The 57,671-nt window shown below is 71.2% G+C and carries 48 protein-coding genes and 1 pseudogene (2 of these 49 running past the window's edge); 19 read left to right on the top strand and 30 right to left on the bottom strand.

The genetic code is table 11. The features are described from left to right. From KQY30_RS33035 to KQY30_RS33060, 6 genes are all read right to left on the bottom strand, one after another. Positions 1-1,070 carry the 5' portion of an ATP-binding cassette domain-containing protein gene (locus tag KQY30_RS33035; protein WP_217310203.1) on the bottom strand. Its footprint begins 754 nt before the window's first position, so the window shows 1,070 of its 1,824 coding nt (coding positions 1-1,070); the start codon lies at positions 1,068-1,070; its stop codon lies off the left edge, out of view. Then, positions 1,067-2,938, bottom strand: a complete 1,872-nt coding sequence (locus tag KQY30_RS33040) for an ABC transporter ATP-binding protein (protein WP_254407438.1) — start codon at positions 2,936-2,938, stop codon at positions 1,067-1,069. Before KQY30_RS33040 ends, KQY30_RS33035 begins: the two co-directional genes overlap by 4 nt. A gap of 101 nt (positions 2,939-3,039) precedes the next feature. Next, positions 3,040-3,168 (bottom strand): SapB/AmfS family lanthipeptide, encoded by a 129-nt coding sequence (locus tag KQY30_RS33045; protein WP_217310204.1) that lies wholly within the window; start codon positions 3,166-3,168, stop codon positions 3,040-3,042. 61 nt (positions 3,169-3,229) lie between these two features. After that, positions 3,230-5,875: a class III lanthionine synthetase LanKC gene (gene lanKC / locus KQY30_RS33050; RefSeq protein ID WP_217311450.1), complete on the bottom strand. Its 2,646-nt coding sequence runs from the start codon at positions 5,873-5,875 to the stop codon at positions 3,230-3,232. A gap of 188 nt (positions 5,876-6,063) precedes the next feature. Next, the gene (locus KQY30_RS33055; RefSeq protein WP_217310205.1) at positions 6,064-7,818 is read right to left on the bottom strand and encodes a glycoside hydrolase family 6 protein; all 1,755 of its coding nucleotides are present in this window, start codon (positions 7,816-7,818) and stop codon (positions 6,064-6,066) included. Then, complete coding sequence (locus KQY30_RS33060; protein ID WP_217310206.1) at positions 7,815-9,299, bottom strand: cellulose binding domain-containing protein; 1,485 nt, start codon at positions 9,297-9,299, stop codon at positions 7,815-7,817. Before KQY30_RS33060 ends, KQY30_RS33055 begins: the two co-directional genes overlap by 4 nt. Before the next feature lie 258 nt (positions 9,300-9,557). Here KQY30_RS33060 and KQY30_RS33065 point away from each other — a divergent pair, with 258 nt between their 5' ends. From KQY30_RS33065 to KQY30_RS33085, 5 genes are all read left to right on the top strand, one after another. Further along, positions 9,558-12,515, top strand: a complete 2,958-nt coding sequence (locus KQY30_RS33065) for a glycoside hydrolase family 48 protein (RefSeq protein WP_217310207.1) — start codon at positions 9,558-9,560, stop codon at positions 12,513-12,515. A 294-nt stretch (positions 12,516-12,809) separates the two neighbouring features. Then, positions 12,810-14,435, top strand: a complete 1,626-nt coding sequence (locus KQY30_RS33070) for a M4 family metallopeptidase (protein ID WP_254407439.1) — start codon at positions 12,810-12,812, stop codon at positions 14,433-14,435. Between the two features lie 256 nt (positions 14,436-14,691). Continuing rightward, a complete protein-coding gene (locus KQY30_RS33075; RefSeq protein ID WP_217310208.1) occupies positions 14,692-15,294 on the top strand; it encodes a hypothetical protein in 603 nt (200 codons plus the stop codon). Positions 15,295-15,307: 13 nt separating this feature from the next. Next, complete coding sequence (locus KQY30_RS33080; protein WP_217310209.1) at positions 15,308-16,192, top strand: fibronectin type III domain-containing protein; 885 nt, start codon at positions 15,308-15,310, stop codon at positions 16,190-16,192. Between the two features lie 10 nt (positions 16,193-16,202). Beyond that, complete coding sequence (locus KQY30_RS33085) at positions 16,203-17,717, top strand: MFS transporter (RefSeq protein ID WP_217310210.1); 1,515 nt, start codon at positions 16,203-16,205, stop codon at positions 17,715-17,717. Between the two features lie 37 nt (positions 17,718-17,754). Here the strand turns inward: KQY30_RS33085 and KQY30_RS33090 are convergent, their stop codons facing one another. The 3 genes from KQY30_RS33090 to KQY30_RS33100 form a co-directional block, all read right to left on the bottom strand. Beyond that, a complete protein-coding gene (locus KQY30_RS33090; protein WP_217310211.1) occupies positions 17,755-18,951 on the bottom strand; it encodes an MFS transporter in 1,197 nt (398 codons plus the stop codon). Between the two features lie 123 nt (positions 18,952-19,074). Continuing rightward, positions 19,075-19,848 carry a hypothetical protein gene (locus KQY30_RS33095; RefSeq protein WP_217310212.1) on the bottom strand — a complete coding sequence of 258 codons (774 nt, stop codon included), beginning with the start codon at positions 19,846-19,848 and terminating at the stop codon, positions 19,075-19,077. A 6-nt stretch (positions 19,849-19,854) separates the two neighbouring features. Then, the gene (locus KQY30_RS33100; protein ID WP_254407440.1) at positions 19,855-20,418 is read right to left on the bottom strand and encodes an RNA polymerase sigma factor; all 564 of its coding nucleotides are present in this window, start codon (positions 20,416-20,418) and stop codon (positions 19,855-19,857) included. A gap of 328 nt (positions 20,419-20,746) precedes the next feature. On the opposite strand from KQY30_RS33100, the gene KQY30_RS33105 reads away from it, so the two are divergent. Next, positions 20,747-21,556 (top strand): SAM-dependent methyltransferase, encoded by an 810-nt coding sequence (locus KQY30_RS33105; RefSeq protein ID WP_269801355.1) that lies wholly within the window; start codon positions 20,747-20,749, stop codon positions 21,554-21,556. Between the two features lie 124 nt (positions 21,557-21,680). On the opposite strand, the gene KQY30_RS33110 is transcribed toward KQY30_RS33105, so the two are convergent. The 3 genes from KQY30_RS33110 to KQY30_RS33120 form a co-directional block, all read right to left on the bottom strand. Then, on the bottom strand, positions 21,681-22,712 hold the full coding sequence (locus KQY30_RS33110) for a hemolysin family protein (RefSeq protein ID WP_217310213.1): 1,032 nt from the start codon (positions 22,710-22,712) through the stop codon (positions 21,681-21,683). Further along, positions 22,709-24,043, bottom strand: coding sequence for a hemolysin family protein (locus KQY30_RS33115; protein ID WP_217310214.1), 1,335 nt, complete (start codon positions 24,041-24,043; stop codon positions 22,709-22,711). The genes KQY30_RS33110 and KQY30_RS33115 overlap by 4 nt, the downstream gene beginning before the upstream one ends. Before the next feature lie 274 nt (positions 24,044-24,317). Beyond that, entirely contained in the window at positions 24,318-25,601 is a 1,284-nt protein-coding gene (locus KQY30_RS33120; protein WP_254407727.1) for an LCP family protein, read from the bottom strand. Positions 25,602-25,935: 334 nt separating this feature from the next. On the opposite strand from KQY30_RS33120, the gene KQY30_RS33125 reads away from it, so the two are divergent. Beyond that, a complete protein-coding gene (locus KQY30_RS33125; protein ID WP_217310216.1) occupies positions 25,936-26,391 on the top strand; it encodes a tellurite resistance TerB family protein in 456 nt (151 codons plus the stop codon). 200 nt (positions 26,392-26,591) lie between these two features. Here the strand turns inward: KQY30_RS33125 and KQY30_RS33130 are convergent, their stop codons facing one another. The 5 genes from KQY30_RS33130 to KQY30_RS33150 all read right to left on the bottom strand — a co-directional run bounded on the left by KQY30_RS33130 (position 26,592) and on the right by KQY30_RS33150 (position 31,685). Continuing rightward, positions 26,592-27,446, bottom strand: coding sequence for a YhjD/YihY/BrkB family envelope integrity protein (locus KQY30_RS33130; protein ID WP_217310217.1), 855 nt, complete (start codon positions 27,444-27,446; stop codon positions 26,592-26,594). A gap of 96 nt (positions 27,447-27,542) precedes the next feature. Continuing rightward, positions 27,543-28,301 carry a PIG-L deacetylase family protein gene (locus tag KQY30_RS33135; protein WP_217310218.1) on the bottom strand — a complete coding sequence of 253 codons (759 nt, stop codon included), beginning with the start codon at positions 28,299-28,301 and terminating at the stop codon, positions 27,543-27,545. 20 nt (positions 28,302-28,321) lie between these two features. Then, complete coding sequence (locus KQY30_RS33140; RefSeq protein WP_254407441.1) at positions 28,322-28,975, bottom strand: DUF1796 family putative cysteine peptidase; 654 nt, start codon at positions 28,973-28,975, stop codon at positions 28,322-28,324. A 20-nt stretch (positions 28,976-28,995) separates the two neighbouring features. Next, on the bottom strand, positions 28,996-30,198 hold the full coding sequence (locus KQY30_RS33145) for an SAM-dependent methyltransferase (protein ID WP_217310219.1): 1,203 nt from the start codon (positions 30,196-30,198) through the stop codon (positions 28,996-28,998). A gap of 284 nt (positions 30,199-30,482) precedes the next feature. Continuing rightward, positions 30,483-31,685: an L-dopachrome tautomerase-related protein gene (locus tag KQY30_RS33150; RefSeq protein WP_217310220.1), complete on the bottom strand. Its 1,203-nt coding sequence runs from the start codon at positions 31,683-31,685 to the stop codon at positions 30,483-30,485. A 336-nt stretch (positions 31,686-32,021) separates the two neighbouring features. Between KQY30_RS33150 and KQY30_RS33155 the strand changes: the two genes are divergently transcribed. Then, entirely contained in the window at positions 32,022-32,840 is an 819-nt protein-coding gene (locus KQY30_RS33155; RefSeq protein ID WP_217310221.1) for a lipase family protein, read from the top strand. Between the two features lie 156 nt (positions 32,841-32,996). Here KQY30_RS33155 and KQY30_RS33160 read toward each other — a convergent pair whose 3' ends face one another. Further along, positions 32,997-33,353: a PRC-barrel domain-containing protein gene (locus KQY30_RS33160; RefSeq protein WP_217310222.1), complete on the bottom strand. Its 357-nt coding sequence runs from the start codon at positions 33,351-33,353 to the stop codon at positions 32,997-32,999. 181 nt (positions 33,354-33,534) lie between these two features. Here KQY30_RS33160 and KQY30_RS33165 point away from each other — a divergent pair, with 181 nt between their 5' ends. Further along, entirely contained in the window at positions 33,535-34,023 is a 489-nt protein-coding gene (locus tag KQY30_RS33165) for a GNAT family N-acetyltransferase (RefSeq protein ID WP_217310223.1), read from the top strand. Positions 34,024-34,069: 46 nt separating this feature from the next. Here the strand turns inward: KQY30_RS33165 and KQY30_RS33170 are convergent, their stop codons facing one another. From KQY30_RS33170 to KQY30_RS33180, 3 genes are all read right to left on the bottom strand, one after another. Further along, entirely contained in the window at positions 34,070-34,441 is a 372-nt protein-coding gene (locus KQY30_RS33170; RefSeq protein ID WP_217310224.1) for a VOC family protein, read from the bottom strand. Position 34,442: 1 nt separating this feature from the next. Continuing rightward, positions 34,443-35,240, bottom strand: coding sequence for a phosphatase PAP2 family protein (locus KQY30_RS33175; RefSeq protein WP_217310225.1), 798 nt, complete (start codon positions 35,238-35,240; stop codon positions 34,443-34,445). Positions 35,241-35,352: 112 nt separating this feature from the next. After that, positions 35,353-36,015 (bottom strand): DedA family protein, encoded by a 663-nt coding sequence (locus KQY30_RS33180; RefSeq protein ID WP_217310226.1) that lies wholly within the window; start codon positions 36,013-36,015, stop codon positions 35,353-35,355. A gap of 113 nt (positions 36,016-36,128) precedes the next feature. Here KQY30_RS33180 and KQY30_RS33185 point away from each other — a divergent pair, with 113 nt between their 5' ends. Both KQY30_RS33185 and KQY30_RS33190 read left to right on the top strand, forming a co-directional pair. Next, positions 36,129-36,563, top strand: a complete 435-nt coding sequence (locus KQY30_RS33185; protein WP_217310227.1) for a BlaI/MecI/CopY family transcriptional regulator — start codon at positions 36,129-36,131, stop codon at positions 36,561-36,563. Then, positions 36,560-37,507, top strand: coding sequence for a M56 family metallopeptidase (locus tag KQY30_RS33190; RefSeq protein ID WP_217310228.1), 948 nt, complete (start codon positions 36,560-36,562; stop codon positions 37,505-37,507). The genes KQY30_RS33185 and KQY30_RS33190 overlap by 4 nt, the downstream gene beginning before the upstream one ends. Before the next feature lie 231 nt (positions 37,508-37,738). On the opposite strand, the pseudogene KQY30_RS33195 reads toward KQY30_RS33190, so the two are convergent. Beyond that, positions 37,739-38,146: pseudogene (locus KQY30_RS33195) on the bottom strand (hypothetical protein); the annotation flags it as partial. A 467-nt stretch (positions 38,147-38,613) separates the two neighbouring features. On the opposite strand from KQY30_RS33195, the gene KQY30_RS33200 reads away from it, so the two are divergent. After that, positions 38,614-39,813 (top strand): acyltransferase family protein, encoded by a 1,200-nt coding sequence (locus tag KQY30_RS33200; RefSeq protein ID WP_217310229.1) that lies wholly within the window; start codon positions 38,614-38,616, stop codon positions 39,811-39,813. A gap of 100 nt (positions 39,814-39,913) precedes the next feature. On the opposite strand, the gene KQY30_RS33205 is transcribed toward KQY30_RS33200, so the two are convergent. Both KQY30_RS33205 and KQY30_RS33210 read right to left on the bottom strand, forming a co-directional pair. Next, entirely contained in the window at positions 39,914-40,369 is a 456-nt protein-coding gene (locus KQY30_RS33205) for a tellurite resistance TerB family protein (RefSeq protein WP_046496678.1), read from the bottom strand. Between the two features lie 75 nt (positions 40,370-40,444). After that, entirely contained in the window at positions 40,445-42,505 is a 2,061-nt protein-coding gene (locus KQY30_RS33210; protein ID WP_254407442.1) for an ABC transporter ATP-binding protein, read from the bottom strand. Positions 42,506-42,918: 413 nt separating this feature from the next. Here KQY30_RS33210 and KQY30_RS33215 point away from each other — a divergent pair, with 413 nt between their 5' ends. Continuing rightward, positions 42,919-43,623 (top strand): dienelactone hydrolase family protein, encoded by a 705-nt coding sequence (locus KQY30_RS33215; protein ID WP_217310230.1) that lies wholly within the window; start codon positions 42,919-42,921, stop codon positions 43,621-43,623. A 30-nt stretch (positions 43,624-43,653) separates the two neighbouring features. Here the strand turns inward: KQY30_RS33215 and KQY30_RS33220 are convergent, their stop codons facing one another. Continuing rightward, positions 43,654-44,448, bottom strand: coding sequence for a UbiA family prenyltransferase (locus KQY30_RS33220; protein WP_254407728.1), 795 nt, complete (start codon positions 44,446-44,448; stop codon positions 43,654-43,656). Between the two features lie 260 nt (positions 44,449-44,708). On the opposite strand from KQY30_RS33220, the gene KQY30_RS33225 reads away from it, so the two are divergent. From KQY30_RS33225 to KQY30_RS33235, 3 genes are read left to right on the top strand one after another with little or no spacing between them, the layout of a single operon-like run. Further along, positions 44,709-45,761 (top strand): type III polyketide synthase, encoded by a 1,053-nt coding sequence (locus tag KQY30_RS33225; RefSeq protein WP_217310231.1) that lies wholly within the window; start codon positions 44,709-44,711, stop codon positions 45,759-45,761. Between the two features lie 52 nt (positions 45,762-45,813). Continuing rightward, positions 45,814-46,338, top strand: a complete 525-nt coding sequence (locus KQY30_RS33230) for an isoprenylcysteine carboxyl methyltransferase family protein (RefSeq protein ID WP_217310232.1) — start codon at positions 45,814-45,816, stop codon at positions 46,336-46,338. Then, positions 46,335-47,351 carry an NAD(P)/FAD-dependent oxidoreductase gene (locus KQY30_RS33235; RefSeq protein ID WP_217310233.1) on the top strand — a complete coding sequence of 339 codons (1,017 nt, stop codon included), beginning with the start codon at positions 46,335-46,337 and terminating at the stop codon, positions 47,349-47,351. The genes KQY30_RS33230 and KQY30_RS33235 overlap by 4 nt, the downstream gene beginning before the upstream one ends. Positions 47,352-47,388: 37 nt before the next feature. Here the strand turns inward: KQY30_RS33235 and KQY30_RS33240 are convergent, their stop codons facing one another. Beyond that, complete coding sequence (locus KQY30_RS33240) at positions 47,389-48,639, bottom strand: DUF4032 domain-containing protein (RefSeq protein ID WP_217310234.1); 1,251 nt, start codon at positions 48,637-48,639, stop codon at positions 47,389-47,391. A gap of 211 nt (positions 48,640-48,850) precedes the next feature. Between KQY30_RS33240 and KQY30_RS33245 the strand changes: the two genes are divergently transcribed. Continuing rightward, the gene (locus KQY30_RS33245; RefSeq protein WP_217310235.1) at positions 48,851-50,323 is read left to right on the top strand and encodes an MFS transporter; all 1,473 of its coding nucleotides are present in this window, start codon (positions 48,851-48,853) and stop codon (positions 50,321-50,323) included. Further along, entirely contained in the window at positions 50,320-51,051 is a 732-nt protein-coding gene (locus KQY30_RS33250) for a TetR family transcriptional regulator (RefSeq protein ID WP_217310236.1), read from the top strand. The genes KQY30_RS33245 and KQY30_RS33250 overlap by 4 nt, the downstream gene beginning before the upstream one ends. Before the next feature lie 3 nt (positions 51,052-51,054). Here KQY30_RS33250 and KQY30_RS33255 read toward each other — a convergent pair whose 3' ends face one another. Beyond that, positions 51,055-52,794 carry a TIGR03767 family metallophosphoesterase gene (locus KQY30_RS33255; RefSeq protein ID WP_217310237.1) on the bottom strand — a complete coding sequence of 580 codons (1,740 nt, stop codon included), beginning with the start codon at positions 52,792-52,794 and terminating at the stop codon, positions 51,055-51,057. 489 nt (positions 52,795-53,283) lie between these two features. Between KQY30_RS33255 and KQY30_RS33260 the strand changes: the two genes are divergently transcribed. Then, complete coding sequence (locus KQY30_RS33260; RefSeq protein WP_217310238.1) at positions 53,284-53,835, top strand: DUF6630 family protein; 552 nt, start codon at positions 53,284-53,286, stop codon at positions 53,833-53,835. 45 nt (positions 53,836-53,880) lie between these two features. Here KQY30_RS33260 and KQY30_RS33265 read toward each other — a convergent pair whose 3' ends face one another. The 3 genes in view from KQY30_RS33265 to KQY30_RS33275 are tightly spaced (at most 18 nt apart) and all read right to left on the bottom strand, a layout consistent with a single transcriptional unit that may run on beyond the window. Then, positions 53,881-55,182, bottom strand: a complete 1,302-nt coding sequence (locus KQY30_RS33265) for an FAD/NAD(P)-binding oxidoreductase (RefSeq protein ID WP_217310239.1) — start codon at positions 55,180-55,182, stop codon at positions 53,881-53,883. Continuing rightward, positions 55,179-56,669 carry an FAD-dependent oxidoreductase gene (locus tag KQY30_RS33270; RefSeq protein WP_217310240.1) on the bottom strand — a complete coding sequence of 497 codons (1,491 nt, stop codon included), beginning with the start codon at positions 56,667-56,669 and terminating at the stop codon, positions 55,179-55,181. Before KQY30_RS33270 ends, KQY30_RS33265 begins: the two co-directional genes overlap by 4 nt. An 18-nt stretch (positions 56,670-56,687) precedes the next feature. Next, on the bottom strand, positions 56,688-57,671 hold the 3' portion of the coding sequence (locus KQY30_RS33275; RefSeq protein WP_217310241.1) for an FGGY family carbohydrate kinase. It continues 513 nt past the right edge of the window; the window shows 984 of its 1,497 coding nt (coding positions 514-1,497); the start codon falls outside the window, past its right edge; it ends in the stop codon at positions 56,688-56,690.

Here is a 57,671-nt window from a genome sequence, read left to right on the forward strand (position 1 = left end):
CGGACCGTCCCGGTGCTGCCGCCCACGACCGGGGGAGCGCTCACCACCGGGGGAGCGGGGGCCGCTGCCGGCTCCGCCGTCCGGTCCTCGAACCGTTCCAGCACAACCAGCAGCCGGGTGCCCGCCGCCCCCAGCGCGGTCATCAGCGTATGCAGCGCGGGCAGCAGCGCCTGTACGAGATAGACGAGCGCCCCCATCAGCGCCCCCGCCGTCACCCCTTGCCGGAGCAGCCAGGGAGCGCAGGTCAGCAGCAGGATCACCGGTAGCTGCCCGGCCACCCCGAGTGCCAAGGTGCGCACGGCCGCCCAGCGCGCCAGCGCATGCGCCGCGCGCGCCCCCGCGTCGATGAGCCGCTCCGTGCGGACCCCCACCTCCGCCCCCGTACCGCAGGCCGCGATGTCGCGCAGTCCGCCGCCGATCGCGCCGACGCGGTCGGCGAACGCCTCGTCGGCGTCCAGGAACGTACGCTGGGCCACGGCCATCGGCCGCAGTATGGCGAGGAAGAGCAGCAGCCCCAGTGCCAGCGGCGGTACGACCACGAGCAGGAACAGCGGCGTGAGCGCCAGCAGCCCGGCCAGCGCGCCCAGGAGGGTGAACACAAAGGACCGTACAGTCAGGACGAGCCCCGCGAAACTGTCCCGCACGATCTCGGTCTGATGGGTGAGCCGGGAGACCGCTCCGCCGTCCGCGCGCGCCGGTTCCGCGACCGCCCGGCGCAAGGACTGTGTCACGGCCCGCCGGACCAGGGCGTCCCTCAACGGTTCGACGAGCAAGGACAGTTGGGCGAACACACCGCGGACGAGCGGGCCGCCGGCCAGGATCGCCACCGCCGCCACGCCCAGCCATGCCAGGCCGGATCCCGTTCGCCCCGCCAGAAAGCCGCGGTCCAGGGCCCGTGCCAGACAGTAGCCGCCGAGAAAGGTCTGCGCGGACTCCAGCAGCGACCAGCCGGCCAGCCTGAGCAGAACTCCCTTTCTGCGCAGCAGAAAACGGCGGGCCCGGGGGAGGAGGCCGCTCGGCGTCCCCCGGGCCGCGCCGGGAGCCCGGCCGGTCGTCTCGGACGCCGTCACCGGCCGGGCCGTTCCACGGGGGCGTCCGCCGGACGCCCGGTTCCGTACGGTACGAAGCCGGCGGGCGGCGCCGGATGACCGCTCGCCACCTGCCCGGGCGGAGTGAACACCTCGCGGTAGGCCGGGAGTTGCCACAGCTCGTCATGCGGCCCCACCGCTCGTACCCGTCCCTCCTCCAGCCAGATCACCAGATCGGCCCGGACCGCCGAGGAGAGCCGGTGCGCGACGATCAGCCGGGTGCCCGCGCGGACATCGTGGTCGAGGGCGCGCTCCACCTGGCGCTCGGTGGCCGTGTCCAGGCTGGAGGTGGCGTCGTCGAGGATCAGCAGCCGCCCGGCGTGCGCGAACGCCCTTGCCAGACCGAGCCGTTGGAGTTCGCCCCCGGACAGCGGCGCCTCGCCTGGCGGCGTGTCGTACCCGTGCGGGAGCAGCCGTACGAACGCGTCGGCGCTCGCCGCGCACGCGGCCGCCCGTACCCCCTCCGGGGACGCCCGCTCGGTGCCGCACGCCAGGGCCTCACCGAGGGTGTCGCCCCACAGGACCGGCCGTTCGAAGGCATAGCCGGTCTCGCGGCGCAACTCCCCGTGCGCCAGGGCGGGCAGAGGCACGCCGTCCAGCAGTACGGAGCCCTCGTCCGGATCGGTGAGCCGCCCGGCGACAGCGGCGAGGGTGGACTTGCCCGCTCCCGAACGCCCCACCACCGCCGCCGAGACGCCCCCGGGAATCGTCAGATCCACACCGGAGAGCAGGACGCGGCCCTCGCGGACGACCCGGACCCCGCGCAGTTCGAGCCTGCCCGGGCCGCCCGGTGGCAAGGACGCGGCGCCGTGGGCGAGCCGGGGCAGGGCCAGCAGCTCGGCCACTCTGCGGGCCGCCGCCCTGCTCCGTACCAGCGAGCCGAGGAACCCGGCCGCGGCGCCCACCCCGGCCGCCAGCGCCGCGTACCGGGAAGCGGCCAGCAGGTCGCCGACACTGATGGCACCGGCGGCCAGCCGTACACCGCCGACCGCCAGCACACCCGTGGTCAGCAGCGGCATGAGGACACCGGCGCGGGCCACGGCCCGCCCGTGCACACTCCACATCCGCCGTCCCTGGACGGCGAGTTCGGGCAGCGGAGCGAGGATACGGGCCTGCTCGCGCTCCGTCGTACCGGCGGCGGCGATGGTCCGTGCCCCGGCCAGCGCCTCGACGAGCCGGGACGCGATGGACGCCTGCACCCGCTGGTACCGCGCGACACTGTCGGAGGAGCCACGGGTGAAGGCGCGCAGCACCAGGAACAGGACCGGCAGACCGGCGAGGAAGACCACGGCCGTCCAGAGGTCGATCAGGAAGAGCGCGACGATTCCCCCGGCCGGGGCGAGCAGCGACGCCGCGAGGGCCGCGGCGGTCACGGGCGCCGTACCGGCCTCCGTCGCGTTCGCCGAGAGACGGGCCGCGATGTCGCCGGGGGAGAGGCGGGCCGCGTGCCCGGGCGGGGCCGCGAGCAGCCGCTCCAGGGCTCTGACCCGCAGCAGCGCGGTCGAGCGGGCGCCGGCCGTACCGCTCAGCAGAGCCACCACGGCGTCGAGGAGGACCTCCGCGGCGATGGCGGTGGTACAGAGGATGAGCCAGTGAGCCACTCGGCCACTCTCGTGGTCCAGCAGCAGGTCCAGGGTCCGGCCGACGGCCGCGGGCACGGCGAGCGACGCGGCGGCCGAAGCGGCCGAGCAGAGGAACACGGCCGCGGTGCGGCCGGCGCTGTGCCGGGCCGCGTCGCGCAGCGGACGGGGGCCGGACCGCGCCGCCATGAGCGGTGCGCCACGGTCGCGGCCCCCTTCGAGCGGGTGGCTCTCCCGGAGCGGAGGGGGTTCCCTGCGCGGGACATCCATCGGGGCGGGATCCTCCTCCGGTCCGGAGCCTTCAGACGGCCGGGGTCGCCGCCTGACAGGTCCCGGGCGGCGGACCGCCCGGGACCCGGACATCAGCTACATCAGTTACAGGTGACGACGCTCAGGCTGCTGTCACCGCAGAGCAGCAGGCTCGCGCGGCTGGCCGTGGCCACATCGCCGGTGGCCTCTTCCTTCGGGATCTCCAGCGACTGCAGGTCGAGAAGGGTCATGACAGTTCCTCTCATTCATGGGGACGGTGTGCTCTGTTTCGGCTCCCGACGGGAGCCGGCTCTAGGGCCGCCGGAGCGGCGGGAGGAAGGGCAGCCGTGCCGGGCGGTCGCCCGACGCGGCGGCCAGTGCCAGCAGACAACCCGCGGTGCCGGTCGCGAGATCCATCGACAGCCGCATCATCTGCTCGCCGGGAAAGGCCAGTTGGCCGCGGTAGGCCATGGCGTGCCAGGAGAGGGCGTCCATCTGGCGGCGTACATCGGCCGGTCCGGTACCGGGGCCCGGCGCGGTCGTACGGCTCAGATACAGCGCCATCCCGGCCGCGCCCCGGAAGAGCCCGGGCTGCGCGTAGAAGGTGGCCTGTGCCGCCCGTACGATCTCACCGCGCGCCCACTCGAAGGCGTCGTCGGCGCGGTGTGCGAGATAGTCGTCGAGGACCATGCCGATACCCACGCTGCCCGCGCCCAGATAGGGCATGGTGCGCCAGCCCTCGTCGACCTGGAGCGTGCCGTCGGGCGTCTGTTTGCAGCGGGCCAGATCGCGCCGCAGCGCGTCGGCGGCGAGGTCCAGCAGCGCGGAGTCGTGGGTGCGTTCGTAGAGGCGGATGAAGAGCAGCGCGATGCCCGCGCCGCCGTACAGCAGTCCCGCGCGGGACAGCCGCGGACCGCCCGGTAGCGTGGCCGGACCGCCCTGTACCGCGGTGGCGGCCAGCTCGGCGCAGCGGAGAGCCGCGTCGTACAGCGCCGGTTCTCCGGACACCGCCGCCAGCTCGTCGAGCGCGAGGCCCAGTCCCGCGGCCCCGCCATGGAGATCGGGTGGCAGGGACTCCCATGACTGATGCAACGTCAGATCCATTAATTCCAGGGCGCGTTGCTCATGACCGAGCCGGTTCAGCGTCCAGGCGAGCCCGGCCAGACCGTCGTAGAAACCGAGCGGAGTGCCCGAGTCCGGCTCCTTCGTCCGCAGCAGCAGCCACTCCTCCGCCGGAACACACCGTCCCGCGCCGCTCTCCGCCAGCGCGTACAGCACCCCCGCCGCGCCGTAGCCGAACGAGAGACCGCCGCTCGCCGTCGCGAACTGGGCGATGTCACCGGGGAAGAAGCGGTCCTCGCGCTCCGGCGACGCCGAGGCGAGGATGGCGTTCACCATCGAGTCGCGGCTCCTGGGCCAGTCGGCGGGTTCGGCCGGCAGATACGCCCCCGTGGCACGCCCGTCACCCACCACCACCGGACGAGCGGCCGACTCCGGGCGGGCGTCCGACGGCTCCCGCAGTATCTCCGCCACGGCCTCGTCGAGAAACGCCCGCTCCACCGGGAACCGTGCCGCCACCACCTCGGCGAGATGCGTGGCCTTGGCCCGGTCGACCGCGAAGAGACTGGTCAGCGGAATGAACAGGGCCAGCCGCAGACAGGCCAGCGCATAGCGGTCCACATCGAAGCCGCGCCGGCCCGCCGGGGCCACGAACCCCGGATGGGCCACAACCTGGCGGGCGTTGTCATCGGCCGCCGCGGCGGCCTCGAAGTCGAGCAGCACCACGGACGACTCGTCCTCGGAGACCATGATGTTGAACAGATGCAGATCGTTGAAGACCACCCCGCGCTCGTGCACCGCCTCGACGGCCTCCTCCACCAGCCGGTGGATCCGCAGCGCCCAGGCGGTGTACGAGGCGAGCCGCCCGGCGTCAGGAGCGGCCTCGATCAGCGGGTGGCGGCGGGCGAAGAAGGTGTTGAGGGGGCTGCCCTCGATGTACTGGAGCACCAGGAAGTGATGGTCGCCCAGGGTGAAACTGTCGAGCACCTCGGGAGTGCAGGCCAGCCCCGAAAGCCTTTCCAGCGCAGTCTGTTCGCGCTTCAGCCGCGTCACCGCGTCCGCGCCGTCGGCGGCCAGACCGGCGTACGGCCGTGCCTCCTTCAGCACGACCCGCTCGCCGGTCCTGTCGTCGCGCCCGGCGTAGACCCCGCCGCCGTTGGAGAAGTGCAGGGCCCGCTCGATGGTGTACGGCAGACCGGCGACGGTCATGGCGTCGCGCGCCGCGAGATGCGGCAGGAGAAAGGCGGGCGGAGTGACCCACTTGGGTATCCGGAACACGGGATCCCGCAGGTCCGGGACCAGCCGCCCGTCCGAGTCCTCGACGGCCGGGCGGAGTTCGCCCGCGGCGTCGTAGCAGTTCCGCCGGGTGAAGCTGCCGTAGCGGAGATGGACCGGGCCCCGGCCCCAGCGCAGATCGCTCAGGATGTACGGTCCCGGCTCGCCCGCCAGCAGTGCGTCCAGCTCCGCAGCGATCACACCGCACCGCTGGTCGTCGGCCGGGTACACCGTGATGAACTTCCCGCTGGCGGCGCGGTCGGCGTATTTGGCGTTGCGCGTGTGCAGCAGATGGCGGCTCGGTACGAACTTGAAGGGGATGCCGCGCGGCACGCAGTAGCCCATGACCCGGTCCAGGACGGATTCGGCGTTGTCCAGACAGGCCGAGACATGGATCTTCCAGCCCTGGGCGGGCAGTTGGCAGCCGTCCGGGTGCCAGGCCAGCCAGTCGCCGGCGCGGTGCCGCTGCCAGCCCGCCGGGGCCGGCTGCCGGGCGGCCTCGTACAGCGCCCCGCGCCCGGTGCCACCGGTGACGGCTCCGGTGCCCCCGGCGGACGACAGCCGGTGCGGGGCGTCGTAGAAATGCCGGTCGGCATCGCAGAATGCCGCGTATCCCTCGTTCACGAGCGCCTCCCCCTCGGCCGTTGACCCGCTCACCGTGTCATGGCCGTGGAAGGGGGAGACAGTCGCCGATGTCATGTCCGCGGTGTGGACTCCGCACGGAGGAAGGACCGGCGGACCACTCGGGTCCGCCGGTCCCCCGTACCGGTGCTCGTACCGCCGGAGCGACTACCGCGGCACCGCGAGCAGCACTACAGCGCCGGGTACGCGTTCCTCATCAGCTCCTGGAACTGCGCGGAGAACCAGTCGCCGGAGAGCGGAGCGTTGGGCAGCGCGCCCGACATGTTGTTGTTGTTGCGCGGGTTGCCGGTGTACGTCGGGTCGCACATCCGGTCGAAGCCCTTGCCCTGGTCGTTCGGGATCTCCCTGCTCGCGCCGTCCGACTCGCCCGGGGGCTTCATCCAGACGTACGCGTCGATCCCGGCGGCGGGCGCCGCCTTCGGCCGCTCGCCGAGTCCGGCACCGGACTGGTTGCACCAGTTGCCCAGGTGGATCCTGCGGTCGTACCGCCCGCCGTCCACATAGGTGTCCACACTGGTCTGCGCACCGGGCCCGGAAGGCCTGGCCGTACCGCCCCAGCCGTTGCGCGAGGTGTCGATCAGCATGCCGACGCCCGAGGGGAAGCCGGCGCGGACGGCTTCCTGGCGGAAGGCCTGTGCGAACGACTGCTCGTCGACATAGCGGTTCCAGTCCACCCACTTCGACTCACGGACCGACCGGCCCGCGACGTTGTCGTTGATGGTGAAGTTGTTCTCCTTCGTCGCACCGTAGTTGGCGGTGTTCACGATGAAACCGTGCACCTTGTCGACGGTGCTGCCCTCGGCGGTCGCGGCCTGCTTGAACATCTGCGCCGAGGGGCCGAAGTTGTCGTCCCAGCCGATCCAGCCGTGGTGGCCGGCGTCGACGTAGTTGTAGACGTTGGGGACGGCGCCGAGGTGGTTCAGCGCGTAGCCGACGCCCTTGACGTAGTTGCCGTTCGCCTTCATCACATCGCACTGCGGAGTGGCGGTCGGCCGGGGCGTCACATTGGTGACCAGGTTCGGCAGCGAGTCGATCTCGACGGTCGTCACGATGCGCAGGCTCGCGTACTTGGTGTCCCCGAGGATGGCGGCGATCGGGTCGATGTACTGGGTCTTGTAGCGGTCGATCTCCGTCGGGCCGAGTTCCCCGTTGGAGGCGAGCGCGGCGCAGTCACGGCCCGGCAGGTTGTAGATCACGAGCTGGACCACGAGCGGATTGCCCGCGGCCTGGCGGAGCGCCTCGTCGAGATGGTCGCGCAGGCCCATGCCGCTGCCGACGCCCTCGATGGCCGCGATCCGGTCCAGCCAGACACCGGTGGGCTGGTTGGAGATCCTGCTGCCGCCCGGCTCGGCGGCCGCCTTGGCGGACCACTCCGGGTTCACATACACACCGGCGCCCGCGTACGGGTTGTCGACCTTGGAACCGGCCGGCGGGTCGGTCGGCGGGTCCGTGGGCGGGTCGGTCGGCGGGTCCGTGGGATCGCCACCGCCCGGTGTGTTGCAGGTGACACCGTTGAGCTTGAAGGACGTCGGTACGGCGTTGGTGCCGGTCGCCGAGGCGTTGAAGCCGAAGGACGCCGAGGCACCGGTGGCCAGCGCGCCGTTCCAGGCGGCGTTGGAGGCGGAGACCGCCGCGCCCGTCTGGGTGATGGTGGAGTTCCAGCCCTGGGTCACCTTCTGGTTGCCGGCGAAATTCCACTCCAGCTTCCAGGAGCTGACCGGGTCACCGGTGTTGGTCACACTGACATTGGCGGTGAAGCCGCTGTCCCAGGAGGTCTGGACGGTGTACGCGACGGTGCAGCCGGCCGCCGCCGCGGAGGCGGGCCCTTCCAGCACGGTCGCGGTGCCCGCCGCGGCGGCCAGCAAGGCGCTCGCGGCGACCAGCGCCGTACGGGCGCGGCGCGGTGGAGCGGTGGTGCGGCTCATGAGAGTCCCTTCAGATGGTCGCGGAGTCCCACGCCGAAATTGGTCGGCGTGCCGTTGTAATCGCTGATCAGAGCGGGTCCTGAGGAGCAGTCCCAGGTGTTCCAGGTCCACCCCAGATAGGACGCGCCACGGCCGTCGAGCCAGGCCATGACCCGGTCGAGATAGCCGTGTGAGCAGGTGTTCTCGCCGATCTCGCCCGCCACGAACGGCACTTGGGCCGCGACCGGGGCGAGCTGTTCGTTCCAGCAGCTCTCGTTGGCGCAGACATTGAAGTTGTACGAGTGCCAGGCGGCGGCGACATTGGACAGCGGGTCGGCCGGCCGGTATTTCAGCCACTGGCGCAGGTCGTTGGCGTACGCGACGCCGGGGATCAGCACCAGATTCCGGGCGCCGGTGGCCCGTACCGCGTCGAGCAGCGACTGCATGCCCGCCACCGGGAAGTCGATTCCGGGGCAGGTGCCGCCGTCGCGCCAGCATGTCCACGCGGCGTCGGTGTCGCTGGTGGCGCGGTCCGGGAACGGCTCGTTGAACAGATCGAAGACCACCGCTCCGTCGTCCTTGAAGGTCCGGGCGACCGAGGTCCAGAACGCCGGTGTGTACTGGGCGTTGGGCATCGGCTTCTGGCAGGTGGCGTACTCGGTGTCCGGGCAGTGGTTGTCATTGCCCGTGTATCTGCCGTGGGACCAGTGCAGTTCGAGGACGGGTGTGATGCCGTGCGCCTCCAGCCGGGTGACGTACTGCTCGACCGCCCGGATGTAATTCGCCCCTCCATAGGCCGCGTTGATGTGCGGCAGCCCGAGCCAGCACTCCTCGTTCAGCGGTATCCGTACGGTGTTGACCTCCCAGTCCGCGATGGCTCGCACCGAGGCGTCGTCGACCGGGCCGTCGAAGACGCCCCGGCCCTGGACACACATGAACTCGCCGCCGGAGCGGTTGACACCGAGCATGCGCCGGACCGTTCCGTTCTCGTCCACCAGCCTGTTGCCCGAGGCGCGCAGCTTCGGCGGCGCGTCTCCGGTGTCGGGCGGCGGATCGGTCGGCGGGTCGGTGGGATCGCCGGGACCCGGGTCTCCTTCGCACGGAGTCCCGTTGAGCCGGAACGCGGTGGGCGGGGGATTGGACCCCGACCAGGACGCGATGAATCCCGCGGCGACCGAGCCGCCGGCCGGGATCGTGCCGTTCCAGCTCTCGTTCACGGCGGTCACGGTCGTACCGGACTGCGACCACTTCCCGTTCCACCCCTGGGTCACCTTCTGGTTCCCCGGGAAGTCGAAGGCAAGAGTCCAGTTGCTGACCGGGCCCCCGTGGTTGACCAGCGTGACACCGCCCTGGAAGCCGGTGTCCCACTGACTGGTGACGCTGTACTCGACGGTGCAGGCGGCCGCGGTTCCCGACGCGGCCGCCGGCCGGACAAGGGTGGTGCCCGCCACGGCCAGGGCCACGGCGCAGAGCAGCGCGCCGAGGCGCGGTGGTGCTCGCATGGAGCGACTCCTCGGTCCGATACGCCGCCTGACACGGCGTATGACTGATGGAAGCGCTCCCACTGGTTGCGTTTGACGGTAGCGCCGAAGTGGCGTGAGTCAACAGCGCGGTTGACTTCTTTTATCGACGGCCTCCCCCGGACGTGCGTCTTGTTCAAACTCTTGACACCTTCGCGGTACCGCTCGACGCTTGGGAGCGCTCCCACTGGTTCGCACCGCCGCCCCACACCCGCACCGGACCGCGAGGAGGACCACCCCATGCTCGGCTTACGAGGCTCACCGCCAGGCGCGCCACCCCCGCTCGGAAGACGCCGCCGGGCGCGTGGCACCCGCCGGCTGCTGACCGCGCTGGTGGCGGCCCTGTCCCTGCCGCTCGCGCTGACCGCGGCCAACAGCACCCCCGCACACGCCGCCGCGGTCCAGTGCGGTGTCGACTACAAGACCAATGACTGGGGTTCCGGCTTCACGGCCGATCTCACCATCACCAACCGCGGTACCGACCCGATCGACGGCTGGACGCTCACCTACGCGTACGCCGGCAACCAGAAACTCTCCAACGGCTGGAACGGCACCTGGGCCCAGTCCGGCAAGAATGTCACCGTCACCAACGCCGGTCACAACGGCCGGATCGCGCCCGGCGCGGCGGCCACCGCGGGCGCCAACTTCAGTTACAGCGGCACCAATACGGCGCCCACCGTCTTCGCTGTCAACGGTGTGACCTGCACCGGCGCGCACCAGCCGCCCATCGCCGTGCTGACCAGCCCGGCCCCCGGCGCGCTCTTCACCGCCGGCGGCACCATCCCGATGGCCGCCACCGCGGCCGCCGCGGACGGCGCGGGCATCACCAAGGTCGAGTTCTACAGCAACACCACGCTGCTCGGCACCGACACCACCTCGCCGTACACCTTCGACTACGCCAATGTGCCCGTCGGTGATCTCTCGCTCTACGCCAAGGCCTATGACGGTCTCGGCGCCGCGGCCGAGTCCACCCCGGTCGGGGTACGGGTCGCCGCGGGACCCTCGCTCGTCGCGAGCCCCACGCAGCTCGGGGTACGGCAGGGCGCGACCGGGACCTTCGGGGTGAAGCTCTCCACCCGGCCGACGGCCGACGTACAGGTCGCGGTGGCCCGTACCGCGGGCAACACGGGCCTCACCGTCACCGCGGGGTCGAGCCTCACCTTCACCCCCGCCAACTGGGACACCGCCCAGCAGGTGACCGTCTCCGCCTCGGCCACCGGCACCGGCTCCGCCACATTCACCGCGACCGCGTCCGGTCAGGCCAAGGCCGAGGTCACCGTGACCCAGCTCGCGGCCACCTCCGGCTACGAAGCCCGCTTCCTGGAGCTGTACGGCAAGATCACCGATCCGGCCGCCGGCTACTTCTCGCCCGAGGGCATTCCGTACCACTCGGTGGAGACCCTGATCGTCGAGGCGCCCGACCACGGGCACGAGACGACCTCGGAGGCGTACAGCTATCTGATCTGGCTCCAGGCCATGTACGGCAAGGTCACCGGCGACTGGAGCAAGTTCAACGGCGCCTGGGAGACCATGGAGCGCTACATGATCCCCACCCACGCCGACCAGTCCACCAACAGCTTCTACACCGCGTCCAAGCCCGCCACCTACGCGCCCGAGTGGGACCTGCCCTCGCAGTACCCCTCGCAGCTCAACGGCGGGGTCCCGGTGGGGAGCGACCCCATCGCGGGCGAGCTGAGGAGCGCCTACGGCACGGACGACATCTACGGCATGCACTGGATCCAGGACGTCGACAACGTCTACGGATACGGCAACGCGCCCGGCAAGTGCGAGGCGGGACCGGCCGACCAGGGTCCCTCGTACATCAACACCTTCCAGCGCGGGCCGCAGGAGTCCGTCTGGGAGACGGTGCCCCAGCCGACCTGTGACGCCTTCAAGTACGGCGGCCCGAACGGCTATCTCGACCTGTTCACCGGTGACGCCTCCTATGCCAAGCAGTGGAAGTTCACCAACGCGCCCGACGCCGACGCCCGCGCGGTCCAGGCCGCCTACTGGGCCTCGGAGTGGGCCAAGGAGCAGGGCAAGGGCGGCGAGGTCGCGGCCAATGTCGCCAAGGCCGCGAAGATGGGCGACTATCTCCGCTACGCCATGTACGACAAGTACTTCAAGCGCGTGGGCAACTGCGCGGGCGAGACCGCCTGCCCGGCCGGCAGCGGCAAGAACAGCTCGCACTATCTGCTCTCCTGGTACTACGCCTGGGGCGGCGCCACCGACGCCTCGGCGGGCTGGGCCTGGCGCATCGGCTCCAGCTTCGCCCACGGCGGCTACCAGAACCCGATGGCCGCGTGGGCGCTCAGCTCGTACCCGGACCTGAAGCCCAAGTCGGCCACCGGCCAGCAGGACTGGAGCACCAGCCTCAAGCGGCAGATCGAGTTCTACCGCTGGCTCCAGTCCTCCGAGGGCGCCATCGCGGGCGGCGCCACCAATAGCTGGCAGGGCCGGTACGCGCAGCCCCCGGCCGGGACCCCGACGTTCTACGGCATGTACTACGACGAGGCGCCCGTCTACCACGACCCGCCGTCCAACCAGTGGTTCGGCTTCCAGGCGTGGTCCATGGAGCGAGTCGCGGAGTACTACCACCAGACCGGGGACGGCGCCGCCAAGGCGGTACTGGACAAGTGGGTCGCGTGGGCGCTGTCCGAGACCACCGTCAACCCCGACGGTACGTACCGGATCCCGTCCACCCTCCAGTGGTCCGGCAAGCCCGACACCTGGAACGCCACCACGCCCGGCACCAACGCCGGTCTGCATGTCACCGTCGCCGACTACACCAACGACGTCGGTGTGGCCGGTGCGTACGCCAAGACCCTCTCGTACTACGCGGCGAGGTCCGGTGACACCGAGGCCAGGGACACGGCCAAGGCGCTGCTCGACGGGATGTGGGACCACCACCAGGACGCCCTGGGCATCGCGGTCCCCGAAACCCGTACCGACTACAGCCGGTTCGACGACCCGGTCCACGTCCCGAGCGGCTGGACCGGAACCATGCCCAACGGCGACACGATCAACTCGGCTTCCACCTTCGAGTCGATCCGGTCCTTCTACGAGAGCGACCCGGCCTGGTCGAAGGTCGAGGCGTATCTGGCGGGCGGGGCCGCGCCGAGCTTCACCTATCACCGGTTCTGGGCACAGGCGGACATCGCGCTGGCCCTGGGCGCGTACTCCGACCTCTTCGAGTAGCGCCGACTCGTCGTCTCGGCACGCGGATCGAGGAGCCGCGTGCCGTACGACCGCGGAGGGTCCCGGCTGCCGCCCGCCCGGGGCCCTCCGCTCCTCCAACTCCCTTGCCGCTACGCCCGTTTGATGTCCGTATGCCGTGCTGAATTGACAACTCAAGGTCAAATCCTGGTATGCGATCTGTTCCTGCGAGTCCGATCGGTGTCACTCTCTGGACGGCTCAGCGCATCGATCATGCACATGACCACCCCCACACCAGGACCGCCCTTGTGGCGGCCCGGCACTCTTGGAGACTGAGTGAGACTCGTAGCTTCCACTCCTCGCAGGAACACCGCCCGTCTCGTGGCCCTCGTCGCTTCCGCCGCCATGGTGGTCGTCGGCATCCAGTCGGGTACGGCCAGTGCCCGGCCCGACACCTCGCGCGAGCGGGGCGCCACCGCACTGCTGCTCACCCCCGGTCAGCGCGTCGAGGCCATCCAGTCCGCCCAGGCGGACGCGGCGGGCGAAGCCAGGGCCCTCGGGCTCGGCGCCCAGGAGAAGCTGGTCGTCCGCGATGTGATCGAGGACGCCGACGGCACGGTCCACACCCGCTACGAGCGGACCTACGCGGGACTGCCGGTCCTCGGCGGCGACCTGGTCGTCCATCAGGCCGCGGCGGGCGAGCGCAGTGTCACCAAGGCGACCACGGCCCGGATAGCCGTGGCCTCCACCGAGGCCGCGGTCACCCCCGCCACCGCCAAGTCCGGCGCCCTGAAGGCCGCTTCGGCGGAGAAGACCGCCAAGGCCGCCGCGGACACCGCGCCCCGCAGGGTGATCTGGGCGGCGACCGGCGCGCCCGTCCTCGCCTGGGAGACCGTCGTCAAGGGCGTCCAGCCGGACGGCACCCCGAGCGAGCTGCATGTCGTCACCGACGCGGCCACCGGCAAGGAGCTGTCCCGGAACGAGGCTGTCCGGACCGGCACCGGTACCGGCGCGTACAGCGGCTCCGTCACGCTCGGCACCACCAAGAGCGGCACCACGTACAACCTCACCGACGCCGCCCGCGGCGGTCACAAGACCTACGACCTGAACCAGGGCACCTCGGGCACCGGCACGCTCTTCACCGACGCCGACGACGTCTGGGGCGGAGGCCGGCAGAGCGCCGCCGTCGACGTCCACTACGGCGCCGCGACGACCTGGGACTTCTACAAGAACGTCCTCGGCCGCAACGGCATCAAGAACAACGGCGTCGGCTCGTACTCCCGTGCCCACTACGGCAACAGCTACGTCAACGCCTTCTGGCAGGACAGTTGCTTCTGCATGACCTACGGTGACGGCTCGGGCAACACCCACCCGCTCACCTCGATCGATGTGGCCGCCCACGAGATGAGCCACGGCGTCACCGCCGCCACCGCCGGCCTGGTCTACAGCGGCGAGTCCGGCGGCCTCAACGAGGCGACCTCCGACATCTTCGCCACCGCCGTGGAGTTCTACGCCGCCAACCCGAACGACCCGGGCGACTACTTCATCGGCGAGGAAATCAACATCAACGGCAATGGGACGCCGCTGCGTTACCAGGACCGGCCGAGCAAGGACGGCGCGTCCAAGGACTACTGGTCGTCCACCCTCGGCGGTCTCGACGTCCACTACTCCTCGGGCCCGGCGAACCACTTCTACTACCTGCTCTCCGAGGGCAGCGGCGCCAAGACCATCAACGGCGTGAGCTACAACAGCCCGACGTACGACGGCTCGACGGTGACCGGCATCGGCCGGGACAAGGCCACCAAGATCTGGTACAAGGCGCTCACCACGTACATGACGTCCTCCACCAACTACGCGAGGGCGCGCACCGCGACGCTCAGCGCGGCGGGCGCGCTGTACGGCACGACCAGCGCCGAGTACAAGGCGGTCGGCGCGGCCTGGACGGCCATCAACGTCAAGTGACCCATCCGGGTTCGGATATGTGAATATCCGTGCATTCCCCCGCACTTCCCGGGCGCCGCAGCCGGTCTCTTCCGAGAGGCCGGCTGCGGCGTTCCGCGTACCGGGGCCCTTGACGGGCCGTTGGTCTAGTCCTACCGTCCCTGTCATCATTCACAGTCAGAGCCGTGGTTCATATACATGGAATGCCATGTGTGACGTGGAACGTCATGTGTGTGGAGCGTGGTGTCTGGCCGGCCTCATGACAGGGAAGTGGGACATGTCCGCTCGTCTCCGGACGCTCACGGTGCTCGCCGCCGCGGGCGCCGCCTTACTGACCGCAGTCCCGCAGGCCTCCGCCGAGGTGGAGCCCGGCGGCTGGACGTCGGTCTCGCCCACCTTCACGGTCCAGGAGCGCGGCTGCGGCCAGGTCGACGGCCTGACCTTCCGGCTCACCTGCTCCACGGCCAGTGGTGACCAGCGTGCCGAGCGCCGGTACGCGACATACACCGGAGGCACCCGGCAGTTCGAGGGCTACTTCCGGGTCAGCAGTCTGAGCGGCAGCCGGATCAGCCTCAAGCAGACCTTCAACGAGTCGGCGTCCGGACCGTACTTCATGCTGGCCGTCGAGCGCGGCGGGCGGCTCTACGCCGTCCATGGCGGCACCACACTCTCCAACGCCGGTACGGTCGGCGCGACGGTCCGCGTCAACACGGTCCACCAGGTGGGCAGTTCGCACCGTACGTACATCAACGGATCGCTCCAGCACACCTATGCCAGCCCCGGCGGCAGCTTCTACGACAAGTTCGGCGCCTACCGCACCGACAGCGGCAGCGGCCCCGCCACCGTGGTCTGGAGCGATGTCCGCTTCTGGCGCAAGTAGCGGAGCCCGGTCCGTGCGACACGCGATACGAACAGCGGTGCTGCTTGTGCTCGTGCCGGTGGCGGCGGCCTGCTCGGCGCCGCCACCGGTCGGGCACTCCGCCCGGGTTCCCGCCGCCTCCCCGGGCGGCCAGGCCTCAGGGGCACAGGCTCCGGGCGGCCAGGCTCCGGGTGACCAGGCATCGGGTGGCCAGGCATCGGGCGGAGCGGCCCCGGGTGGAGCTGCCCCCACTCTGCGCGGGGCCCTCACCACCCCCACCGACATCGACCTCGAATGGCGGTCCGGCCGGTCCGGCGCGGCCGGCCATGTGCTGGAGTTCGCGACCGAGGCGGCGGGCCCGTACACCGTCCTGCGGTATCTCCCGCCGAGCACGACGACGTACCACCACCCCGATCTGATCCCGCGCACGACCTTCCACTACCGGCTGCGCGCCTTCCACGGCCCGGCGTCCACCCCCGTCGAGGTCTCACTGCCGGCCGGCGAGCTGACACCGGAGGACCAGGAGGCCGGCCACGCGTGGCTGCCTCCCCGCAGGGCCCCGGGACGGGCCGCGGCCGGCCGTTCCGTACGGGACGCCTCCCCGGCCGCCGCGCCCTCCGGGCTCAGGGCCGAGGTCAAGCACGCGAACGGCATCCTCTTCACCTGGACCGACCGTGCCTCCGACGAGTCGGGCTTTCTGCTGGAGGCCCGTACCGCGGGCGCATCCGCGTACGAGCCCCTCGTCGTCCTCGAACCGGACACCGTCTCCACCGGGCTGATCACCCTGCCCACCGAGAAACGCGCCTCCTACCGGATCCGCGCCTTCACCTACGGCGCCCGCTCGAACGCGGTACGGCTGACGACCGGCGAGTCCACCGGTCGGCGCGCTCCGGATGAGGGATCGGAGCGGGCGAACTAGGGTCCGAGCCATGGCCGGAGACAAAGCGCGGGAGAGCGGAGCCGCGGCGGGCGCGTCCGGCCCGTCCGGCCCGTCCGGTCCGCTTGTCACGGACGAGGCGCCCGACCCGCGCCGCTGGAAGGCCCTCGCGGTCTGTCTGGTCGCGGGGTTCATGACCCTTCTGGACGTCTCCATCGTCAATGTCGCGCTGCCGTCCATCCGCGAGGGGCTGCGGGCCCCGGTCTCCGACATCCAATGGGTGCTGTCCGGGTACGCGCTCGCCTTCGGCCTGTTCCTGATCCCGGCGGGGCGGCTCGGCGACGCCCGCGGCCGGCGCCCGGTGTTCATGGTGGGACTCGCGCTCTTCACCCTGTCGTCCGCGGCCTGCGGAGCGGCCCAGTCCAGCCTCTGGCTGGTGATCGCCCGGCTGGTGCAGGGCTTCGCCGGAGGCACCGTCACCCCGCAGATCTCCGCGCTGATCCAGCAGATGTTCGCCGGCCGGGAACGGGCGAGGGCCTTCGGCATGTTCGGCACGGTGGTCGGTGTCTCGATGGCCGTCGGGCCGCTGCTGGGCGGACTGATCATCCAGTTGGCCGGTGCCGACGAGGGCTGGCGGTGGGTCTTCTACGTCAATCTTCCGCTGGGTGTGGTCTGTCTCCTGCTCGCCCGGCGGCTGCTGCCCGACACCCCCTCGGCGGGCCGTGTCAGCCTGCACGATCTCGACCCGGTCGGGGTGCTGCTCCTGGGCTCCGGAGTGCTGGCCCTGCTGCTGCCGTTCGTCCAGTCGCAGGAGTGGCACAGCGATGTGAAATGGCTGCTGCTGCTCGTGGCGGCGGCGGTACTGACCGCGTTTGTGAAATGGGAGTCCCGCTGCCGCTCCGGTGCCACCCAGCCGGTGCTGAACATGTCGCTGTTCCATGTCCGCTCGTTCTGGCTGGGGTGTCTGCTGATCCTGCTCTACTTCGGCGGGTTCACCACGATCTTCTTCATCACCACGCTCTATCTCCAGAGCGGCCTCCACTACAGCGCGCTGGAGGCCGGGCTCGCCATCACCCCGTTCGCCGTCGGTTCCGGCGGGGCGGCCGGGATCGGCGGACGGCTGGTGAACCGCTTCGGGCGGCCGCTGGTGGTGGTCGGGCTGGTCATGGTGACGGTCGGTCTCGCGGCCACCGCGCTCGCCGTCCATCTGGTGCCGGGGCGCGCCGCGGGCTGGGCGATGGCGGCGCCGCTGCTCCTGGCCGGTCTGGGCAGCGGCCTTGTCATCACGCCCAACCAGACACTGACCCTCGCCGAGGTGCCGGTGCCGATGGCGGGCAGCGCGGGCGGCACCCTCCAGACGGGGCAGCGCGTGGGCTCCGCGATCGGTATCGCGGCGGTGGGCTCGGTGTTCTTCGCACAGGTGGTGCCGGAGGGTTGGGCGACGGCGTACGACCACGGGCTGGTGGTGTCGGTGGCGTTCGTGCTGGCGGCGCTGGTGGTGGCCGTGGCGGATGTGATCGCGGGCCGCCGGGCGGGCCATCACAGGACGAGCCTGCCCGGCACCTGAGGACACACCGGGTCATGGACCGGACGCCGGCGGGAGGTCAGGGGCCGGCTACCGGCCCGCGCCGCTGGAGATGGAGCCCTACGCCGGCCGTCAGCACCATCACGCAGGCAGTGAACACCAGCCCCGCCGTTCGCAGCCCCAGCCAGAGCGTCAGCGCCCCGACCCCGACCACCGGCAGCGAGATCCCCATGTACGCGACGACGAAGAAGGCCGAGATCGTGCCGCCCCGGTGCTCCGGCGGCGCGGCCCCGCCGACCGCGGCCATCCCCGCGCGGAACGCCAGCCCCTGGCCGAAACCCCCGCACAGCGCGCCCGCCACGAGCAGCGGCAGCGACTCCACCGCCAGGGACGCGCCCACCAGCACCAGCCCGATCACCAGGATGTGACAGCCGCCCGGCAGCGCCCTTCGTACCCCCACCCGCCCGAGCAGCGCCTGTCCGGCCGTGGACGCCAGGAACACCGAGAAGACCACCGCGCCCGACACGGCCAGGTCATGGACCCCGAGCGTCCTGGCGAGAAAGCTCGGCGCCACCGCGGTGAACAGGCCCAGCAGCGCGAACCCCGCGAACGCGGCCAGCGCGGACGGCGCGAACACCCCGCGCACCTCCGGCGGCACCGACAGCCCCTGCGGTCTCGGCCGCGGCCATCGCTTCGGGTGCCGTACGGTCTCCGGCAGCAGCCAGGTCAGTACGCACGCCACACCCACCAGCGTCAGATGCACCAGAAACGGCAGCCGCAGCGGCCAGGGCGCGTACTGGGCCAGCAGACCCGACAGCAGCGGCCCGCAGCCCAGACCGCCCATGTTCGCCGCGGTGGCCGCGAGCCCCGCCCGCGCCTCCCGCCCCGGCGGGGCCAGCTCCAGCACCGTGGCCGTGGCGGTGCCGCTGAACAGCCCGGCGGCGAAGCCCGACAGCAGCCGCCCGGTGAACAGCAGCGGCAGACCGCCCTCGAAGAGAAAGCACAGCGCGCTGGCGGCGGAGAACCCCAGGGCGATCAGCAGTACGGGACGCCGCCCCGCCTCGTCGGAGAAGTTGCCCGCCAGCAGCAGAACGGCGATCACCCCGATGGCGTACACCGCGAACACCATGGTGACGGTCAGCTCGGAGAAGCCGAGTTCCTCCTGGTAGAGCCCGTACAACGGGGTGGGCAGGGTCGTACCGGTCATACCGATGGCGAACACCGCGGCGGCGGCCGGATATCCGGGGCGCCTGCTCCCGCCCGTGCGAACGATCATGCAAGCCACCGTACGAGCCGGGCCCCGCGCCCGCCGCGCCCATGCGGGCCCCGCACCGCCCCATGCGGCCATTCGCCGGACGGCGCCGCCGTCGGCACCGCCCACTCGGCCTCGGTCTCCGTGCTACGGGCCCTGGGTGCAGTTACGGGGGCGAAAGGCCGCCCCGCGGGTCAGATCCGCGGTCAGACTGACATCCGGCTGGGGGACCTCCCCGAAGTCCTCGTCTGCGCTGTCCACCCGGAGCCGGTTGATGACCGCCTCCAGTGGTGCCGGCAGCGTGGGATGGCGGCCCCGGTGGCACTGGCTCAGCAGATCGTGCCTGACCGTCTCCGGCAGCAGCGAGGAGAGCGTCGGCGGGGTCTTCGCCCGGCCCGGCCGGGGCAGCCGGCGCGACTGGCTGCGCCAGTAGGCCGCGTCCCTGAACTCGGCGCGCTGCTGATGGGCGAGGAAGAGACAGAAGGCCGCGGTCCTGTTGCCGCCGCCGGCCGCGAACTGCCACCAGAACTGCGCCGCGTCCTGATGCCCCGTCAGATGCAGCAGGGCGGCGAAGACGACCGCGCCCTCCGGGTCGATGCTGTCGTGGTCGACCAGGTGCGTCAGACTGGCCGCCGCCTCGGGGGCGTTGAGGATCAGGGCCACGGCGAGATTGAGATCCTGGGCGGCCTGCTCATGGGCGGACGGGCGGCGCGGGGGCGCCATGCCCGTACCCGTGGCCGTACTCGCAGTCGTGCTCGCGGCCGTACTCGCGCTGCACGAAGGTTTCTCCGCGGCCCGGCGGGCGGCGACCCGTCCGCGGGCCGCTTCCGTGTCGTAGTCGTCGTAGGTGTCGGTGAGAACTTCAGCGTTCTCCAGCAGCACCTCGACGGAGGCGGAGGGGGGTTCATTGGTGCGGCGCACGGGCTTCTACTCTTCCGTCTCGGTCTCTCGTAAGTCGAGTATCTTGGCCAACCGCCGTCTGGCGTGCCGTATATGAGAACGGACCGTGGCGACTTCGATGCCCATGTACTCTGCGACCTCCTCGTCCGGGATCTGAAGGACATAGCGCAGCACGATGACGTCGTACTGCCGCTCGGGAAGCCGGGAGATCGCGCCGTACAGGCCCATCTCCCCTTGCAGCACCGCGAATTGATCGAGCGTCTCGTTCAGGAAGAGCTTGCGGACCGCCGCCTGGAACGCGGCCGTGCCGACCAGGGCGGGCCGTGCCCCGTGGTCGTCCAGCCACCATGCCACCTCCTCCTTCAGGACCGCCCAGGCATACCGGGAGACCGACGCCTGGGAAAGTACATGCTGCCAGTGCTCCAGCAGCCGCGCACAAGCGGCGTCCACCACCTCCTCGGCGGCGGCCCTGCTGCCGACCTGGCTGTGGGCGTAGCGCAGCCAGAGCGTGTGGTGGTGCGAGTCGAAAGCGTCGAATGTCAACTCCAGCCGCCGTTGCGGCCGCTGAGGGGTTTGCAGATCGACGTGCACGGACGCCCCGTTCCCTGGGCACCGCGCCGCTCCAGGGCAGAGGGCGTCGGCGCGAGAGGTGTGGTCCTCTCTCACTGGTCAGCCAACCGGAAGAGTGCCCTCACTGTGCAGAGCACCTCTGGGGCTTTTCGCTGATAGTCATCATATGATTACTCGGCCTCGTAGGTGGATCACTTCGGCCTTTTGTTTTCTCCTCTCCCACCCGGCCCACCCGTAACCGGAGTTGGCGTATCTCGTACGGTTGTCCGTATCGAGCGGTGGGCAGGACTGCCGGCACGCGATGAACCGACGACGGAAGCCAACAGTAACGATGCCAGGGGGAGACACGGTGGGGGACAACGGCGCGGTGGACCTGGAGCTGGACCGGGCGCACTCGGCGCGTATGTACGACTATTACCTGGGCGGTACGACCAACTTCCCCGCCGACCGCGAGGCCGCGGCCCGTGCCATGACGGCCTTCCCGTCGATCCTGGCAACGGCCCGGATCAACCGGCGCTTCATGCACCGTTCCGTACGGTTCCTCGCCAGGAACGGCATGCGCCAGTTCCTCGACATCGGTACGGGCATCCCCACCTCGCCGAATCTCCACGAGGTCGCGCAGGGCGAGGACCCGACCTCCCATGTCGTGTACACGGACAACGATCCGATCGTGCTGGCCCATGCACGTGCCCTGCTGCACAGCCATCCTGCCGGGCGCACGGCGTATGTGCACGGTGATGTCCGGGCGCCGGAAGCCCTGTTGGCCACCGAGGAGCTGCGTGCCACGCTGGACTTCACCCAGCCGATCGCGCTGAGCCTGAACGCGCTGCTCCATTTCGTGACCGACGAGTACGACGCCCATGAGATCGTCGAGTTCCTCAAGGAGGAGCTGCCGTCCGGGAGCACGCTCGCGATCGCCCATGTCACGGCCGAGTGGGACCCCGAGGGCATAGCCCGTCTCACCACCGCGTACCGCGCGTCGGGCACACCGGGACAGGCGCGCACCCGCGAGGAGATCACCCGTTTCTTCAGTGGCTGGGAGCTGCTCGAACCCGGGATCGTCCCCTCGCACGAGTGGCGCCCCGACCCCGAGGACCACGCGGAGACCGTCACCCTCAAGGAAGCGGCCCTCTACGTCGGTGTGGCCCGCAAGCCGTGAGACACACGGCACGCGAGCCCTGAGGCGGGTGCAGCGGGCATGGCACCCGTGCGGGCCGGACGTGCGGGCGAGATGAGCGGCCGGTGCTCGGGGCGGAGCACCGGCCGCTCGGTCCGCCGCCCGGCTATGCGGCGGTCGGTGAGCCGGCCGCGGGGCCGACCAGTTCGTCGAGGACGTCCTCCATGGTGACAAAGCCGATGACGGTCTTCTTGTCACCGGTGACGGCCGCGAGATGGGTCCCGGCGGCGCGCATGGCGGTCATGGTGTCGTCCAGCGGGGTGTCGATCTCGACCCTGATCACCGTGTGCAGCGCGGCACGCGGAAAGGGCCGGGTGCGGTCGGCGGCACCGAGCGCGTCCTTGATGTGCAGATAGCCGAGGATCGTGTTGTCGGGCCCGGTGACGGGCAGCCGGGAGAAGCCCGACGCCGCGGCGGCGCGCTCCAGTTCGCGCGGAGTGATCCGGTGGTCGACGGTGACCGTCCTGCTCAGCGGGACCATCACCTCGCCCGCCGGGCGCGTGCCCAGCTCCAGGGCGTCCCGCAGCCGCTCCCCGTCCGCCGGGTCCAGCAGCCCCGCCGCGCTGGAGTCCTTGACCAGCCGGACGAGTTCGTCGTCGGTGAAGACCGAGCCGATCTCGTCCTTGGGCTCGACCTTCAGCAGCCGCAGGATGGCGTTGGCGAACGCGTTGATCCCGAAGATCACCGGCCGCAGCGCCCGGGTCAGCGCCACCAGCACAGGACCCAGCGCCAGCGCGGTCGGCGCGGGCGCGGCCAGCGCGATGTTCTTCGGCACCATCTCGCCGATCAGCATGTGCAGATACGTCGCCAGGGTCAGCGCGATCACGAACGCGATCGGGTGGATCAGCGCCTCCGGCACCCCGGCCGCCTCGAACGGCGGCTCCAGGAGATGCGCGATGGCCGGCTCCGCGACCGCGCCCAGCACCAGCGAGGAGATGGTGATGCCGAGCTGCGCGGTGGCCATGGCCGCCGACAGATGCTCCAGACCCCACAGGGTGCTTCTGGCGCGGCGGCTGCCCCGGACCGCCACGGGCTCGATCTGGCTGCGCCGTACGGAGATGAGCGCGAACTCGGCGCCGACGAAGAACGCGTTGGTGAACAGGGTGAGCACGCCGATCGCGAGCTGGAGGGCGGTCATCGGGCGTCTCCCGTCAGCTCGGCGGCCGGGGCGGGCGCGGTGATCAGCACCCGGTCGGCGCGCCGGTGCTCGACGCGCAGCACGGTGAACCGCCAGCCGCCGACCTCCACCGTGTCCGAGACCACCGGCAGCCGTTCCAGCCGGGTCGCGAGCAGGCCCGCGAGTGTTTCGTAGGGACCTTCGGGCGCGCTCAGACCTATCTCTTCGAGCTGGTCGAGCCGTACGCCGCCGTCCGCCTCCCAGATCCGGCGGCCGTCCGCGGACGGCTTGCCGGGCACCAGGTCGGGGGTCTCGTCCGGGTCGTGCTCGTCCCGTACCTCGCCGACGACCTCCTCGACGATGTCCTCCACCGTCGCGACCCCGGCGGTGCCGCCGTACTCGTCGATGACCACGGCCATCGTCCTCGCCTTCCGCAGCCGCCGCAGCAGCCGGTCGACGGGGAGCGAGTCGGGTACGAGCAGCGGATCGGTGGCCAGCTCGGTGACCGGCGTGTGATCGCGCCGGTCCTCGTCCAGCGCGAGTACGTCCCGGATATGGACGGTGCCGATGACCTCGTCCAGGCTGTCGCGGTAGACGGGGAAGCGGGACAGCCCGGTGGCGAGGGTCAGCCTGGCCGCGTCACTCGCGGTGGCATGGGCCTCCAGGGCCCGGACGTCCACGCGGGGCGTCATCACGTTCTCCGCGGTCAGCTCCGCGAGATGCAGTGTCCTGACGAACAGCTCGGCGGAGTCCGGAGCTATGGCGCCCTCCCGCGCGGAGTGCCGTGCCAGCGCGACCAACTCCTCGGGGGTACGGGCGGAGGCCAGCTCTTCCGCGGGCTCCAGCCCGAATCGCCGTACAAGACGGTTCGCGGTGTTGTTGAGATGCCGGATCAGCGGGGCGAAGGCGGCGGTGAAGCAGCGCTGCGGTCCCGCGACCATCTTGGCGACCGTCAGCGGGCTGGAGATCGCCCAGTTCTTGGGCACCAGTTCGCCGACCACCATCAGCACCACCGTGGACAGGGCGACCCCGAGCAGGGTGGCGACGGTGGAGACTGCGCCCGACGGCAGGCCCAGGGCCTTCAGCGGACCGCTGAGCAGCACGGCCAGCGACGGTTCCGCGAGCATGCCGATGACCAGGGAGGTCACGGTGATGCCGAGCTGGGCGCCGGAGAGCTGGAACGTCAGCCGCCTGGCCGCCGCCAGCGCGCCCGCGGCACCCCGCTCGCCCGCCGCCGCGGCACGCTCCAGCTCGCCCCGCTCCACGGTGGTCAGGGAGAACTCGGCCGCGACGAACACCGCGCAGGCGAAGGTCAGCGCGAGGGCGAGAAGCAGCAGAAGCACTTCGGTCACCGTGCCACCTCCGTCCCGGGTCTCGGTGGGACGTCGACGGCACGGCTCGTACTGGGAGGCTCACCCATTGCGGGACCGCGGCTCCTTCTGTGATCAGGTGGTCCAGATATCGAAATGTCGAGATACTGCGAGGTCAAGCGGTCAGGCCATGGCAGGTCGCCACGAGGCGGTGCGAACACCGCTCCCGCTATCGTAAAGGAATCGCAAAGCTGCGCAACGTGATGTCCAGCACCCGCCATCCGGCGGCCGGCGCGTTTGGATACGGATCCACGGATCATCGGGGCGCCTTGAATTCCGTGCCCACGGTCAGCGTGACCAGCCCGGGGGCGGCTCCCGCGTCCTCGCGCGTGACACTGCCCGGCAGCCGCGAGGCCAGTACCTCGGCCTCCGCCGCCAGCCCCGGCGGATGGACGACCGTGGTCCCGCGGGTGCGCTCCGGCGCGTTGCCGGTCCCGGTGACCGTGTATCCCGCCGTGCCGAGAGCGTCCGCGACCTCCGCGGCCCGCCCCTGGGTGCCGGTGCCGTTGAGGACCTGGACCCGCACGGTGTGGGCGTACACCGGATTCCGGGAGCCGGCCGCCAGCCGCTCCTTGTCCACTTCCTTGTCCTTCGCCAGGGCGGTGAACAGATCGGCGGCCTGCGGATACTGCCAGACGACATTGGCCCGGTCCGTCGGCACATCGGCCTCGCGCACATAGTTCGGCACGGTCAGAAAGGTCAGCCGGTCGCGGGGTACGTCCTTGATCTCCGAGGCGAGGGCGGAGAGCGGAGCGAGCCCCGCCAGTTCCCCGTCCGTGGTCAGCGACCGGGTGGCGGAGTCCAGGAATCCGTACAGCGCGCCCGGGCTGGTGAGCTTCGACCGTGCCTTGTCCGCCAGTGCCTCCATGAACTCCTGCTGCCGTCCGATACGCCCCAGGTCGGAGCTGTCCCCGATGCTGTAGCGCGTCCGTACGTACCCGAGGGCCTTTTCGTCCCTGACGGTCTGGCAGCCGGCGGCCAGGTTCAGATGGGCCTTGGTGTCATGGATCGGCGCCTCCGGGCAGACCTCTATCCCGTCCAGCGCGTTGACCATGCCCTTGAAGCCCTGGAAGTCGACGGACATGAAGTGGTCGATGCGCAGCCCGGTGTTCTGTTCCACGGTCTTGACGGTGCAGGCGGCCGCGCCCGCGATCTCGCCGCTCGTACCGCCTATGGCGAAGGCCTCGTTGATCTTGAAGTGGTGCGGTGTGGACCGGCTGCCGTCGCCCCGGTCGCAGGCCGGGATGGCCACCCAGGAGTCCCGGGGGAGCGAGACCACGGTGGCCCATTTCCGGTTGGCGGCCACATGCAGCACCATCAGCGTGTCCGACTGCATGGTGGTGAGGTTCCTGCCGTACGCGGCGTTCGCGCCCGCCCGTGAGTCGGAACCCACGACCAGGATGTTCTTGGAGCCGGGACTCGATTTGACCGGGCGCCCGCCGCCGACCTTGTTGTCGAAGTCAGCGGAGTGGATGTTGCCGTCGAGATTCTGGTAGATCCAGGCGGCCCCGCCCGCCGCGGCGATCAGCCCGACCGCCAGGGTTCCGCAGGACCAGACAGCTATCCGGCCCCTCCTGGTGAGCCTGGTACGGCCCGGGGGGCTCCCGGCGTCCCGGCCGCCGTCCGCCGAGGGGCCGTGCCGTCCACTCGATTTCGTGCCCACACTGTTCCTCCGTCCCCCGTCCCGGCCCGACGGCGCCACTGCCCATGCGCCGCCATGCCGGTCATCGCCCTGCGCGATGCGTAGACTCTACTTTCTCTACAAGCGTGTAGAGGCGGCTGGGGCCGGTTTCTACAGTGCTGTAGATTTGCGCTACGGACCGGCCCGTTGCGACCGGCCACCGCAACCGACCAACACTCCCAGGAGACTTCCCGTGGCCCTGTGGGACCGCATCAAGGATTCCGCCTCGTCGATGCAGGCACAGCTCAACGCCAAGAAGAACGACCTCAAGAGCGGCGCCTTCCGCGACGCGAGCATGGCCATGTGCGCCCTGGTCGCCGCCGCCGACGGCTCGGTCGACCCGTCCGAGCGGCACCGCGTCGCCTCGCTGATCATGACCAACGAGGTGCTCCAGAACTTCCCCGCCGACGACCTCAGGGCGCGGTTCGAGGACTACTGCCAGAAGCTGACGCTCGACTTCGAATTCGGCAAGGTTGGTGTCCTTCAGACCATTGCCAAGGTCGCCAAGAAGCCCACCGAGGCGCGCGCGGTCATCCAGATCGGCATCGTCATCGGCGGCGCCGACGGCAACTTCGACGAGACCGAGCGGGCCGTCGTCCGGGAGGCGTGCTTCGCCGTCGGTATCGCGCCGGAGGAGTTCGACCTCTGAGCGTCGGGCGCTTCGGCGTACGGCCATGATCCGGGGCGTACGTTCATGAGCCGGGGCGTGCCGGCCCCACACGGCACGCCCCCCGGCACGCCCCCCGGCGCACCTCGCGGAAGCACGGCTCGGGCCGGTCAGGCACTCGGACCGGTCGCGCACGGCCCGGACGAGTCGGCGAAGCCCTGCCCTCCCCGTGGGCACTGCCGTCAGATCTCCTCGGCCTCGATCTCCCGCTGGAGGCGCAGATGCGTGCGGTGCTCGTGGTAAAGCCGCCCCACCAGCGCGCTCCCGTACACCACGAAACCGACCCCGACGAGCCAGGACTGAAGCACCAGCACCGTCCCGAACGGGCCGTAGGTGACGGCGTTCGCGGCGATCAGGGGCGAGAACACCAGCCTTGAGAACACCCGCAGACCGAGCAGCCCCAGGGCGGTCGCGATGGCGCCGGGAACCAGCGCGCGCCACAGGACGCGGCCGGCCAGCAGAAAGCGCTGGGACCACCAGAAGAAGAGGAACGTGCCGACCAGATCGCCCACGGTCGACAGCACCACCTCGAACCTGGACTCCGAGGACACCCCCGTATTGACGAAGAGCAGCAGGAAGAAGACCAGCACCGCGAGCCAGACGACATGGCGCCACATCGTGTGCCAGCGGGCCGTCGGCAGCTCCCAGACCTTCTCGTAACCGATCTGCACCGCCGAGCCGAAGGTGAGACCGAAGGCGGCGAGCGCCGCGAGACCGAAAGCCGTCGTGCGCTGGAGTGCCGTCCCCGGTCTGCCGAACAGTTCCTGGATCTCCCGCTGCGCCGTCGGCGACACCCCGAGCCCCTGCCCCAGCCAGCGGGCGAACCCCTCGCCGCTCGCCGGGTCGGCCGCCGCGACCAGGACCAGCAGGGGCACCAGCGTCAGAAAGCCGAGCGCGGCGAAGCTCATGGCCCGGTGCATCAGCTCCATTCCCCGGCCCCGGTTCCAGGCGAGTGCGGCGGGCGAGGTCAGGAACCTGCCGTACACGCGCTGGAACCGGTGGCGGAAGGCGGCCGCACCGAGACGCTTTCTGGTCATGTGTCGTCTGTACCCCGGAGGGCGGGACGGTCCGGGCACGGCCCCCGGATGGGTGCCCGGCCCGGACCCCTCGGCCCGCGGTTCACGAGATCCCGGTCAGACGGGCTCCTCCAGCTCCCAGACCCGCTCGGCCCGCAGCGGACCGCCGCGGGCCAGCACACTGCCGTGGTCGACGGCGAGTGGCGCGAGCTGCGAGGCGTAGCACTGCACCGCCGCGCGCTTGGCCGCCCACTGCTCGTCGGACAGATTCAGCTCGTGCGCCACCCGGAGCCGGAACCGGCTGTCGAGATCCCGGTAGGCCGGTCCGTAGTCCTCGTCCTTGGCGAGCCCGGCCTCCGCCTCGGGGGTGCCCCACTCCGGAAGGTGTCCGGTGTACGGCAGATCCGCGTAGACCAGGGGCAGCGGCCTGCCCAGCACCCCGATCACATGCAGGGCCCGGTCGCGGACCTTCGCGTGATCGGGCTGATTGGTGCCCAGCGGAATCAGCAGCCGGGTCCGTGGATCGAGCCCCGAGAGATACGTGTCGATCTCGTCGAGCACACCGCCGTCCCCGTACGGCCCGTCCGGATGCCCGAGCGCCACTGGCTCGGCACCGAGCAGCGCGCAGGCCCGCGCGTCCTCCGCCAGCCGCGCCAGATGCGCCTCTCCGGCCGAGGAGAAACCACAGGTGCTGTCCCACCAGGAGACCTCATGGCCGGGGGCGGGCGCCCCGCCGTAGACGGTCACGACGGTGACCGGGGAGTCCAGCGCCGGGATCAGCCCCGCGAGCGAGAGCACGGCGTCGTCGAAGTGCGGCGAGAGGATCACCGTGGCGGGCGGATCCGGGGCGAGCGGGGGCGTGGGCGGTGTGGTCATCGGGGAAGCGCTCCTGTCGGTCATGGTGCGGTGCTGGTCCTGAGCTGCCGGGCGGCGGCGAACCGCACCTCGCGGAACGCCGCGTCCCACTGGGCGTCGTCGCCCTGCCACCGCCCGGGGGCGGCGGCCACGGTGCCCCACGTGATCCCGGGGCCGAGGGCGTCGGCGGCCGTGTTGCCGGGTGGGGTACGGCGCAGCCACAGCAGATCGAAACGGTGGCCCGGGTGCGCCGTCGCGATGACCAGCCGCAGCCGGCGCAGATCGGCCGCGGCGAGTTCGTCGAAGGCGTCGTGATGGACGTACAGCACCCGCGCGGACGATCCCGCGAGCGCCCGCCAGCGGTCCGCGAGCGCCGCGAACTTGGCGCGGACGGAGCCGAGTTGGCTCTCGATGTCCGGCCGGCTGAGGGTGCTGCCGGAGGACGGGCGGAAGTCGTGGAAGAAACGGATGTCGGAGCCGCGGTCCAGCGCGCAGAGGCCGTCACTGAACGGCTCGACCATCCCGGGCCGCAGGACATGCGCGAAGTCGTCCGCGATGGTCTCCACGACCGACTCGAAGTCCAGATCGAGCCAGTCGAAGAAGTGGGCGCGGTCGTCACCGGTGATCCTGCGGATCTGATGGGTGGACTCGCAGTGGTAGCCGAGCCCGACGCAGCGGTCGTAGATCTCTGGCATGAGGCTCTCCCCGGGGGCGGTCAGCCGGCCGTACGCCGCAGCAGCAGCCCCACGCTGCCGCGCTTGCTGAGATAGGCGCGGCCCGCGCAGACCGTTTCGACGCGCGGAGGTACGAGGACGATCTCCTCCTCCGCACGCCAGACCGCCGACCGCTCCAGCCAGGGCCGTACGCGCGAGGCGAGCGCCTCGGGTTCGAGGGCGAGGAAGACCTGGTCCGTGCCGAGCCCGTCGAGGAGCGCCAGGTCCTGGCCGTAGTAGAGCATCTCGATCAGCAGATGGGCGGTGGCGCGGGCAGGGCCGTCCTCCTTGGCCAGTCCGGCGAGATCGGCGCCGTCCACGGTGACCGTGCCGGAGCCGGCGAGCGCGGCGGCGAGCCGGGTCCTGAAGACCGGGTTGGGCTCGGTGGCCCGTACGGAGAAGCCCGCCGCGGCGAGCCGGCGGGTCAGCGCGCCCTCGCAGGCCCCCACCTCCACCAGGGTTCCTCCGGAGGTGCCGCAGCGGTCCCGTACCCAGGCCGCGGTGGTGTCGAGCCGCTGCTCCTCGTACGGCGAGCTGCCGAACTCCCAGGGGTCCGCGACCGAAGCGGCCTCGTCGTCCAGGCTGGCGAGCAGCGCGTAGAGCCGCTCGCGCTGGGCGGGGTCGGCGTCGAAGAAGCGCTCGGTGGCCGGAATACGCGGTGTCTGGACGAGATACTCGGGGTCCGGCTCGGTCAGCAGTTCCGCGCAGTGGCGGTTGACGAAATCCAGCTTCGCCGCGACATGACGTCGCGTGAGCGGGCGGTCGAGATCGCTGAGGAACTGGAGGTACGGCGAGAAGCCCACGGCGTGCCGCAGTCCGGCGGGGCCGTACCGGATCTCCTCACAGGCGACGGCGGTGTCCCGGCCGAGCCGGCCATGGCTGCGCCGGTTGTCCGCCGGGGAGTGGGTCCAGACCCGTACGGTCTCCTCGCCCTGACTCTCCTGTCCGCCCCGTCCGGCGCCGGCTCGCAGCAGAAGCTCCGCGAGGACCTCGGGCCCTGGCGGGACGATGCCGTCCGTGACGGGCCTGACATGGGGCGCGAGGAGGGCGGGACGCCCGGCCGGATCCGTGCCCGCGGCGAGACTCAGCATCTCGGCGCGGTCGCCGAGGATCACCCGGATCTCCCCGCCCCGGTCATCGGTGAGTACGGACAGGAAGTCGAGAACGGCGTCCTCGGCCCGGAGTACGACAACGATATCAATCACGGTACTTCTGCCCTCGGTTACGGAGCCGACGAGGGAGCGGGACAGGGTGAGGCCGGTCGGGGAAGGCTCGTCAGGGTGTCGGCTGGCAGGGACCCTAGCGGGCACCCGGGTATGTGGTCCAGACCAATCGAATGAGTGATCGCTGAATTCCGGCCAGGTCCCGTGCCGGAACCGGATACCGGCCCAGGGCCGGAAAACGTTCGCGTCCGCCCGTGCGGCCGACCTGTCCGGCGGCGGCACGGGCGGAGCGGGGAAGCGCAGGACGGCCGAAAACCGTCTCGGGCTCAGCGTCTGGCCGGGCCGATGCCGATGTGCACCCGGAACAGGAAGTACGGCTTGCGCCGGAGGTCGTGGCCGCTGTTGTAGGCCGCCTGGCGGTTGAGCTGGTTGGCGATCACGTACAGGTTCTGGTCGTACCCGATGGACAGGGTGTCCGGCCAGATCAGCCGGTCGTCCTGGACGACCGTCCGGAACACACCGTCCAGGTCCCGGCGGACGATGGCGTTGTGTTCGATGTCGCCGCCGTAGACACGGCCCGCCCGGTCCATTTCCAGACCGTCGGACATGCCCTTGGTTCCCAGGTCGCGCACCGGGGGCTCGCTCCGATTCCGTCCCTCACGGCACGCGATGAGGTCGCTCGTGCGGACCGCGTACAGCTTCCGGCTGGACAGCGGGCAGAAGTACAGCCAGGTGCCGTCCGGGCTGAGCGCGATCCCGTCCGCCCCGATGCCGACGGGGGTCCCGGGCGCAGCACCGGGCTTGTTGAGGAACGGTCTGCCGTCGATCACGGGTACGAAGTCGGGCGCCGGCAGGGTGAAGGGCGTGTCGTCGAGGCACCGCCACGACGCACCGTCGGCCAGCCGCACGACGATCAGGCCGGTGGGCCGGTCGGGGGTGGCGTCGGTCAGATACGCGTAGCCGCGGCTGAGGTCGAACCGCACGTCGTTGACGAAGCTGTGTGGTCCCGCGACGTCCCTGGGCAGGACGATGGTGCGCACCACCTTGTTCGTCGCGAGGTCGATGGCGACGAGCTTCGGCCCGCCGTACGGGGCGTCGGCCCACACGATACGGCCGGTGTCCACGACCCAGAGGCGCTCCGCGGCATCGACGACCACGCTTTGCACGCCGAGGAAGTGGCGCGCTGGATCCGCTGGGTCGGCCTCGTTGATCTGCCGGTTCGGGTACGCGACGGCTTTCCCCTCGATGATCTCCGCCACCGAGAAGGGCACTTCGTCGCCCCAGTGCGGGAAGTTCACGAAGATCCGGCCGGAACGCGAGATGGTGACCCCCGTGGGCATCGCGCCGTAGAAGGCGGCGACCGGCTGGAGCGCCGGACCACGTCGCGCCGCGGCAGGTCCGCGCGGCACGGCCACGGCCCGCGGCGAGCCGATCGCCAGCGACAGGCCCATGGCGGCGGGCAGGGCGACGACCGCGCGTCGGCTGGGTATGGCGGGTGAACCGCCCGTCTGTGCGTCGGAGTTGCGCATGATGGGGGACTCCTTCAGGAGAAGGGCGGATCGAGGAGCGCCGGGCGGGTCGGTCACCTGACCGAGTGCGTCCGAGGCGGTCGCTCGCCGAGGGAATCCCGCGCGGAGGCGGACGATGCGGAGACGGAGGAACCGGGCCCGGGTTCTCGCGTCGGCTTCCGCGTGGCTGTTGTGCTCAGAGTACGGAGTTCGGCCCGTCCTGCCACTTGTCCCAGGGCGCGGTGCGAGCGCTTCCGTACGCCGCCCGTGCGGGTGAACGCGGCCCTGGGGCGAGTCCGGAAAGTCGTAAATCATCGGTCTCGCCAATGGACACCCGCATCCGACCGGAGGAATGCCGTGCCTCTCGCCCCGATCGACCATCGGACGACCGGTTACCAACTGTCGCACGCCTACTGGCTGGCCAAGGCCTCGGAGCTGGCCTACCGCGACAAGGACATCGCCCGAGCGGCCCTGACCGAATGGGGGTTCGACCGGTTCCGGCACTTCGAGTCACCGCACGAGATGCCGTTCCCCCTGGACGACACCCAGGCGTACACCGCCGCCAGCGACCGCATGATCATCACCGCGTTCCGTGGGACCACGCCCCAGGAGATCCGTGACTGGCTGACCGACGGCAACGCCCCGCCCGTCCCCGGCCCCGGGAACAAGGGCTTCGTCCACCACGGCTTCCACCGGGCGCTCGCCTCGGTCTACCCGGAGGTGCGCGACGCCATCAAGCAGTTCCGTACGAGCGGCCAGACCGTCTGGTTCACCGGCCACAGCCTGGGCGGCGCGCTCGCCATGCTCGCGGGCACCCGGCTGTACTTCGAGGAGCCACGGATCCTGGCCGACGGCATCTACACCTACGGGCAGCCCCGTACCTGTGACCGGCTGCTGGCCGCCGCGTACAACGCCGCCCTGAAGAGCCGTACGTACCGTTTCGTCAACAACAACGACATCGTGCCGCAGGTCCCGCCGGCGCCGCTGTTCACGCATGTGGACGGCGTCAAGTACTTCGACGCCGACGGGAAGATCCATGACCGGTTGCCGTTCGTCGATGTCCTCAAGGACCGGGTGACGGGCCGTACGGCCGATCTGTTCGCGCCCGCCTGCGACGGCATCCGCGACCACTTCATGCCCGCGTATCTGGCGAACCTCGAGAAGAACCTCGTCTGAGACCGAGTTCTGAGTCCCAGCGCCGAGTCCCAGCGCTGAGTCCTCCGTGTGAGCCCCAGGCCCGAGGTCCGGGTCCGGGGCCCTTCCGGCCGGGCGGTCCCTGCCGGAAGGACCCGCCCGGCTTCTGGTCGGCCCTGTCGCCCTGCCCCGCCCGTCTCAGCGGCGCGCGAGCCGGCGCTCGCCCGCCGCGCCGGTCGTGTAAGGCAGCCCGTAGTGCGAGAAGACCTGGGGCTCGTCCTCCGCGAGCAGCTCCCCGTCGGTGTCGATGGAGGGGGCGTCCTTGGCCAGATTCCTGTCCCAGGTGACCTTCAGATAGCCGGGACCGACCGTGGCGTCGCCCAGCGGGACGAAGACCAGACGCCGCCTGGTGGGCAGCCCGACGGTTACGGTGGCGAACGACGGGGCGTCCGTCGCGGTGTCGACATAGACCGATTCGAGAGAGCCGATCTTCTTCTTGTCCGCGTCGACCACATCGTGGCCCCGCCACTCCCGGATGTCCTCAGCTTCGAACATGGACGATTCACCTCTTTTCGGATCCCTCATGGATCCTTCTCGGTATCGCCTCTTTCTTGGTCATTATCCTGCAAAGACGGCGCACTGCCCCGGGGGCGGGAACCCCGGGCCGCCGGTGCGGTACGGCGCGGTGCGGGAAAAGCGCTGGCGGCCCGGCGGACCCCACGGGCATCCTGGCCGCATGCCGATCAGGGAAGCCACCACCAAGGACTGGACCGCCATCTGGCCGTTCTTCCACGAGATCGTCGCCGCGGGCGAGACCTTCTCGTATCCGCTCGACCTCGGCGAGAGCCAGGGCCGGGAGTGGTGGATGCAGACGGCTCCGAACCGTACCGTCGTGGCCGTCGACGAGGCCGGTACGGTCCTCGGCACCGCGAAGATGGGCAACAACCAGTCCGGAAACGCCGGGCATGTCGCCACCGCCAGTTACATGGTCGATCCGGCGCGGTCGGGGCAGGGTGTGGGGCGGGCACTGGTCGAGCACACCCTTGACTGGGCACGCACGGCGGGCTTCCGCGCCATCCAGTTCAACGCGGTCGTCGAGACCAATACGTACGCGGTGAAGCTGTACGAGTCGCTCGGCTTCACGATCCTGGGCACGGTGCCGGAGGGCTTCCGGCACCCCGCACAGGGCTATGTCGGGCTGCACATCATGCATCGTCCGCTGTGAGCCGCTCGCTGAGCCGCCGCTCGCCGAGGGGCCCGGTCCGGGCCGGTCAGTGCTCCTGGAGTACGGAGAGCACATTGCCCGCCGGGTCGGTGAACCAGGCGATGTACGGGCCGCCGGACCGGTGGACGCCCTTTTCGTCCGCGTCCATGCCGGGGTACCGCTCGAAGGTCACGCCTCGGCGGCCCAGTTCCTCGACCGCCGCGTCGATGTCGTCGACCGGGAAGTTGAGGACGGTGAAGGTCGCGGGCGTGTGATCGGCCTTCGGGTAGACCAGTACGGTCGTACCGCCGGCGAGGCGCAGACGCAGCAGGCCGTACTCCTCGGACACGTCCAGCCCCAGCGTCTCGTGGTAGAAGCGCTTGGCCTTCTCGATGTCGTCGACGGCGAATCCGCTGTATGCCTTGGTGGTGCCGAACATGTCAGTCGTCCTTTCGGGGCGCGTTCCTTCCGGGGGAGCTTCCGAGAGGTAGACGGTCGAGGCGGCCCGGACTCATCGGTCCCCGCACAAGCGCCAGCAGCGTCGCGCCGAGGCTCAGCCAGAAGGCCGCGTACAGCCATCCTCCGAGGACATCGGTCGCCCAGTGCACCCCAAGGTAGATCCGGCTCAGCCCGACGGCGACCGCCCAGCAGGCAATGAGTGCGCAGAGCGTGTACGTGAGGACCCGGCGGCCGGCGGTCCCCCCGCGCCGGCGGGTGAGGGCCCAGATCAGCAGGCCCGCCATGAGCGCGGACGTGGTGGCGTGGCCGGACGGGAACGCGTAGTTGGAGGCATGCGTCGCCCAGTCGCCCGCCGGGGGACGCGAGCGGTGGACGGCGGCGAGCGGGACGTGGCGGAGGAGCTGCCCGGCGATGAGGAACAGCAGGGTGCCGGCCGCGGCCGGCAGGCCGTATCGCAGAGATCCCGCCCATCCCTGTTCCGCCGAATCCGTCGCTCCGTCCGGCATCTGTCGCCGCCACTGCCGTATCCCGGGGCCCGCGAGCAGGCCCGCCACGACCGCGCACAGATAGGGCGGGACCCCGGTGCCGGTCGCTGTGATGCCCCGGGCCACCGCCGTTGCCTCCGGCGGGCGGTGGTCCAGAGACCAGTCGAGCGCGTCGCGGTCCAGCGGGAACGGGGCCCCGTTCCGGCCGGTCACCAGCACCGCAAGCAGGGCGAAGGCAGCAGCGAACAGCGCGCTCAGCGCCGCCGTACGAATACGAAGAGCCCCCGATGGCATGGGCCTCACCACGCGGCCGGCAGCGGAACGCCGAAGAGGGCCATCGTCGTCCCCTTCGTGCGGAGGCTGTCGTCGAACCGCCCGTCGTGTACAGGGCCCGCCACGCCGGCCATCAACGGGCCTCCCCTTCGGACGCGCGGCGCGAGCGCAGCACCTCCAGGGCCAGCGGAATCAGCGAGACCACGACCACGACGGCGACGATCGGCAGCAGATAGCGCTCCACATCCGGTACGGACGAGCCCAGCGCGTATCCGGCGAGCACCAGACCGACCGTCCAGACCGCGCCGCCGAGGACCTGCCAGAGGGTGAAGAGCCGCGCGGGTACGTTCAGCGCGCCGGCCAGCGGGTTGAGCACGGTCCGTACGACCGGTACGAAGCGGGCCAGCACGATCGCCTTGGCATGGCCGTACCGGTCGAGCAGCTCCTCGGCGCGCGCCGCGCCCTCGTGCAGTTTCCGGGCCCGGCTGCGCGCCAGCAGCGCCCGGCCGCCCCGGCGGCCGATCCAGTAGCCGGTCTGCGCCCCCAGCAGGGCTCCGGCGGCCGAGGCGACGAGCACCTGGGGCAGCGAGAGATGCGCGGGCCCGGTCGCGCCGGGCACGCTCAGCAGCCCGGCGGTGAAGAGCAGCGAGTCGCCGGGGAGGAAGAATCCGATCAGCAGGCCGGTCTCGGCGAAGAGGACGACGGCGATACCGAGGGCGCCGAACGCGGAGAGCAGGGATCCCGCGTCGAGGAGGTTCACGGCTTGCGGCATCGCGGCGAGCGCGGATACGGCCATAAGGGGGCTGCTCCCATAATGGTGGGCAGGGGTGTCCTGCGTGACGATCTGATTGTCTACAGTGCTGTAGACGGTCTACTTCACTGTAGACGAGAAACGGGAGGAGCGTCCCCATGGGCGACGAGAGCGCGGAGCGGCGGCCGGCCGGAGAGCTGGAGGCCGGTGTGCTGGCGGCGCTGTGGGCCGCGGACGGACCGCTCACCCCGGGCCAGGTGCAGGGGGCGCTCGGAACGCGGCTCGCCCGTACCACCATCACCACGATCCTGTCGCGGCTGTACGAGAAGGGCACCGTCACCCGGGTCAGAGCGGGCCGCGGTTACGCGTACACACCGACCGAGGACGCCCCCGGGCTGACCGCCCGCCGTATGCACTCGGAGCTGGCCAAGGACGAGGACCGCAGCGCGGTGCTCGCCCGTTTCGTCTCCCAGCTCAACGACGAGGACGAACGGCTGCTGCGCTCACTGCTGGACGGCGCGGAGCCCAGGATGGACGATCAGGCCGGCGGTGTGGACAGCCTGGACGGTCCGGACGGCGGGCGCGCCGGATGATCTACCTCGTCTGGGTCCCGCTGCTGATGCCGTTCCTCGCGGTGCCCGCCGCCCGCCGGGTCGCCGCGGCCCTGGCGCCGCGCCACGCCGCCTGGCTGCTCACCGCCGTCGCCCTCGTGCTCGCCGCCAGCAGTTCGGCCGCGCTGGCCCTGCTGGTCGTCCCGGGCGCCTCGTACCTGCCCGTCGTGGCCGTTCTCGGTGAACTGCTGGAGCCGCTGAAGGCAGGGCCGCCCGTGGTGGCCGTCGCGCTCGCGCTGGTCGCCGGGGCCCTGCTGGTCTGGCGTACGGGCGTACTCGCCGTCGCCGCGCACCGCGGCCGCGCCGAACTCCGCCGGGCCAGGGCCGCCGCGGGCGGTACGGACGGCGAGCTGGCGGTCCTGCGGGACGCCCGGCCCGACGCGTACGCCCTGCCCGGGCGGCCGGGCAGGATCGTGGTGACCACGGGAATGCTCCGCGCCCTCGAACCGGCCGAGCGCGAGGCGCTGTTCGCCCATGAGCGCGCCCATCTCCGGGGCCGCCACCATCTCTTCCTCACGGCCGTGGAACTGGCCTCGCTCTGCCACCCGGCCCTGCGTGCCCTGTGCGAGCCGCTCCGTTACGCGCTGGAGCGCACCGCGGACGAGGCCGCCGCGGCGGCCGTCGGCGACCGGCGCCTCGCGGCGCGCGCCATCGGCAGGGCCGCCCTGGCGGCCAGGGAGGACCGGGACCGAGCGAGGCCGCGCGCCGTCCTGGCGGCGACCGCGGGGCCGGTGCCCCGGCGGGTCGCCGCGCTGCTCGGCGGGAGCGGTGGAGCGAGCGGCCCGGGGCTGCCGTCCCGTACGGGCCGGCTGATCGCGGGCGCACTGCTGTGCTGCGTGGTGCTGTCCGGCGCCACGGCGGTGGGCGCGGCGGACGACCTCCACGACCATATAGAAATCGCGCAGGGAGAAAGCGCGGCGGACTGATCGTCCGCCGCCGCGGGCCGGCCCCGGATCACCGGGACCGCTGTTTCGAACCCCCTTTCGGGCTCGTCCGGGAATTCATCCGTACAACCGGCCCAACTGCATGGTTTCGGCGAGGGATTCCTCGCTCGTCACCCGCTGCCGGCCGGTGTGGCCCGGGTGTCTTCGGTACTGGTGCGCCGGAGCCAGCGCGGTAGCGGCGAACGAGCGCTCCTGAAGGGGCGTTTCCGGCAGCGAGGCGGGCGCGAGCATAACCGGAAGAGCCCGGTCCATTCGTAACGCGTCAACCGATTCGGCGAGCAGTTCGTATTCCGTCGTGTCGTCGCGGGTGGCGACACGCAGAAGCCGTCCTGCGGCCAAGTGCTCGGCGACCAGGTCCTGGTGGGCCACATCGTCCCGCCAGGCGCGCAGGGTCGCCGGGACGTCGGGCACGGTGTCCGCCACCGGAGCCAGTGCCTCCGCCGGAAAATGCTTGCTTTCTGGGCTGGGATCGAGCCGTTCGGCTATCCATGTCGCGCGATCCCGCAACCACCACAGTGCAAGTGCCAGAGTGGGAGCGCGATATGTGCCGAGGGGTACGCCGATACGCTGTCCACCGCAGACTCCATATGCGGTGACATGGCAAAGGAATTCGTCATGCACGGCCGCTCTCCTTGCGCCGTTCTGTGAGGCCGGTGGTCTGGGCCGCAATTCTTGGCAGTGACATCGCGCGGTGCGGCGGGCGATTCCGTGGGGCGATTTCCCGGGACGGGGAGATCTTCCTTTGGAGGGCCCGAAGTTCCAACTATGAAGGCCTTGTTGACGACCTGTCACGAGCCCGATCCGGCCAGAGTGGCGTGCATATGCCGATCGGTGGCCGAAAACCGTATGTGATCGGACGGAGACGCACCGTACAGGAGCGGAACCGGGGAGTCCGTGACAATTGGGCTCGGAATCTTCACATCCGCCCGGGTGTGGCAGGTCGGCCGGGCGGGGGCCATGGAGTGACACCCGGGTTAACGGGTGGTTGACAGATTCGTTAGGGTGCCTTGAATGTTCGCTCCGCTGATTCCCCCCGCAATCCTGCTAAGAGGCCTCCCCGCCACCTTGGGTTCCACCGGGGAGGCTCTATGACGCAGATCACCGATCAGCCGGCACGGTCCGTGTCCGGCGCCGCCACGGCCGGTACGGCGAAGGACTCGGCGGAAAGTGTCGCGGAGCCGTCCGCGGGAGCCGCGCCGGGCGAGGCGGCCAGGACCGCCAGGAGCCGGGACGCCTTTTTCGACAACGCCAAGTATCTGGCGATCGTCCTGGTCGCCGTCGCGCACGCGTGGGAACCGCTCCGGAGCGACAGCCGCGCGGTCTCGGCGCTCTACATCGTCGTCTACGCCTTCCACATGCCCGCGTTCATCATCATCTCCGGCTACTTCTCACGGAGTTTCGACTTCCGGCCCGACCGGGTGCGCCGACTGATCACGGGCATCGCCGTCCCGTACATCGTGTTCGAGGTCGCCTACAGCCTCTTCCACCGCTGGACGGACAACGATCCGGACATGCCGGTCAGTCTGCTCGACCCGTGGTACCTGACCTGGTTCCTGCTGGCGCTCTTCGTCTGGCGGATGTCGGCGCCCCTCTGGCGGGTGGTGCGGTGGCCCGTCCCGACCGCCCTGCTGATCGCCGCGCTGGCCACCACCTCACCGGAGATCGGCGACGATCTGGATCTCCAGCGGCTCCTGCAGTTCCTGCCGTTCTTCGTGCTGGGTCTGCGGCTGAGGCCCGAGCACTTCCAGCTCGTACGCCGGCGCGCGGTGCGGATCGCCGCCGTACCGGTCTTCGCCGGCACCGTCGTCTTCGCGTACTGGGCCGTCACCCGGATGAACATGGCGTGGTTCTTCCACCGCGCCAGCGCGCAGGAACTGGGTGCGCCCTGGTGGGCCGGGGTGCTGATGACCTTCGCGCTCTTCGGCTGCGCCCTCGTCCTGACCGCCTGTTTCTTCGCCCTGGTCCCCGGGCGGCGGCTGTGGTTCACGGCGCTGGGGGCCGGCACGCTCTGCGGCTATCTGCTGCACGGATTCCTCGCCCAGAGCGCGGGCACCTGGGGCTGGTACGACCACGGCTGGCTGTACGGGCCCGCCGGCGCGGTGTTCGTATCGCTGGTCGCGGCCGTGGCGGTCACCCTGCTCTGTACGAAGCCGTTCCAGCGGATCTTCCGCTTCGCCCTGGAGCCGGAGATGGCCTGGGCGTTCAAGAAGGAGCCACCGAGGCGGGAACCCCCGAACCGGGAGCCCCTGAAGCAGGAACCCGAGAAGCGGGAACCCGCGAAGAGCTGACCCCGTCACTTCTGCGGCTCGGCGGGACGCAGGGGCTCGGCGGGACGGACGGGGCGGTGGCCTGCGGAAGCCACCGCCCCGCCCCTGCCCGCCGTACCGCTCAGAGGTCGAACTCGTGCGGGGGCAGGTCCAGCGCGTAGCAGGCCTCGCGGACCACGGCCTGCTCCTGCTTGTCGAAGTTCCCGTCCGCGCCGCCGATCACAATGCCGATCTGAATGACCGCGCGTGCCTCCGCCGGCTTCTTCTTGGCCTTGGCGACCTCCTGGAGCACTCCGACCTTGCCGAACGCGAAGTCGGCCGTCAGCTTGTCCAGGGCCGCGTCGAAACGGCGCTGGAGATCCTCCGCCGGGAAGTTCCGCAGCACCTCATTGGTCGCGATCAGGGTGGCGACCCGCTGCCGCTCCGCGGGGTCCACCGAGCCGTCCGCCGCCGCGACCAGGGCGCACATCGCCATGCTCGCGTCGCGGAAGGCACCGCTCTTCAGATCGTTCTTCTTCGCCAAGAGCTGCGACTGCATCGTCGTGGCGGATTCCTTGAACCGGTCCCACAGGGCCATTCCGTCATCTCCTCAGGTGGTGCGCAGAGCCAGCCGTTCAACGTCCGGGACCGCCGTCCCGTGCCCGCGCGGGCATCACCCCGTACCGCCGGGCACGGTTTCGTCCGCCCGTTCCGCCGGCCTTTCCGTCCCGGTCCGGGCCGCGGGCGGAGCGGACTGTGCGGGCACCTCGGGACCGCCCGTCCGGTACTGCTCCGACTGGAGCGTGAACAACTTCCTGAACAGGCCGGGTCCTTGGTGCCCCTCCGCCATCAGCGCCGCGAAGTCGCCCGCCTCCACCAGCCTGCCCTGGTCCAGGACATAGATCACATCGGCCGACCGGACACTGTGCAGCCGGTGCGTGACAAGGATCACCGTCTGCCCGTCGCCCGCGAGATCGCGGATCTGCTGGAACGCGGCGATCTCGGCCGCCGGGTCCATGCTGCTGGTCGGCTCGTCACAGATCAGCAGGCCCGCCCCGCGGTAGTACGCGCGGGCCAGGGCAAGCCGCTGCCACTGCCCGCCCGACAGGTCCACCCCGCCCTCGTACCCCTTCTCGCACAGGGTGTCCCAGCCGCGCGGCAGCTCGCCGACCACCTTGTGCGCGCCGGCCAGCTCCGCCGCCACCTCAAGCCGTTCGAGGTCCCCGATCTCGGACGGCCGGCTGATGGCGACATTGGCGCGGGCCGTGAACGGCCAGCGCTGGTAGTCCTGGAGCACCAGCGCCACCTGGTCGAAGACCTGGTCGCGGTCCAGGTCGCGGACATCGGTCCCGTCCCAGCGGATCTGCCCCTCCGACGGCAGATACAGCCCGGCGAGCAGCTTGCTGAGTGTCGTCTTGCCACTGCCGTTGACCCCGACGAGGGCCACGATCTGGCCCCGGCGGATCGTCAGCGACACCGAGTCGAGCGCCGGGGTCTCCCGGCCGGGGTACGTGAACGACACCCGGTCGAATTCGATCAGCGCGGGCGGCCCCGGCACGGGCGTACCGCCCCTGGGGATGGCGCGGAGCGCGGCCTCGTCCCGCGCCTTGATCAGATCGGTCATGAACAGCGACTGCTCGTAGAGATGGTGGATGTGTGTGACCATCCGGCGCAGCCCCGAGGTGCCGTTGGTGAGCGCGAGCGCCGCGGTGGCGCCCGAGGCGAGCGGCATATGGCCATGGGTGAGCAGCCAGGCCAGCAGTCCGTACGTGACCGCGGCGGTCACCCCGGACAGCGCCGAGGTCAGCAGGTCCGTACCGGCCTCCCGGTGCGCCAGCTTCGTCTGCTCCTGCGCGGCCTCGACGCCCATCCGGTCGAACTGCTCCAGCAGAAACGGACCCGCGCCATGGACCCGCAGCTCCGGGCCCGCCTTCTGGGAGATCAGCAGCCGGCGCAACTCGCCCTGCTGCCGTACGTGTTCGATCCACACCTGGATCGACTCGTAAGTACGGCGGGCCGCCCTGACCGTGCCCCAGGCCTTGGGCACCACAACGGCGATCAGCAGGGGCAGCAGGACCGGATGCAGCACCGCGAGCACCCCGCTGACCGCGATCAGCGCCATCAGCGACTCGACGATGCCGAGCGTGTGCTGGATCAACTGGCGGGCGGCGGTCTGGCCGTGCTGGCCGGAGTCGAGGATCTTGTGGAACTCCGGCTGTTCGAGATGCTCCATCTCCACCCGGATCACCGGGGTGAGCATGGTCAGCGCGGCGAGCCGCTCCACCTTGGGCTCCAGCCGCCCGGTACCGCCGAAGGTGACCGCGCGCAGCGTGGCCGCCACCGCGCCGGCCCCGCCGACCAGCAGCAGCGAGGGCAGCGCCTCGGCGATCCGGTCGGCGGTGGGGCCCGCGGTGAAGAGGCTCACGAGCACACGGTTGGTGGCCAGCAGCCCGAAGACGGTCGCCGCGGCCTGGCCGAGCTGGGCGATCGCGACGACGGTCAGCGCGGCGCGGTCGGCGCGCCAGGCCAGCGACACCGTATGGCCCACCAGCCGGGGGATCTGCCGCAGGATCGACCAGAACGAGGTCCGCAGGCGCGCGCCCTCATGGGTGGTCCAGCCCCAGGAACCCTTCAGCCGGCCGCCGAAGAGGAGCTGCTCGGGCGGCGAGTTCTGGACGTACGGCGCGGGGCGGAAGCGGAATTGGAGCCGGCGGGGAAGGCGCAGCGGATTCACTCGGCGGCACCGCCCTCTGCGTCAACCGCGTGCAGGGCAGCCCCGGGCGAGGTGGCGTCGTACTCGAACGCGCGAAGCCCGCCGGGACGGCGGGCGGCAGGGGGAACAGGTAACACAAGGCCTCCTGAACTGACGACAACGGTTGCGGGTGCTCGGACAACGGACCTGATCAAGGGCGTGTAACGGGCCCTCAAGGACGAATCGTCGGACAGAGTTTCGAGTGGGCCCGGTAGTCCGTACGGGTCCGGGCCGGTCGGGTCATCGTGTCGCGTTCGAATCACCCGGGAGGGGTGCGTTCACCTGATCGGGGGATTGTGTTGCGAATGCGAAGCCACGGCCCACCCCCGGTCGTCGGCCGACGGCCCGCTCTCTACGATCTCGGTGTCACCGGTCACCATTGAGGAGCACCTCCCATGCCCACCGAGCCCGCCTTCCAGAACGTCTCGTTCCCGAGCGCCGGAGCCACCGCGTACGGCTATCTCGCCGTGCCGCCCGCCGGACACGGCCCCGGCCTGATCGTCATCCAGGAGTGGTGGGGGCTGACCGCCCACATCAAGGACGTCACCGACCGCTTCGCACAGGCGGGCTTTGTCGCGCTCGCGCCCGACCTGTACGGCGGCCGGGTCGCCCATGACAGCGCCGAGGCAGCGCGGATGATGGCGGATCTGCCCACCGAGCGGGGCGTCGACCTGCTCTCCGGCGCGGTCGGCTATCTGCTCTCGCGGCCCGAGACCGACGGCGACTCGCTCGGGACGGTCGGCTTCTGCATGGGCGGCGGATTCGTGCTCGCCCTCGCCGCCAAGGACCAGCGGGTCGCCGCCGCCGTACCGTTCTACGGGGTCATCCGGGACGGCGCCCCCGACTTCTCCCTGCTCAGGGCGGAGATCCTCGGCCAGTACGGCGAGGAGGACCCCACCGTGCCGCCCAAGAGCCTCGACGACCTCAAGTCCAGGATCGTCGCCCAGTCGGGCATCGTCCCCGACTTCCGGCTGTACCCGGGGGCGGGCCACGCCTTCTTCAACGACGCCCGGCCCCAGGCCTACAACGCCGACGCGGCCAGGTCGGCCTGGGAGAGCACGCTCGCCTTCCTCCGCACCCACCTCGCGCCGTCGGCCTGACCTGCCCCGTCCGCACGCGCCCGCTCGGACTCAGGCCAGGGCCGTCCCCTGCCGGAGCAGCAGCGCCACATCGACCCCCGCGACGAGAATCGCCGCGAGAAAGGGGACCTTCGGCCGGTGACGGCCCATCAGCGACCCGGCGGCGGCCATGACCACGGCCGCGGCCACGGCGACCGCGCCCAGCGGCCCCGGCCTGCCGAGCGCCAGCAGGACCGTGGCCGCCACCAGCGGGACGGGCAGCAGCAGCCGCACCACGGACGGCCCCAGCCGCTGCGGCCAGCCCCGCACCCCCAGCGCCAGATCGGAGCCGATGTCGGGCAGCACATTTCCGAGATGCGCCCCGACCCCCAACAGCGCGGCGGCGGTGACGGTCCACCAGGCGGGCCGGGGCTGGCCGGGCAGACCGAGCGCCACAAAGGCGGGCAGCGAGGCGAACCCCACCGCGTACGGCAGCCAGGACAGGACGGTGGACTTGAGCCGGAGGTTGTACGACCAGGCCGCCGCGACCCCGGCGAGATGCACCGTACCGGCGAGCCGCCCGTACGCGAGGGACAGCGGTACGCACAGCGCCAGCGCGACCAGCGCGGCCGTCCGTACGGCCCGCGCGCTCACGGCGCCGCCCACCACGGGCTTGGCGCTCCGGCCCACCGCGGTGTCGCGGGCCGCGTCGACCGCGTCATTGCTCCAGCCCACCGACAACTGCCCCGCCAGCACGGCGGCGGCCACCAGCGCGCATCCGGCGGCGTCCTGCCCGGCGGCCACCGCGAGCCCGGTGATCAGCAGGGTCACGGCGGCGGTGGGGCCGGGGTGGCACGCCCCGAGCAGCGCGGCCGTCCGGCGCGGCCACCGTACCGGCGCGGCGTCGGCGCGCCGCCGCCCGCCGCGAAGGTCGACTTCCTCGGCCGTGCCCACCCCGTCGATGCCGTCCACGCGCCCATCGTAGGCAGCACGCGGCACGCGGTGCTCCGCGCGTCATCGCCGACGCCGCCGTGATCGCGCGGCCGTACAGGCGACTTAAGTGTGTGACACGCCGTCGCCGGGGCAGGGATTGCACGTCAGTCACCACCCCCGACCCCGGACCGCAGATGACACGCATCGCAGCCGTCCATGGAGCCCTGGCTCCGCATCAGTATGCCCAGCAGGACCTCACGGACATGGTGGCCGAGGTGTGTCTGCCCGCGGACGCCGACCGCAGGGTGCTGGACCGGCTGCACCGCGCCGCGCGCGTGTCCACCCGTCACACCGCCCTGCCGCTCGACCGGTACGCCGGACTCACGAACTTCGGCGAGGTCAACGACGCCTTCATCGCGGCGGCCGTACCGCTGGGCGCCGAGGCCGTCGAAGGGGCGCTGGACGCGGCGGGTCTCTCCCCGCGCGATGTCGATCTGCTGATGTTCACCTCGGTGACGGGCATCGCCGCGCCCTCGGTGGACGCGCGCCTGGTGGGACGGCTCGGTCTGCGGCCGGACGTCAGACGGGTGCCGGTCTTCGGACTGGGCTGTGTCGCGGGAGCGGCGGGCATCGCGCGGCTGCACGACTATCTGCTCGGGCGGCCCGACGACGTGGCGGTCCTGCTCTCGGTCGAGCTGTGCTCGCTCACCTTCCAGCGAAACGATCCGTCGCCCGCCAATCTCGTCGCGTCCGGGCTCTTCGGGGACGGCGCGGCGGCCGTCGTCGCCTGCGGCGCCCGGCGCCGGACCACCGGGCCCGCCGTCGTCGACACCCGCAGCAGGCTCTACCCCGACAGCGAACGGGTGATGGGATGGGACATCTCCGGCTCCGGCTTCCGTATCGTCCTGGACACCAGCGTCCCCGACGTCGTACGCAAGTACCTCTCGGAGGACGTCGACGCGTTCCTCGCCCAACACGGCCTGAAACGCGAGGACATCACCGCGTGGGTGTGCCATCCCGGCGGGCCCAAGGTACTGGAGGCGCTGGAGGAGTCCCTCGAACTCCCGGACGGCGCACTGGACATGACCTGGCGCTCGCTGGCGGCCGTGGGGAACATGTCCTCGTCGTCCGTCCTGCATGTGCTGCGCGACACCCTCGCGGAACGGCCGCCGCCGGCCGGGACCCCGGGGCTGATGCTCGCCATGGGACCGGGATTCTGCTCCGAACTGGTCCTGCTCCGGTGGTAGAACCGACCGCACCGCAGGCGGACCGGGCTGGTGGAGAGGAACGGGAAGAGACATGATCTGGTACGGCGTGCTGGTGCTGGCCGTCGGCGCCGAGCGGCTCGCCGAACTCGTCGTCGCCCGGCGGAACACGCGCTGGAGCCTGGAGCGCGGCGCCGTCGAGCGGGGCCGGGGCCACTACCCGCCGATGGTCGTTCTGCACACGGCGCTGCTGATCGGCTGCCTGGCCGAAGTACGGCTGGCCGAGCGCCCGTTCACCCCCGTGCTCGGCTGGACCATGGTCGCCGTGGTGGTGGCCGCACAGGCGCTGCGCTGGTGGTGCATCCGTACGCTGGGACCGCGCTGGAACACCCGGGTGCTGGTGGTGCCCGGGCTGCCGCTGGTCACGGGCGGCCCGTACCGGCTGCTGCGGCACCCCAACTACGTCGCGGTGGTGGCCGAGGGCGTCGCGCTGCCCCTGGCGCACGGTGCCTGGCTCACCGCGCTGGTGTTCACCGCACTCAACGCCGTGCTGCTGGCCGTCCGGATCCGCTGCGAGAACCACGCCCTGGCCCTGGCCACCGCCGGAGCCCGGCCATGATCGACCTGCTGGTGGTGGGCGGCGGGCCCGCCGGACTGGCCACGGCCGTCCACGCCGCGCAGGCGGGTCTTGAGACGGTGGTGATCGAGCGGCGGGCCACCCCCGTTGACAAGGCGTGCGGCGAAGGCGTGATGCCCAGCGGCGTACGCGCGCTGACCGCCCTCGGACTCGACCTGCCGCGCGGGCATCCGCTACGCGGTATCCGCTACGTACGCGGAAACCACCGGGCCGAGGCGCCGTTCGACCATGGAACCGGGCTGGGGGTACGGCGTACGGAACTGCACGCGGCGCTGGCGCGGCGGGCAAGGGAGACCGGGGTACGGATGCTGACCGGCCGTGTCGGCGAAGTCGTCCAGAGCACGGACTCGGTGACCGCCGGCGGGCTGCGGGCGCGCTGGCTGGTGGCCGCGGACGGGCTGCACTCGCCCGTACGGCGCGGTCTCGGCCTGGGCCTGCCCGACCGCGGGCCCCGGCGCTACGGCCAGCGGCGGCACTACCGCATGAAGCCCTGGACTGACTTCGTCGAGGTGCACTGGTCGTCGGCGGGGGAGGCGTATGTGACACCGGTGGCCGGCGACCTGGTCGGGGTGGCCGTGCTCAGCCCGGTGAGACGCGGTTACGACGCCCATCTCGAAGGCTTCCCCGAGCTGCTGTCCCTGCTGGACGGCGAGCCCGCGAACGCCGTACGCGGAGCGGGCCCCCTGCGCCAGCGGGTACGCGGCAGGACCGCGGGCCGGGTGCTGCTCGTAGGTGACGCGGCGGGCTATGTCGACGCGCTCACCGGCGAGGGCATCGCGCTCGCCCTGGCATCGGCCGAGGCCGCCGTACGGTGTCTGCGGGCGGGACGGCCGCAGGAGTACGAGAACGCCTGGCGCAGACTCTCCAGGCGCCACCGGCTGCTGACTCAGGGGCTGCTCCGGGTCAGCGGCCACGCGGCGGGGGCCCGGCTGATCGTACCGGCGGCGGCCCGGATGCCGTCGCTGTTCGCGGCGGCGGTACGCGCTCTGCAGTGACGGCGCCGCCACAGGGCCGGCTCCGGGGCCGGCCGGCTCAAGGGGACAGGCCGTTCGCCGGGTCCGGCGGGGTCATCGCCCGTACCGAATGCGGCAGCACATGCGCGATGTAGTCCTCGATGGTCGCCTCCAGACCCACATCGCGCCCCGCGCGCTCCGACAGATACCAGCGGTGCTCCAGCACCTCGTGGTAGATCTGCGCCGCGTCCATCTCACCGCGCAGCTCCAGCGGTACGGCCCGTACCGTCGGCCGGAAGACATCGCGGACCCAGCGGTGCGCCAGCACCTCGGGGCGGGCGCCCAGTGGATCGCCCGGCGCGTAGTCGTCCTCGCCGGCCATCCAGCTCTCCAGATCGTTGAGCAGGCGCCGCGCCTGGTTCTCCTCGGCATCCAGACCGGTCAGCCGCAGCAACTGCCGCTGATGGTGGCCAGCGTCCACCACCTTGGGCAGAAACGTCACCGTGTCACCCATCGGGGAGCGCTCGATCTGCATCTCCGCCACATCGAAGCCCAGATCGTTGAGGCGCCGGATCCTGCGGTCGATGTAGTGCCGCTTGTCCACCGGATAGACCGACTCGCGCGTCACCTCGTGCCACAGGTCCTCGTACCGCTGCACGATCGCGGCGCCGAACGGCACCGGGTCCACCGACGGATGGAGCGCGCCCGAGGCCTCCAGGTCCATCAGCTCCCCGGCGATGTTGACCCGCGCCAGCTCGATGTCGTACTCCCGCTGGCCCCGGCTCAGGTTCGGCTGGATCTGCCCGGTCTCGGCGTCCACCAGATACGCGGCGTACGCCCCGGCGTCCCGGCGGAAGAGAGCGTTGGACAGTGAGCAGTCGCCCCACGCGAACCCGGCGAGATGCAGTCGTACGAGCAGGACCGCCAGCGCGTCCATGAGCCGCTTGACGGTCGAGGGGCGCATCGTCGACTCGAACATCGAACGGTAGGGGAGCGACCCCTTGAGATGGCGGGTGATCAGCGCGGGCTCCAGCGGCTCGCCGTCCGCGTCCACCCGTCCCGTCACCACCGCCAGCGCGTCCACGGCGGGAATGCCGAGCCGGTGCAGATCGCGCAGCAGCCCGAACTCCCGGACCGCGCCCCGCTCGGATATCTCCTTGACCGCCACCACCTCGGGTCCGGCGGACGCGAAGCGCACCACATGGCGGGAGATACCGCGGGGCAGCGCCACGAGACAGGCGTCGGGCCACTGGTCGAGCGGTGTGTTCCACGGCAGATCGAGGAGCACGGCCGGCTGCTCGGGATTGGTCGCGCTGATCTGGAGCGCCATCGTGCCTCCCACGGCGGTCGTCGCGGCGGGCACCGGACCCGGAACCGCCCACCACAGTGTGCCGGTATGTGTACAGGCCCTTGGCACGGGGCGTACGGGGCCGGTGGACGGCGGGGGTGTACACGTGTTTACCCTGAGAGGGGTGAACAGTTGTGCACCCCTGTGCCCCGCTTGATTCCGCACCCTCGATTCCTCACCCGTACGGAGAGAGATGACCGAAGCGCGAGAAGCGATATCCGGCCCCGACGCCCCGCACCACCCCCGGTTCCTCGTCGCCGTCCTGGCCTTCTGCGGGGTGGTGGTGGCGGTCATGCAGACCCTGGTCGTACCGCTCCTGCCGCACATCCCCGCACTCACCGGAGCCACCCCCACCGCCGCGAGCTGGCTGGTCACCGTCACCCTGCTCACCGGTGCCATCTGCACCCCCGTACTCGGGCGTGTCGGCGACATGTACGGCAAGCGCCGGGTGCTCCTCGTGTCCCTCGGCGTGCTGGTCGCCGGGTCCGTGCTGTGCGCGGCCAGCTCGCAGATAGGGGTACTGATCGCCGGGCGGGCGCTCCAGGGCGCCGCGCTGGCCGTCGTACCGCTGGGCATCAGCATCATGCGCGACGAACTGGCGCCCGCGCGGGTGCTGCCCTCGGTCGCGCTGATGAGTTCGACCCTGGGCATCGGCGCGGCCGTCGGACTACCGGTCGCCGCGCTCGTCGTGGAGCACTCCGACTGGCACACCATGTTCTGGGCCTCGGCCGGGCTCGGAGTGCTCGACATCGCGCTGGTGCTGCTCTGCGTACCGGAGTCGCCGCTGCGCACCCGGGGCCGCTTCGACACCCTCGGTGTCCTCGGGCTCTCCGCGACGCTGGTCTGTCTGCTGCTGGCGGTCACCCAGGGCGGCGGATGGGGCTGGACATCCGCCCGTACCCTCGGACTTCTCGCGCTGTCGCTGGTGACCGGACTGCTCTGGGGCCGGTACGAGCTGCGCTTCACCACCCCCATGGTCGACCTGCGGGTCTCGGCGCGGCCCGCGGTGCTGCTGACCAATGCCGCCGCGCTGCTGATCGGCTTCGCCTTCTACGCCAACTCCCTGGCCACCGCGCAGATGGTGCAGGAACCGACGAGCACCGGTTATGGACTGGGCGCGTCCATCGTGGTGAGCGGGCTCTGTCTGCTGCCCGGCGGGCTGACGATGGTCGCGCTGTCCCCGGTGTCGGCCCGGATCTCCGCCGCGTACGGCCCCAGGACCACGCTGGCGCTCGCCTCGGCCGTGATGGTGGCCGGCTATGCGGTCCGTTTCTTCACAAGTCACCAGCTCTGGACGATCATCCTCGGCGCGACGGTCGTCTCGGCGGGCACCGCCATCGCCTACTCGGCGCTGCCCGCGCTGGTGATGCGCGCGGTGCCGGTGAGCGAGACCGGTGCGGCCAATGGCCTCAACACCCTGATGCGGTCGGTGGGTCAGGCGTTCTGCAGCGCCGCCGTCGCCGCCGTACTCACCCGTGTCACCTTCGAGGCCGACGGGCGCACGGTGCCCACCCTCCACGCGTATCTGCTGGTCTTCCTGATCGCGGGCGGCGCGGCGCTGCTCGCACTGGCCGTCACGCTGTGTCTGCCGGCGCAGCGGATCACAGTCCCGGGTACCGTCGGGCGGGACGACCGGACGGCGTCGCTCGCCCAGGAGGGCACATGAACGGGCAGGCAGCGGGCGGGATCACCGACGACGGCGGATCACCGAGCGGATCTTCCACGGGGGCGGGAGCGGAGGCGGCGGGCCCGGATGCGGCCGGGGGCCCGGACGCGGGCTCCGGGGCCGAGGCCGGCTCCGGACAGGCCGGTACCGGGCCCGAGGTCGGCTCCGGGCCCGAGGCGGGCACCGGGCGCGCCGCGATTGTGCGGGCCGCGCGGCGTGCCTTCGCCTTCCGCCCGTACGCCGAGGTCACCCTGCGCGGGATCGCCGCCGAGGCCGGGGTGAGCGCCTCACTCATCGTCAAGCATTTCAGCACCAAGGAAAGGCTGTTCAACACCGTCGCCGACTTCGGGCCCGCGGCCGACCTGCTGTTCGCGGCGCCGCCGGAGTCGCTCGGCCGCCATCTCGTACTGACCGTGGTCCGCAGCCGCCGCGAGCAGCAGGCGGACCCCCTGCTCCGCGTCGTCTTCGCGCTCGGCAACGACGACGAGCGTGTCCTGCTGCGCGAACGCTTCGGCGAGCAGATCACCCGCCGGCTGGCGGCTCTGCTGCCCGGCCGCGAACGGGCCCTGCGCGCCGAGCTGGTCGTCGGTCAGCTTCTCGGTCTCGGCGCCACGCTCAGCCTGCACCGCGAGGGCGCCAACGCACGGGCCACGCCGGAGCAACTGGCCGCGCTGTACGGCCCGTCGCTCCAGCGGCTGATCGACGGCTCTTCCGGCTCTTCTGACTGATCGTCAGCGAGTGATCAGCAGCTCGGTGTTGCGGTCCATCAGCTTGCCCGCGGGCGCGGTGGTCGAGCCGGGCGCGTTGTGCGCCAGCTCCCGGTAGAGCGCGGCCAGTCCGGTCTGCGAGAGGTCCCCGAAGTCCGTACCGTGCGGCGCCGCCGACTCGATCAGCGTGGTGAACAGGGACAGCGTGCCGTCCCTGTTGTCGGTGATCTCGATGATCCTGGCGAGCTGCGGGAAGTCGATGTGCGACGCGGTGGTGATCTCCCAGAAGGAGCCGCGCGGATTGATCGAGTTCCGGTGGCTGTGACCGTTGACCCAGGCCAGCACCGACCGGTGCTTGTTCAGCAGCTCCAGGACCTCTTCGCCGTTGTGCCGGGTCTCGCCGGGACGGGCCGGGTCCGGGTGGGTGTTGGTCATCGTCCAACTGTTGTGATGGCTGAAGACGACGACGTACTCGTCCCGGTGCTCCTTGAGCCGCCGCTTCAGCCAGGCGAACTGCGCCGAGTCGAGCGAACCGGTGAAGTGCCCGGCCCGGTCGGTGGTGTCAAGGCTGATACCGGTGATGTTCTCGCCCATGGAGAAGGTGTAGTAGAGCGTGTCGCTGTCGAGATTCGCCTTCGTGTAACCATGGCCGATCGGACCCGCCCCCACCCGCGACGGGTCGAGATGCGCGGACACGTACTCGCGCGGGCCGAACGGCGCCCGGCCCGGGTCCGGGGTGATCGAACGCATCGAGCGCTTCGACTCGCGCAGCAGATCGATCAGTTCACCGCCGCCCGGCCGGCTGCCCTTCGCCAGGATCTTCGACAGCGTCTTGGCGTCACCGTTCGAGATGTCGTACAACTTCCGTGCCCCGACGGCGAATTCGGCCAGATAACCGGTGCGATCGGCGATGGCGCCGCTGGCCAGGCTGTCATGGTTGCCGACGGTCGAGTACCAGGGGAGCCGCAGACCCGGGCTGTTCACCGAGCGGATCGCGGCGTCCAGGAAGCCGTCGATCTGGGGGAAGCCGTACTCCTTGTCGGTGTCGCGGCGCGAGTCCTCCGGATGCCAGAACAGCCGCTCGCCGGAGTTCTGCACGCCCTCGTACCGGCGGCTGTCGCCCGTATTGGGAGAGATGCGTCCACCGCTCATGACCGTGAGGTACCAGTCCAGCTCCGCCAGGGAGTTGTTGTCCGTGTTGTCGCCGGTGGTCACGGCGAAGGTCAGCGGCGCACCGGTCGCGGGCCCCGACCTGATGGCGTTGATCTGCTCGATCAGGGCCACCGCTCCCGGGACGGTGAGCGCCTCCTGGGGCCGCCACCCCGACACCCCCTGCGAGCGCAAGTACTCGGTGCGCACCGGATGCTGAACGTCCGTCAGATGCATATCGGTGAGCTGCACGAAGGAGCTGAGCACCGTACGCCGGGCGGCCCGGCCCGCCCGGGGCGCCGCCAGGGACTCGCGTACGACCCGGCGCCAGCCGGGTCCGTCGCCGAGCCGCCGGAAGGCCGCCGAGGAGTCGCGGGGCGCGGCGACGGTCTCCAGCGTCGTACGGGCCGGAACGCTGCGCGTGGGCGAGGCCGCGGGGGTACGGGGCACCGGCACCGAGGACGCGGTCGCCGCTCCGGGCGCCGCGGCGGCCTCACCGGGACCGCCGCCCGCGCCGAGCGCCAGACCGATGCCCGCGGAGATGCCGACCGCTCCGGTCGCGGTGAGGAACGAACGGCGGTCGACTGCGGCGACTGCGGAGCGTATGCGTGTCATGGGTGCGGTCTCCCGAGTGCGAGCGCATCAGCAAGAGCGCCGGGGGACTGCCCCCTGGCTACTCCTTGATGTTCGGCACACGGCGTGGCCTGCGCGTGAACGACATTCCAACTGCGAACACCCATCACTGCACAGGGATCACCCGCGTCGGCGAACCGTCGTCGGGTCCATGACCGCAGGACGGAAGCCGGTCACTCGGTGTTCACCATGAGGGGAAGCGGGGCGTCCGCAGCGTCACACTCCACCGGTCGGACCTGTCCGTCGGCTCCGACGCCTCCGCCCTGGGGCCGATCTTAACTTCTGCTACGGCTCTCGCCGGGGTGTGGCCGTCGCGTGGAGGACTCCGTGACCGGCCCGTTGTCGTACCCCCGTGGCAGAGTCTTCGACGGACCCGGCGCGACACCGCGTCGAGCCATGGACGTATGCCCGTACGTCCGTATGCCCCTGGGTCACCGTGCCCCGAGCCGATCCCGAGCAGGAGATGGCGTCATGCCCGACCGTACGACCCCCGTCGCCGAGGCGCTCGCCGAACTGGCGGAGCTTCTCGCGCCCGGCCGCCCCGCCGTCACCGAGGAGGTCCTGCTGGCGTACGAGGACCCGGAGACGTATGTACGGACGCATGCCGGGCGGCTGGACGAACGGGGGATCGACGAGCCCGTCGACGACCTCGCCTGGATCGCGCTCGTCGATGCGCTGACCGCGCAGGGGCTGCTGGCGGAGGTCGACTGGAAGGAGAGCGGCGAGGAGATCAGACGTCAGGTCCGCGCCCTCGAATCCCGTCCGGCCACGGATCCGTGGTCACTCGCGAGCAATGCGAACAAGGCGGATGAGGCGGACGAGGCGGAAGCGCTCGACACGTACGCCTTTCTGACTCACTACGGCGCGCTGCATCTCGACGTGGGCACGGCGCTCGCGGTGCTCGACATCGAATCGGACTGCTATCCCCTGGTCCTTCTCCCGGCGGCCCGCGCGGCCGAGCTGACCCCGCTGGCCCGGCGTGCCGGATTCGCCGCGGCCGTCCTCCGGCCGGACACCACGTAGGGCCTCTCGTTTGGATCTTGCTGGGCTCGATCCAGACGAAAGACCCTAGCCCGCCGTGATCACGACCGGGCCGCCGTGCGGGTCCGCGCGGTCTATCCAGTCGGCCGAGGCGTACAGCGGACGGTCCGGCACACTGCCCCGGCGGAGCCGTTCACGGTGCAGGAAGCGGCCGTCCTGGGAGATGAGCAGCGCCGACAGCCGCCCGGCGGTACGGGTCGTACGGAGCGTGAACCGGCCCAGCGGCGGACGGGGGCCCCGGGGGTCGATACGGTTCGGCGCGACCCAGCGCAGCGGCGCGTCCACCTCCACCGGCACCTGCCCGCCCGGCCAGCCACCGTCCGCGAGATGGCGGAGGACGGGTCCGGCGACCAGCCGGCCCTCCCGGGCCGCCGTACCCGCCGGTTCCACGGCGTGCAGCAGATTGCCCACGGCAAAGACCCCCGCGGCGGCCGTACGGAACGCGGTGTCGACCGCCGGGCCCCGGGTGCCGCGGTCCAGTTCGATCCCGCCGAGCCGGGCGAGTTCATGGTCGGGGATCCAGTCGCCCGTGAAGACGACCGTGTCGCAGGCGACGGTCGTCGTCCTGCCGTCCCTGTGCCGCAGCGTGACCCCCGCCAGCCGGCCCCGGCCGATCAGTCCGGTCACCGTCGTCCCGGTGAGCAGCGGAACCCGGTGGTGCAGCCGGGTGCCGAGGCCCGATGCCCAGGAGGTCTGGTGGCGCGGCTGGTCCGTGACCATGGCCGCGATCTCGACCCCAGCGCCCCGCAGGGTACGGACGGCGGAGTAGCCGACCGGTTCCGCGCCCACGACCAGCGCCCGTGTCCCGACCCGCTGATGGCGCAGATGGACGGCCTGCTGCAACTCGCCGGTGGTGAACACACCGGCCGGCCGGGTCCCCGGCACCAGTCGTGCGCTGCGCGGGCGTTCGCGCGCGCCGGTCGCGAGGACGACCGCTCCCGCGGTGACGCGTTCGAGCCCTGCCGGGCTGGTGGTGTCCAGGGCGAGAGTCCCCCGGCCCGGCTGCTCCGCCCAGCCGGTGACCGAGACTCCGGTACGTACGGTGGCGCCCGCACCCGCCGCCAGCTCGCACCAGTGGCGCGCGTACGCCGGGCCGCTCATCGGACGCCGCAGCTCGCGCAGCCCGAATCCCGAGTGGTAGCAGTGGCGCGGGACACCCCCGGCCTGCTCCTCGCGGTCGACGACCTCGACCGTGCCGGCGCCCGCCGCGGCCAGCCGGGCCGCGGCCGCCAGCCCCGCCGGACCGGCGCCGATCACCAGCACATCGACCGTACGCGTCCGCCGGCCGGGCCCGGGGACGGCCAGACCGTCCCGGTTCGTCGCGCTCATGGTCCGACCTCCGGCAGCAGGGACGACGCGCCGCTTCCGGACACACCGGAGGCGGCGGGAGCAGCGGTACCGCCCGGACCACCGGGGCCGCCGGCCGCTTCAGGGCTGAACAGCCCGCGCACGGCCGCTCCGCAGTAGAACCCCTGGCACCGGCCGCCCCGGGCGCGGGTGCGCCGCCGCAGCCCCTCGGGCGTGCTCGGCGGGATCGTACTCGCGAGCGCGTCACGGATCTCCCCTTGGGACACCCGCTCGCAGTGGCAGACGATTCGTCCGTACTCAGGATCGGCCGCGATCAGATCGGCGCGCTGGTACGGGCGCGGAAACGCCTCGCCGATGTTCGGCATCCGTACCGCCGGGCGCTCGCGCGGCTCGCCCAGCTTCTCGCCGGCCTCGGCGAGCAGCTCCACGACATGCGCGGCGATCGCCATCGACGCCGTCAGCCCGGTGGAGCGGATACCGCCCACGGTGACATAGCGCTGGTCGGCGTGGCAGCGGATCCGGTAGTCGGATTCCTCGGTGGCGGCGCGCAGCCCCGCGTAGACGGCGGTGACCTCCTCGTCGAGCAGCTCCGGCAGGATGCGCTCGCCCCTCTCCCGCAGAAAGGCCAGCCCCTCCGCGGTGGAACCGGTCGCCGTCCTCTCGTCGAGATCCTCGGCGGTCGGGCCGAGCAGTACGTTCCCGTACACCGTCGGCGCCACCAGCACTCCCTTGCCGAGCGCGGTCGGCACCGGCAGCAGGATGTGGCGGACCAGGCCGCGGGCCTGTTTGTCGAAGACCATGAGCTGACCGCGGCGCGGTGTCACGGTGAAGTCGGCGTGGCCGAGCCACCGGTCGATCTCGTCGGCGTGCAGTCCGGCGGCATTGACGAGGATGTGCGTACGCAACGGCCCCCGGCCGGTGCCGAGTTCATGCGGCGCTCCGCTGCCGACCCCGGTCACCGGGCAGTTGAGATGCAGATCGACGCCGTCGCGGACGGCCTCCGTGGCGTACGCGAGCGTGGTCGTCCAGGGGCAGATGATGCTCTCGCCGGGGACGGCCAGTGCGCCCAGCGCGCCGCGGCCGAGGTGCGGTTCGAGGGCGTACAGCTCGTCGGCGCCGATGAGCCGCGTTTCGTGGTACTCATTGCGCTCCGCCTTCTCCACCAGCCGTGGCAGGGCGGCGAGTTGCTCCTCGTTCCAGGCGACCAGCAGCGCGCCCACCGGTTCCACTGGGATGCCCGCGGCGGCGGCATAGGCGGCCAGCCGGCGCTGTCCCTCCCGTACGAGCCGGGACTCCAGCGAACCGGGTACCGCGTCGAAACCGGTGTGCAGGATCGCCGTGTTGGCCTTGGACGTCCCGTCCCCGACATCGCCGGACGCCTCCACCAGCGCGACACGCAGCGGATACCGGGACAGTTCGCGGGCGATGGCGGCGCCGACGACTCCGGCGCCGATGACGACGATGTCGTACACCTCGTCCGGCAGCGGTCCGGAGGTCGTGACAGCCATGGTGCTCCAGTTCCCGGCTCAGGGTCTTGTGGTGGGCGGGGGAGTACGGGTCAGCAGCGCGTCCACCGCCGAGCGGAAGACACCGAGCCGGTCCGCGGCCTCGGCCCGGCCGATACGCGGCTCGTAGATCGCGGAGGGCTTCCACTCCGGTACGACCTGACCGGGCGTCAGCCCGGGATCGAGGCCGAGCCGCGCGAGCGCGCCCACGCCCAGTGCCGTGATGTCCGGCCGCTTCGAGACCTCCACGGGCCTTTGCAGCAGGTCCGCCTGAGTCTGCATCAGCAACGACGACCGCGTCAGACCGCCGTCGACGCGCAGACCGCCCAGCGGCACACCGAGATCGCCGGCCACCGCGTCCGCCAGCACCACGACCTGGGCGGCGAGCCCCTCGCACAGCGCGCGCACCAGATGACCCGCGTTCGTGTCCAGTCCCAGACCGCTGATCGAGCCACGCAGATCGCCGCGCCACCAGGGCGCCGCGAGTCCGGCGAGTGCCGGTACGAAAGTGACTCCGCCGCTGTCCGGTACGCCCGAGCCGACCGTGTCCAGATCGGCCGCCCCCGAGATCACCCCGAGCCCGGCCAGCCAGCCCACCGCGGACGCGGCCGTGAGGACCTGTCCGTCGAGGCAGTAGCTGGTCCGCCCGCCGAGCCGCCAGGCGACACAGCTCACCAGCCCCGATGTCCCCCGGAGCGGCCGGCCGCCGGTCTGCGCGAGCAGGAACGCCCCTGTGCCGTAGGTGCACTTGGCGGATCCCGGTTCGGTCACGTTCTGCGCGAGGAGCGCTGCCTGCTGGTCGACGATCACTCCCGTCAGCGGGATCTCGCCGCCGAAGGCCGTGGTGGTGCCGACCGGTCCCGCCGTGTCGGTGATGCGGGGCAGCGCCTCTCCGGACAGCCCGAAGATGTCCAGGGCCTCCGGTGACCAGTCGACGAGGTCGAGGTCGAGCAGTCCGGTACGGCCCGCGGTCGCCGCGTCCGTGACGAACTCGCCCGTGAGCTG

It is taken from the genome of Streptomyces sp. GMY02 (assembly GCF_019056675.1).
GTDB classification, from domain to species: Bacteria; Actinomycetota; Actinomycetes; order Streptomycetales; family Streptomycetaceae; genus Streptomyces; species Streptomyces odonnellii.

Bases quoted from the DNA above. Each gene is read 5' to 3' on its own strand.
- KQY30_RS33040 (WP_254407438.1), bottom strand. From the start codon at position 2,938: ATGGATGTCCCGCGCAGGGAACCCCCTCCGCTCCGGGAGAGCCACCCG.
- KQY30_RS33045 (WP_217310204.1), bottom strand. From the start codon at position 3,168: ATGACCCTTCTCGACCTGCAGTCGCTGGAGATCCCGAAGGAAGAGGCC.
- KQY30_RS33055 (WP_217310205.1), bottom strand. From the start codon at position 7,818: ATGAGCCGCACCACCGCTCCACCGCGCCGCGCCCGTACGGCGCTGGTC.
- KQY30_RS33060 (WP_217310206.1), bottom strand. From the start codon at position 9,299: ATGCGAGCACCACCGCGCCTCGGCGCGCTGCTCTGCGCCGTGGCCCTG.
- KQY30_RS33065 (WP_217310207.1), top strand. From the start codon at position 9,558: ATGCTCGGCTTACGAGGCTCACCGCCAGGCGCGCCACCCCCGCTCGGA.
- KQY30_RS33075 (WP_217310208.1), top strand. From the start codon at position 14,692: ATGTCCGCTCGTCTCCGGACGCTCACGGTGCTCGCCGCCGCGGGCGCC.
- KQY30_RS33085 (WP_217310210.1), top strand. From the start codon at position 16,203: ATGGCCGGAGACAAAGCGCGGGAGAGCGGAGCCGCGGCGGGCGCGTCC.
- KQY30_RS33090 (WP_217310211.1), bottom strand. From the start codon at position 18,951: ATGATCGTTCGCACGGGCGGGAGCAGGCGCCCCGGATATCCGGCCGCC.
- KQY30_RS33110 (WP_217310213.1), bottom strand. From the start codon at position 22,712: ATGACCGCCCTCCAGCTCGCGATCGGCGTGCTCACCCTGTTCACCAAC.
- KQY30_RS33130 (WP_217310217.1), bottom strand. From the start codon at position 27,446: ATGACCAGAAAGCGTCTCGGTGCGGCCGCCTTCCGCCACCGGTTCCAG.
- KQY30_RS33135 (WP_217310218.1), bottom strand. From the start codon at position 28,301: ATGACCACACCGCCCACGCCCCCGCTCGCCCCGGATCCGCCCGCCACG.
- KQY30_RS33140 (WP_254407441.1), bottom strand. From the start codon at position 28,975: ATGCCAGAGATCTACGACCGCTGCGTCGGGCTCGGCTACCACTGCGAG.
- KQY30_RS33150 (WP_217310220.1), bottom strand. From the start codon at position 31,685: ATGCGCAACTCCGACGCACAGACGGGCGGTTCACCCGCCATACCCAGC.
- KQY30_RS33160 (WP_217310222.1), bottom strand. From the start codon at position 33,353: ATGTTCGAAGCTGAGGACATCCGGGAGTGGCGGGGCCACGATGTGGTC.
- KQY30_RS33165 (WP_217310223.1), top strand. From the start codon at position 33,535: ATGCCGATCAGGGAAGCCACCACCAAGGACTGGACCGCCATCTGGCCG.
- KQY30_RS33170 (WP_217310224.1), bottom strand. From the start codon at position 34,441: ATGTTCGGCACCACCAAGGCATACAGCGGATTCGCCGTCGACGACATC.
- KQY30_RS33175 (WP_217310225.1), bottom strand. From the start codon at position 35,240: ATGCCATCGGGGGCTCTTCGTATTCGTACGGCGGCGCTGAGCGCGCTG.
- KQY30_RS33180 (WP_217310226.1), bottom strand. From the start codon at position 36,015: ATGGCCGTATCCGCGCTCGCCGCGATGCCGCAAGCCGTGAACCTCCTC.
- KQY30_RS33185 (WP_217310227.1), top strand. From the start codon at position 36,129: ATGGGCGACGAGAGCGCGGAGCGGCGGCCGGCCGGAGAGCTGGAGGCC.
- KQY30_RS33190 (WP_217310228.1), top strand. From the start codon at position 36,560: ATGATCTACCTCGTCTGGGTCCCGCTGCTGATGCCGTTCCTCGCGGTG.
- KQY30_RS33200 (WP_217310229.1), top strand. From the start codon at position 38,614: ATGACGCAGATCACCGATCAGCCGGCACGGTCCGTGTCCGGCGCCGCC.
- KQY30_RS33205 (WP_046496678.1), bottom strand. From the start codon at position 40,369: ATGGCCCTGTGGGACCGGTTCAAGGAATCCGCCACGACGATGCAGTCG.
- KQY30_RS33215 (WP_217310230.1), top strand. From the start codon at position 42,919: ATGCCCACCGAGCCCGCCTTCCAGAACGTCTCGTTCCCGAGCGCCGGA.
- KQY30_RS33225 (WP_217310231.1), top strand. From the start codon at position 44,709: ATGACACGCATCGCAGCCGTCCATGGAGCCCTGGCTCCGCATCAGTAT.
- KQY30_RS33230 (WP_217310232.1), top strand. From the start codon at position 45,814: ATGATCTGGTACGGCGTGCTGGTGCTGGCCGTCGGCGCCGAGCGGCTC.
- KQY30_RS33235 (WP_217310233.1), top strand. From the start codon at position 46,335: ATGATCGACCTGCTGGTGGTGGGCGGCGGGCCCGCCGGACTGGCCACG.
- KQY30_RS33240 (WP_217310234.1), bottom strand. From the start codon at position 48,639: ATGGCGCTCCAGATCAGCGCGACCAATCCCGAGCAGCCGGCCGTGCTC.
- KQY30_RS33245 (WP_217310235.1), top strand. From the start codon at position 48,851: ATGACCGAAGCGCGAGAAGCGATATCCGGCCCCGACGCCCCGCACCAC.
- KQY30_RS33250 (WP_217310236.1), top strand. From the start codon at position 50,320: ATGAACGGGCAGGCAGCGGGCGGGATCACCGACGACGGCGGATCACCG.
- KQY30_RS33255 (WP_217310237.1), bottom strand. From the start codon at position 52,794: ATGACACGCATACGCTCCGCAGTCGCCGCAGTCGACCGCCGTTCGTTC.
- KQY30_RS33260 (WP_217310238.1), top strand. From the start codon at position 53,284: ATGCCCGACCGTACGACCCCCGTCGCCGAGGCGCTCGCCGAACTGGCG.
- KQY30_RS33265 (WP_217310239.1), bottom strand. From the start codon at position 55,182: ATGAGCGCGACGAACCGGGACGGTCTGGCCGTCCCCGGGCCCGGCCGG.
- KQY30_RS33270 (WP_217310240.1), bottom strand. From the start codon at position 56,669: ATGGCTGTCACGACCTCCGGACCGCTGCCGGACGAGGTGTACGACATC.